This is a genomic window from Phenylobacterium sp., from assembly GCF_965229015.1.
Taxonomy (GTDB): domain Bacteria; phylum Pseudomonadota; class Alphaproteobacteria; order Caulobacterales; family Caulobacteraceae; genus Phenylobacterium.
This window is the reverse complement of the sequence record NZ_CBDDIM010000001.1, coordinates 1,955,718-2,010,811: the sequence shown is the minus strand read 5'-3', so window position 1 is coordinate 2,010,811 and position 55,094 is coordinate 1,955,718. Positions and strand designations below refer to the sequence as shown.

General features: G+C 66.1%; 52 protein-coding genes, 2 tRNA genes and 3 pseudogenes (2 of these 57 cut by a window edge). 36 read left to right on the top strand and 21 right to left on the bottom strand.

Going from position 1 to position 55,094, the window contains the following annotated elements:
• From ACO06I_RS10090 to ACO06I_RS10080, 3 genes are all read left to right on the top strand, one after another.
• Positions 1 to 808 carry the 3' portion of a transglutaminase family protein gene (locus ACO06I_RS10090; RefSeq protein WP_421932437.1) on the top strand. It extends 128 nt beyond the left edge of the window, so 808 of the gene's 936 nt are visible here — the last part of the coding sequence; its start codon lies off the left edge, out of view; its stop codon occupies positions 806 to 808.
• An 18-nt stretch (positions 809 to 826) separates the two neighbouring features.
• Complete coding sequence (locus ACO06I_RS10085; protein WP_421932436.1) at positions 827 to 1,639, top strand: transglutaminase-like domain-containing protein; 813 nt, start codon at positions 827 to 829, stop codon at positions 1,637 to 1,639.
• A 112-nt stretch (positions 1,640 to 1,751) separates the two neighbouring features.
• Positions 1,752 to 2,870, top strand: a complete 1,119-nt coding sequence (locus ACO06I_RS10080) for a Fic family protein (protein WP_421932435.1) — start codon at positions 1,752 to 1,754, stop codon at positions 2,868 to 2,870.
• Positions 2,871 to 2,992: 122 nt separating this feature from the next.
• On the opposite strand, the gene ACO06I_RS10075 is transcribed toward ACO06I_RS10080, so the two are convergent.
• Positions 2,993 to 3,430 (bottom strand): SRPBCC family protein, encoded by a 438-nt coding sequence (locus ACO06I_RS10075; protein WP_421932434.1) that lies wholly within the window; start codon positions 3,428 to 3,430, stop codon positions 2,993 to 2,995.
• A gap of 51 nt (positions 3,431 to 3,481) precedes the next feature.
• Here ACO06I_RS10075 and ACO06I_RS10070 point away from each other — a divergent pair, with 51 nt between their 5' ends.
• Complete coding sequence (locus ACO06I_RS10070; RefSeq protein WP_421932433.1) at positions 3,482 to 3,811, top strand: ArsR/SmtB family transcription factor; 330 nt, start codon at positions 3,482 to 3,484, stop codon at positions 3,809 to 3,811.
• On the opposite strand, the gene ACO06I_RS10065 is transcribed toward ACO06I_RS10070, so the two are convergent.
• A complete protein-coding gene (locus ACO06I_RS10065; protein ID WP_421932432.1) occupies positions 3,808 to 5,262 on the bottom strand; it encodes a cryptochrome/photolyase family protein in 1,455 nt (484 codons plus the stop codon). The two genes, ACO06I_RS10070 and ACO06I_RS10065, sit on opposite strands and share 4 nt — an antisense overlap.
• A 2-nt stretch (positions 5,263 to 5,264) precedes the next feature.
• Entirely contained in the window at positions 5,265 to 6,023 is a 759-nt protein-coding gene (locus ACO06I_RS10060) for an APH(3') family aminoglycoside O-phosphotransferase (RefSeq protein ID WP_421932431.1), read from the bottom strand.
• A 111-nt stretch (positions 6,024 to 6,134) separates the two neighbouring features.
• Here ACO06I_RS10060 and ACO06I_RS10055 point away from each other — a divergent pair, with 111 nt between their 5' ends.
• A complete protein-coding gene (locus tag ACO06I_RS10055) occupies positions 6,135 to 6,983 on the top strand; it encodes a WecB/TagA/CpsF family glycosyltransferase (protein WP_421932430.1) in 849 nt (282 codons plus the stop codon).
• A gap of 81 nt (positions 6,984 to 7,064) precedes the next feature.
• Positions 7,065 to 7,150 (top strand) — tRNA-Leu (locus ACO06I_RS10050).
• Between the two features lie 242 nt (positions 7,151 to 7,392).
• Here the strand turns inward: ACO06I_RS10050 and ACO06I_RS10045 are convergent.
• Positions 7,393 to 7,521: pseudogene (locus tag ACO06I_RS10045) on the bottom strand (IS481 family transposase); the annotation flags it as partial.
• Between the two features lie 208 nt (positions 7,522 to 7,729).
• Between ACO06I_RS10045 and ACO06I_RS10040 the strand changes: the two are divergent.
• The gene (locus tag ACO06I_RS10040; RefSeq protein ID WP_421932429.1) at positions 7,730 to 8,842 is read left to right on the top strand and encodes a tellurite resistance/C4-dicarboxylate transporter family protein; all 1,113 of its coding nucleotides are present in this window, start codon (positions 7,730 to 7,732) and stop codon (positions 8,840 to 8,842) included.
• Here ACO06I_RS10040 and ACO06I_RS10035 read toward each other — a convergent pair.
• Complete coding sequence (locus ACO06I_RS10035) at positions 8,839 to 9,168, bottom strand: hypothetical protein (protein WP_421932428.1); 330 nt, start codon at positions 9,166 to 9,168, stop codon at positions 8,839 to 8,841. The two genes, ACO06I_RS10040 and ACO06I_RS10035, sit on opposite strands and share 4 nt — an antisense overlap.
• A 185-nt stretch (positions 9,169 to 9,353) precedes the next feature.
• Between ACO06I_RS10035 and ACO06I_RS10030 the strand changes: the two genes are divergently transcribed.
• Positions 9,354 to 12,068, top strand: a complete 2,715-nt coding sequence (locus ACO06I_RS10030; protein WP_421932427.1) for a nitrate/nitrite transporter — start codon at positions 9,354 to 9,356, stop codon at positions 12,066 to 12,068.
• Positions 12,069 to 12,108: 40 nt separating this feature from the next.
• Here ACO06I_RS10030 and ACO06I_RS10025 read toward each other — a convergent pair whose 3' ends face one another.
• Positions 12,109 to 12,411 (bottom strand): DUF2249 domain-containing protein, encoded by a 303-nt coding sequence (locus tag ACO06I_RS10025; protein ID WP_421932426.1) that lies wholly within the window; start codon positions 12,409 to 12,411, stop codon positions 12,109 to 12,111.
• A gap of 132 nt (positions 12,412 to 12,543) precedes the next feature.
• Positions 12,544 to 14,205 (bottom strand): cytochrome c oxidase subunit I, encoded by a 1,662-nt coding sequence (ctaD, locus tag ACO06I_RS10020; RefSeq protein ID WP_421932425.1) that lies wholly within the window; start codon positions 14,203 to 14,205, stop codon positions 12,544 to 12,546.
• A gap of 187 nt (positions 14,206 to 14,392) precedes the next feature.
• Between ctaD and ACO06I_RS10015 the strand changes: the two are divergent.
• Positions 14,393 to 14,632: pseudogene (locus ACO06I_RS10015) on the top strand (sigma factor); the annotation flags it as partial.
• Between the two features lie 520 nt (positions 14,633 to 15,152).
• Here the strand turns inward: ACO06I_RS10015 and ACO06I_RS10010 are convergent.
• From ACO06I_RS10010 to ACO06I_RS09995, 4 genes are all read right to left on the bottom strand, one after another.
• Positions 15,153 to 16,175 carry a ribonucleotide-diphosphate reductase subunit beta gene (locus ACO06I_RS10010; RefSeq protein WP_421932424.1) on the bottom strand — a complete coding sequence of 341 codons (1,023 nt, stop codon included), beginning with the start codon at positions 16,173 to 16,175 and terminating at the stop codon, positions 15,153 to 15,155.
• 137 nt (positions 16,176 to 16,312) lie between these two features.
• Positions 16,313 to 16,777, bottom strand: coding sequence for an Rrf2 family transcriptional regulator (locus ACO06I_RS10005; protein ID WP_421932423.1), 465 nt, complete (start codon positions 16,775 to 16,777; stop codon positions 16,313 to 16,315).
• Positions 16,778 to 16,970: 193 nt separating this feature from the next.
• The gene (locus tag ACO06I_RS10000; RefSeq protein WP_421932422.1) at positions 16,971 to 17,351 is read right to left on the bottom strand and encodes a helix-turn-helix domain-containing protein; all 381 of its coding nucleotides are present in this window, start codon (positions 17,349 to 17,351) and stop codon (positions 16,971 to 16,973) included.
• Between the two features lie 510 nt (positions 17,352 to 17,861).
• Entirely contained in the window at positions 17,862 to 18,470 is a 609-nt protein-coding gene (locus tag ACO06I_RS09995; protein ID WP_421932421.1) for a LuxR C-terminal-related transcriptional regulator, read from the bottom strand.
• Positions 18,471 to 18,878: 408 nt separating this feature from the next.
• Between ACO06I_RS09995 and ACO06I_RS09990 the strand changes: the two genes are divergently transcribed.
• The 4 genes and pseudogenes from ACO06I_RS09990 (at position 18,879) to ACO06I_RS09975 (ending at position 24,815) form a co-directional block, all read left to right on the top strand.
• A complete protein-coding gene (locus ACO06I_RS09990; RefSeq protein WP_421932420.1) occupies positions 18,879 to 19,478 on the top strand; it encodes a MucR family transcriptional regulator in 600 nt (199 codons plus the stop codon).
• A 99-nt stretch (positions 19,479 to 19,577) separates the two neighbouring features.
• Positions 19,578 to 21,533: a methyl-accepting chemotaxis protein gene (locus tag ACO06I_RS09985; protein ID WP_421932419.1), complete on the top strand. Its 1,956-nt coding sequence runs from the start codon at positions 19,578 to 19,580 to the stop codon at positions 21,531 to 21,533.
• Between the two features lie 2 nt (positions 21,534 to 21,535).
• A pseudogene (locus ACO06I_RS09980) lies at positions 21,536 to 21,976 on the top strand (chemotaxis protein CheW); the annotation flags it as partial.
• Positions 21,977 to 22,334: 358 nt separating this feature from the next.
• On the top strand, positions 22,335 to 24,815 hold the full coding sequence (locus ACO06I_RS09975; RefSeq protein ID WP_421932418.1) for an ATP-binding protein: 2,481 nt from the start codon (positions 22,335 to 22,337) through the stop codon (positions 24,813 to 24,815).
• A gap of 560 nt (positions 24,816 to 25,375) precedes the next feature.
• Here ACO06I_RS09975 and ACO06I_RS09970 read toward each other — a convergent pair.
• Together ACO06I_RS09970 and ACO06I_RS09965 are read right to left on the bottom strand one after the other, a co-directional pair.
• Positions 25,376 to 25,777 carry a GreA/GreB family elongation factor gene (locus ACO06I_RS09970; protein ID WP_421932417.1) on the bottom strand — a complete coding sequence of 134 codons (402 nt, stop codon included), beginning with the start codon at positions 25,775 to 25,777 and terminating at the stop codon, positions 25,376 to 25,378.
• A 185-nt stretch (positions 25,778 to 25,962) separates the two neighbouring features.
• Positions 25,963 to 26,376 (bottom strand): GreA/GreB family elongation factor, encoded by a 414-nt coding sequence (locus ACO06I_RS09965; RefSeq protein WP_421933619.1) that lies wholly within the window; start codon positions 26,374 to 26,376, stop codon positions 25,963 to 25,965.
• A gap of 76 nt (positions 26,377 to 26,452) precedes the next feature.
• Between ACO06I_RS09965 and ACO06I_RS09960 the strand changes: the two genes are divergently transcribed.
• The 7 genes from ACO06I_RS09960 (at position 26,453) to ACO06I_RS09930 (ending at position 32,525) form a co-directional block, all read left to right on the top strand.
• The gene (locus ACO06I_RS09960; RefSeq protein ID WP_421932416.1) at positions 26,453 to 26,608 is read left to right on the top strand and encodes a hypothetical protein; all 156 of its coding nucleotides are present in this window, start codon (positions 26,453 to 26,455) and stop codon (positions 26,606 to 26,608) included.
• A 695-nt stretch (positions 26,609 to 27,303) separates the two neighbouring features.
• Positions 27,304 to 27,810 (top strand): NUDIX hydrolase, encoded by a 507-nt coding sequence (locus ACO06I_RS09955; RefSeq protein WP_421933618.1) that lies wholly within the window; start codon positions 27,304 to 27,306, stop codon positions 27,808 to 27,810.
• Entirely contained in the window at positions 27,803 to 28,213 is a 411-nt protein-coding gene (locus tag ACO06I_RS09950) for a GreA/GreB family elongation factor (RefSeq protein ID WP_421932415.1), read from the top strand. Before ACO06I_RS09955 ends, ACO06I_RS09950 begins: the two co-directional genes overlap by 8 nt.
• Positions 28,214 to 28,312: 99 nt before the next feature.
• On the top strand, positions 28,313 to 29,923 hold the full coding sequence (locus ACO06I_RS09945; RefSeq protein ID WP_421932414.1) for an FMN-binding glutamate synthase family protein: 1,611 nt from the start codon (positions 28,313 to 28,315) through the stop codon (positions 29,921 to 29,923).
• Between the two features lie 32 nt (positions 29,924 to 29,955).
• Positions 29,956 to 30,168: a hypothetical protein gene (locus tag ACO06I_RS09940; RefSeq protein WP_421932413.1), complete on the top strand. Its 213-nt coding sequence runs from the start codon at positions 29,956 to 29,958 to the stop codon at positions 30,166 to 30,168.
• Between the two features lie 165 nt (positions 30,169 to 30,333).
• On the top strand, positions 30,334 to 31,008 hold the full coding sequence (locus tag ACO06I_RS09935) for a superoxide dismutase (protein WP_421932412.1): 675 nt from the start codon (positions 30,334 to 30,336) through the stop codon (positions 31,006 to 31,008).
• Positions 31,009 to 31,022: 14 nt separating this feature from the next.
• Positions 31,023 to 32,525: a nitronate monooxygenase gene (locus ACO06I_RS09930; protein ID WP_421932411.1), complete on the top strand. Its 1,503-nt coding sequence runs from the start codon at positions 31,023 to 31,025 to the stop codon at positions 32,523 to 32,525.
• On the opposite strand, the gene ACO06I_RS09925 is transcribed toward ACO06I_RS09930, so the two are convergent.
• On the bottom strand, positions 32,517 to 32,987 hold the full coding sequence (locus ACO06I_RS09925) for a MarR family winged helix-turn-helix transcriptional regulator (protein ID WP_421932410.1): 471 nt from the start codon (positions 32,985 to 32,987) through the stop codon (positions 32,517 to 32,519). The genes ACO06I_RS09930 and ACO06I_RS09925 overlap by 9 nt on opposite strands.
• On the opposite strand from ACO06I_RS09925, the gene ACO06I_RS09920 reads away from it, so the two are divergent.
• From ACO06I_RS09920 to ACO06I_RS09910, 3 genes are all read left to right on the top strand, one after another.
• Positions 32,986 to 33,828: a TetR/AcrR family transcriptional regulator gene (locus tag ACO06I_RS09920; protein ID WP_421932409.1), complete on the top strand. Its 843-nt coding sequence runs from the start codon at positions 32,986 to 32,988 to the stop codon at positions 33,826 to 33,828. The two genes, ACO06I_RS09925 and ACO06I_RS09920, sit on opposite strands and share 2 nt — an antisense overlap.
• Complete coding sequence (locus ACO06I_RS09915; protein ID WP_421932408.1) at positions 33,825 to 34,580, top strand: Bax inhibitor-1/YccA family protein; 756 nt, start codon at positions 33,825 to 33,827, stop codon at positions 34,578 to 34,580. The genes ACO06I_RS09920 and ACO06I_RS09915 overlap by 4 nt, the downstream gene beginning before the upstream one ends.
• A gap of 90 nt (positions 34,581 to 34,670) precedes the next feature.
• Entirely contained in the window at positions 34,671 to 34,916 is a 246-nt protein-coding gene (locus ACO06I_RS09910; RefSeq protein ID WP_421932407.1) for a hypothetical protein, read from the top strand.
• A 169-nt stretch (positions 34,917 to 35,085) separates the two neighbouring features.
• On the opposite strand, the gene secY is transcribed toward ACO06I_RS09910, so the two are convergent.
• On the bottom strand, positions 35,086 to 36,447 hold the full coding sequence (secY, locus tag ACO06I_RS09905; protein WP_421932406.1) for a preprotein translocase subunit SecY: 1,362 nt from the start codon (positions 36,445 to 36,447) through the stop codon (positions 35,086 to 35,088).
• A gap of 370 nt (positions 36,448 to 36,817) precedes the next feature.
• On the opposite strand from secY, the gene ACO06I_RS09900 reads away from it, so the two are divergent.
• The 6 genes from ACO06I_RS09900 (at position 36,818) to ACO06I_RS09875 (ending at position 42,463) form a co-directional block, all read left to right on the top strand.
• A complete protein-coding gene (locus ACO06I_RS09900) occupies positions 36,818 to 37,078 on the top strand; it encodes a hypothetical protein (protein WP_421932405.1) in 261 nt (86 codons plus the stop codon).
• Positions 37,079 to 37,657: 579 nt separating this feature from the next.
• The gene (locus ACO06I_RS09895) at positions 37,658 to 39,364 is read left to right on the top strand and encodes an ATP-binding protein (protein WP_421932404.1); all 1,707 of its coding nucleotides are present in this window, start codon (positions 37,658 to 37,660) and stop codon (positions 39,362 to 39,364) included.
• 222 nt (positions 39,365 to 39,586) lie between these two features.
• Complete coding sequence (locus ACO06I_RS09890; RefSeq protein WP_421932403.1) at positions 39,587 to 39,985, top strand: DUF2945 domain-containing protein; 399 nt, start codon at positions 39,587 to 39,589, stop codon at positions 39,983 to 39,985.
• A 54-nt stretch (positions 39,986 to 40,039) separates the two neighbouring features.
• On the top strand, positions 40,040 to 40,651 hold the full coding sequence (locus ACO06I_RS09885; RefSeq protein ID WP_421932402.1) for a DUF488 family protein: 612 nt from the start codon (positions 40,040 to 40,042) through the stop codon (positions 40,649 to 40,651).
• A gap of 938 nt (positions 40,652 to 41,589) precedes the next feature.
• Positions 41,590 to 41,721 (top strand): hypothetical protein, encoded by a 132-nt coding sequence (locus tag ACO06I_RS09880; RefSeq protein ID WP_421932401.1) that lies wholly within the window; start codon positions 41,590 to 41,592, stop codon positions 41,719 to 41,721.
• A gap of 586 nt (positions 41,722 to 42,307) precedes the next feature.
• Positions 42,308 to 42,463 carry a hypothetical protein gene (locus ACO06I_RS09875; protein WP_421932400.1) on the top strand — a complete coding sequence of 52 codons (156 nt, stop codon included), beginning with the start codon at positions 42,308 to 42,310 and terminating at the stop codon, positions 42,461 to 42,463.
• Here the strand turns inward: ACO06I_RS09875 and ACO06I_RS09870 are convergent.
• From ACO06I_RS09870 to ACO06I_RS09850, 5 genes are all read right to left on the bottom strand, one after another.
• Positions 42,460 to 43,218, bottom strand: a complete 759-nt coding sequence (locus ACO06I_RS09870; protein ID WP_421933617.1) for a cyclic nucleotide-binding domain-containing protein — start codon at positions 43,216 to 43,218, stop codon at positions 42,460 to 42,462. The two genes, ACO06I_RS09875 and ACO06I_RS09870, sit on opposite strands and share 4 nt — an antisense overlap.
• Positions 43,219 to 43,757: 539 nt before the next feature.
• A complete protein-coding gene (locus ACO06I_RS09865; RefSeq protein ID WP_421933616.1) occupies positions 43,758 to 43,916 on the bottom strand; it encodes a helix-turn-helix domain-containing protein in 159 nt (52 codons plus the stop codon).
• Positions 43,917 to 43,932: 16 nt separating this feature from the next.
• Positions 43,933 to 44,088 carry a hypothetical protein gene (locus ACO06I_RS09860; protein WP_421932399.1) on the bottom strand — a complete coding sequence of 52 codons (156 nt, stop codon included), beginning with the start codon at positions 44,086 to 44,088 and terminating at the stop codon, positions 43,933 to 43,935.
• A gap of 23 nt (positions 44,089 to 44,111) precedes the next feature.
• Entirely contained in the window at positions 44,112 to 44,645 is a 534-nt protein-coding gene (gene pal, locus ACO06I_RS09855) for a peptidoglycan-associated lipoprotein Pal (RefSeq protein ID WP_421932398.1), read from the bottom strand.
• Positions 44,646 to 44,821: 176 nt separating this feature from the next.
• A complete protein-coding gene (locus ACO06I_RS09850; RefSeq protein ID WP_421932397.1) occupies positions 44,822 to 45,895 on the bottom strand; it encodes a 2OG-Fe(II) oxygenase in 1,074 nt (357 codons plus the stop codon).
• Positions 45,896 to 46,275: 380 nt separating this feature from the next.
• On the opposite strand from ACO06I_RS09850, the gene ACO06I_RS09845 reads away from it, so the two are divergent.
• The 3 genes from ACO06I_RS09845 to ACO06I_RS09835 all read left to right on the top strand — a co-directional run bounded on the left by ACO06I_RS09845 (position 46,276) and on the right by ACO06I_RS09835 (position 49,065).
• Positions 46,276 to 46,629, top strand: coding sequence for a peptidase inhibitor I78 (locus tag ACO06I_RS09845; RefSeq protein ID WP_421933615.1), 354 nt, complete (start codon positions 46,276 to 46,278; stop codon positions 46,627 to 46,629).
• A 259-nt stretch (positions 46,630 to 46,888) separates the two neighbouring features.
• Positions 46,889 to 48,379: a sensor histidine kinase gene (locus tag ACO06I_RS09840; protein WP_421932396.1), complete on the top strand. Its 1,491-nt coding sequence runs from the start codon at positions 46,889 to 46,891 to the stop codon at positions 48,377 to 48,379.
• Positions 48,376 to 49,065 (top strand): response regulator, encoded by a 690-nt coding sequence (locus ACO06I_RS09835; RefSeq protein ID WP_421932395.1) that lies wholly within the window; start codon positions 48,376 to 48,378, stop codon positions 49,063 to 49,065. The genes ACO06I_RS09840 and ACO06I_RS09835 overlap by 4 nt, the downstream gene beginning before the upstream one ends.
• Before the next feature lie 641 nt (positions 49,066 to 49,706).
• On the opposite strand, the gene ACO06I_RS09830 is transcribed toward ACO06I_RS09835, so the two are convergent.
• Positions 49,707 to 50,129 (bottom strand): nucleotidyl transferase AbiEii/AbiGii toxin family protein, encoded by a 423-nt coding sequence (locus tag ACO06I_RS09830; RefSeq protein WP_421932394.1) that lies wholly within the window; start codon positions 50,127 to 50,129, stop codon positions 49,707 to 49,709.
• 51 nt (positions 50,130 to 50,180) lie between these two features.
• Between ACO06I_RS09830 and ACO06I_RS09825 the strand changes: the two genes are divergently transcribed.
• The 4 genes from ACO06I_RS09825 to ACO06I_RS09810 form a co-directional block, all read left to right on the top strand.
• Positions 50,181 to 50,266 (top strand) — tRNA-Leu (locus tag ACO06I_RS09825).
• A gap of 768 nt (positions 50,267 to 51,034) precedes the next feature.
• Positions 51,035 to 52,189: a recombinase family protein gene (locus ACO06I_RS09820; RefSeq protein WP_421932393.1), complete on the top strand. Its 1,155-nt coding sequence runs from the start codon at positions 51,035 to 51,037 to the stop codon at positions 52,187 to 52,189.
• Complete coding sequence (locus tag ACO06I_RS09815) at positions 52,186 to 53,982, top strand: DUF2239 family protein (RefSeq protein WP_421932392.1); 1,797 nt, start codon at positions 52,186 to 52,188, stop codon at positions 53,980 to 53,982. Before ACO06I_RS09820 ends, ACO06I_RS09815 begins: the two co-directional genes overlap by 4 nt.
• A gap of 189 nt (positions 53,983 to 54,171) precedes the next feature.
• Positions 54,172 to 55,094, top strand: partial view of a S1/P1 nuclease gene (locus tag ACO06I_RS09810; RefSeq protein WP_421932391.1) — the 5' portion only. The gene runs 16 nt beyond the window's last position; only the first 923 of its 939 coding nucleotides appear in the window; its start codon is at positions 54,172 to 54,174; its stop codon lies beyond the right edge, outside the window.

The following is a 55,094-nucleotide window of genomic DNA, read 5'->3' as shown; positions in this document are numbered from 1 at the left end:
CATCAGCCCCACGCCTGCGCGCCTGCGCTCGGTGCACGACGTGTTCGGCAACTGCGTCGGGGTGGCGGGCTTTTCGGGCCGCGCCGACGAGCTGGTCTTCGACAGCCATGTCCGCCTGGAGCACACCCCCCTGCCGGCCTTCGCCGACGTGGACGGGGAGGTGGAGGTCTATACCGGCGCCATGCCCTTCGACTACAGCCCCGAGGACCTGCCGGACCTCGAACTGTCGATGAAGCGGCACTATCCGGACCCCGAGGGCCTGATCGACGCCTGGGCGCGGCGCTTCGTCAAGCCGGTGGGCAAGACCAGCCTGCAGACCCTGCTCAGCGACATGACCCAGGCCATCTATGCCGAGTTCAAGTACGGGACGCGGACGGACCGCGGCGTGCAGAGCCCGGTGGAAACGCTGGCCCTGGGCAGCGGCGCCTGCCGCGACTATGCGGTGCTGATGATCGAGGCGGCCCGCAGCCTCGGCCTCGCCGCCCGTTTCGTCTCCGGCTACATCTACAGCCCCATGACCGGGGCGGGCTTCAGTCGCGCGAGCGCCGGCCACACCCACGCCTGGGTGCGGGTCTACCTGCCGGCCTGCGGCTGGGTGGAGTTCGATCCCACCAACGGCATCGTCGGCAACGCCGACCTGGTTCGGGTGGCCATCGCCCGCGATCCCCGCCAGGCGGTGCCGCTGCACGGAAGCTGGTCGGGCCTGCCCACGGACTATCTCGGCATGGAGGTCGAGGTCGATGTCCGCGACGAGGGCGAGGTTCCCATGCAACCTGTCGCCGCCCGAGCCATTGGCTCAGCCGGATAGCTGTCTTTCGGGAAACGGATGCGTATCAGGTCGGGCTTCGAGATCATCTACGACTGCCCGGCGCCGGTTCCGATGCTGCTGATGCTGAGCGTCCACCCGACGCGGCGCCATGACCTGGAAACCCCCGACTGGTTGCGCACCGATCCCATGCTGGACGTGCGCCAGTACCTGGACGCCTACGGCAACATCTGCAGCCGCATCCTGGCCCCGGCCGGCCGTCTGACCCTGTCGGCCGACTTCATCATCGCCGACGACGGCAAGCCCGACGTGATCTCACCCTTCGCGCCCCAGGCCGCGGTGGAGGACCTGCCCGAGGACGTGCTGATCTTCCTGCTGGGCAGCCGCTATTGCGAGACCGACCGGCTGAGCGACATCGCCTGGTCGATGTTCCAGTATGCCGAGCCGGGTTGGCCCCGAGTCCAGGCCATCGTCGACTGGGTGCATCACCATATCCAGTTCGGCTACGAGCACGCGCGGCCGACCATGACCGCCTTCGAGGTCTATTGCGAAGGCCGCGGCGTCTGCCGCGACTATGCCCACCTGGCCGTCGCCTTCTGCCGCTGCATGAACATTCCGGCCCGCTACTGCACGGGATATCTGGGGGACATCGGGGTCCCCATCGTGGGCGAGATGGATTTCAGCGCCTGGTTCGAGGTCTATCTGGGCGGCGAGTGGCACACCTTCGATCCCCGCAACCACATCCCACGGATCGGCCGGGTGCTGATCGCCCGCGGCCGCGACGCCACCGACGTGGCCATCGCCAACACCTTCGGCCCCGCCATCCTCAGCGGCTTCAAGGTGGTGGCCTACGACCTGCCGGACGCGGCCTAGAAGGCGCCCGAGCGCGTGTGTGCGAAGGGCTTATTCGCCGCAGGCGCCGCGGTGATGGCTCTTGCGCTCGCGGAGAAAAGCAAGCATATTCGCCGCGTTGGATGCGGAGAATATGGCGACCTATATCCATCACCTGGACGAGTGGCCTGAGTTTCGCTGCAGCCTGGCGTTCTTGGAGGAACAGCTCGGCTCGGTGCGTCATCGTCAGGGGCGACTGATCGGTCGCATGGAAAGCCTGGGCTTCTCGCTTCGGGCGGAGGCTGTGTTGCGCACCCTCACCGAAGACGTTCTCAAGTCGAGCGAGATCGAAGGCGAGATCCTGGACAAAGCTCAGGTCCGCTCCTCAATCGCGCGCCGTCTGGGTATGGACATCGGCGCGCTGACGGCCGCCGATCGCGATGTCGAGGGCGTCGTCGAAATGATGCTCGACGCTACCCAGAACTATGGCGACCCTCTCACTGAAGAGCGCTTGTTCGCCTGGCATGCTTCGTTGTTTCCGACGGGGCGGAGCGGCATGCGCAGGATCACCGTCGGCGCCTGGCGCACAGCCGCGAGCGGGCCCATGCAGGTCGTCTCTGGGCCTCTCGGTCGGGAACGGGTTCACTATGAAGCGCCGGGCGCTGACCATCTTGGTCGCGAAATGTCGGCGTTTCTCGCCTGGTTCAATGATGGGCCGTCAATGGATCCGGTGTTGAAGGCCGGGATCGCCCATTTGTGGTTCGTCACTATCCACCCCTTCGAAGACGGGAACGGACGTGTTGCGCGGGCCATTGCAGATATGATGCTGGCGCGCTCGGAGAAGAGTCCGCAGCGCTTCTACAGTATGTCCGCGCAGATCCGCGCGGAGCGGAAGGCCTACTACCAAATCCTGGAGACGACCCAGAGGGGCGGCCTCGACATCACCGACTGGCTCCTGTGGTTCCTGGCCTGTTTGGATCGCGCGTTCGACGGGGCGGAAACCATCCTGGCGAGTGTGCTTCGGAAGGCCCGTTTCTGGGAGGCGCTCGAGGGACAAGTCCTCAACGCGCGGCAACGAAAGGTTATCAACCGGTTGCTCGACGGGTTCGAGGGCAAGTTGACCTCATCGAAGTGGGCGACCCTCGCCAACACCTCTCCGGACACAGCGCTGCGCGACATCAGCGACTTGCTTGCGCGTTCTATCCTCACCAAGGATCCCGGCGGCGGCCGTAACACCAGTTACTCCCTGAAGGACAGCCATGCCGACGGCTAGCGAGCCGACCGGGTGCTGATCGCCCGCGGCCGCGACGCCACTGACGTGGCCATCGCCAACACCTTCGGCCCCGCCATCCTCAGCGGCTTCAGGGTGGTGGCCTACGACCTGCCGGACGCGGCCTAGAAGGCGCCGCCGGCCCTCAGGTTGATGCCGTATTCCAGATAGGCCTTCATGCAGCAGAGCATGTGCATCCAGCCGCCGGCGTTGCCGTGCGAGGCCTTGGCGCCCTCCGGCGTGTCGGGCCAGCCGCCCTCGCTGATCTGCACCATGGTGGCGCCGTCCTTCAGCGGCTTGAAGGCCATCTCGACGCGGGTGCTGTAGCCGCCGCGGGCGGGCCACTCGAAGACGATCCTTTCGTCCTTCACCACCTCGTGGACCACCACGTCGAGGGACTCGTCCACCTCGGCGAACCGCCAGGTCACCGTCGCGCCCGGCGCCAAGGGCCCGCTGGAGGTGTCGATGAAATAGCCGGTCAGCTTCTCCGGCCTGACCACCGCCTCGAAGACCTCCGCCACCGGCTTCCGGATCTTCAGCTGCACCTGGAACTTCTGCTCCATCGGGAGGACCTCCGCTTGCGATGAGGGCCAAATATGTTATAAAAATATAACATGTCAAGCGACGCCGACGACGACCTGGTGTTCAAGGCCCTGGCGGACTCCCGCCGCAGGCAGATCCTGGATTTGCTGAAGGCCGAGCCGCGGACCACGGGCGACCTCTGCGAGCACTTCGCCGGCGTCCTGGACCGCTGCACGGTGATGCAGCACATCGGGGTGCTGGAGCGCGCCGAGCTGATCATCCCGCGGCGGGAGGGGCGCAAGCGCTGGAACTATCTCAACGCCGCCCCCTTCGCCGACATCCACGAGCGCTGGATTTCGCCCTATGCCGCGGCGGCCGTCGGCGTCCTGGCCAGGCTCAAGCGGGACCTGGAGGGCGCCTAGGCCGCCGCCCGTAGCGCGGCGTAGGCGTCCAGGGCGCGTTGGCGGGCGAAGGCGTGATCGACGATGGGGTTGGGGTAGTCGCGGCCCAGCCACACGCCGGCCGTCGCCAACTCCCGCGGGGTCGCGGTCCAGGGCGCATGGATCGCCTTGGCCGGGAGGCGGGCCAGCTCCGGGATCCAGCGGCGGATATAGTCGCCCGGGGGATCGAACTTCTCGCTCTGGGTCACCGGATTGAAGATGCGGAAATAGGGGGAGGCGTCGGCGCCCGAGCCCGCCACCCACTGCCAGCCGCCGGCGTTGGAGGCGTGGTCGGCGTCCGCCAGGGTGTCCCAGAACCACTGCTCACCCCGCCGCCAGTCGACCAGCAGGTGCTTGGTCAGGAAGCTGGCCACAATCATCCGCACCCGGTTGTGCATCCAGCCGGTGGTCCAGAGCTGGCGCATGCCGGCGTCGACGATGGGATAGCCGGTGGCGCCGCGGGTCCAGGCCTCGAACCCGGCGGGATCGTCGCGCCAGGGGAAGGGATCGAAGGCGGCGTTGAAGCTGGCCTGGGCCAGGTCGGCGCCCGCCGCGGCGCGGGTGTGGGTGATGGCGGCGTTGAAGTCGCGCCAGCCGAGCTCGGCCAGGAATTTCTCCACCTCGCCCTCGGGGGCTTGGCCATGGTGGGCGGCGGCCAGGGCGGCGCGCCAGCAGGCCTTGGGGCTGATCTCCCCGAAGTGCAGATGGGGCGACAGACGCGAGGTGCCCTCCACGGCGGGACGATCACGGTCGGTGGAATAGGTCCTCAGACCCGCCTCGACAAAGCGGTCCAGGGCCTCATGGGCGCCGGCCTCGCCGGGCCGCCAGTCGCCAAAGCCCTTCGACCAGTCCGGCGCGCTTGGATGCAGGCCCCAGTCGGCCAGCCGCTCGGAGGCAGGCCAGGCGGCGGGCGCGGGCAGGGCGGCGGGCGGGGCCAGCGCGCCCGCGTCGCTCACCATCTGCCGGGCGGTCCGCCAGAAGGGGGTGAAGACGCTGAAGGGACCGCCGGTCTTGGTGCGCACGGCGTCCAGGTTGACCAGGTGGCCGCCGTTGAAGCGGCGGGCCTCGACGCCGGCGTCCTTGAGCGCCTGGGCGAGGCCTGTGTCGCGCTCCGGGTAGCCCGGATCCAACAGGGCGTTCCAGGTGACGGCTGCGGCGCCGGTCTCGGCGGCCAGGGCGCGGACGATGTCGGCCGCGGGGCCTCGCCGCAGCACGAGCCGCGAGCCGAGGGCCTCCAGGGACGCGGCCAGGGCGGCGAGGGACTTGTCCAGCCACCAGAGCGAGGCCGCCCCCGGCGCGCGCAGGCCCGGCGTCTCGTCCAGCACATAGAGGGCGATCACCGGCCCGCCGCCGCGGACCGCGGCCTCCAGGGCGGGATTGTCAGCCAGCCGCAGGTCCCGTCGGAACCAGACGATGGTCGGAGCTGCGGTCATGGTCAGAAGAACTCGTCGAGGAGGCGGTAGAAGGCTAGGCGCGTCTCATCGAGGTGGGCGATGGGATAGTGGGCCTGCAGAAGACCTACGGCGTCGACGTGCGGATGGTTGCGTTTGGCCGACCGAAGGAAGAGGGCCAGGTCCTGATGGCGGTCGGCGATCCCGAAGCGGCCAAGGTCGATCAGGGTCGTCCCCGTCCCACCGTTCCAGACGAAGTTGGGCAGGCTGGCGTCGCCGTGGGTCAGGACCAGGTCCTCGCCGGCCGGGATCATGGGCCTGAGCTGGGCCCAGACCTCCGCCGCGGTGAGGCCCAGACGCTGGGCGTCGAAGTCGGTCTCGTCCACCAGGCCCGCGGCCAGGCGGGTCTTAGCCTGAGCCAGCTTGACCGCCAGCCTCTGGTCGAAGGGACAGTCGCCCACGGGCAGGGCGTGCAGGGCGGCCAGGGTCTTCAGGGCGGCGGTCAGGGCCGCCTCGGCCTCGCCTTCGGCGACGTGGGACACCGGCGTCCCCGGGGCCGCGGCCATCACCAGGGCCAGGTCCTCGCCGCAGTCTCCCGACCACAGGACGGTCGGGACTGGCGCCTTGCCCGCCAGCCAGAGCAGGACCTCGGTCTCCCGGGCCAGCGTCTGGGCGTTCCAGGCCTCGCCACGCCGGGCGAGCTTGACGAAGGCCTCGCCGCAGCGGGCCACCAGGTCGCCCGACTTGCCGTGATCGATGACGACGCTCGGGGTCTCGGCCGCCAGGCCCGCCGCAGCCAACACCTGTTCGATCCGCGACCCGTCCATGACGCAGAGTGGCGGCTGGGCAGCCCTTTGTTAAGCGCCCATCGCTAGGCTTCGCGTCTGAACGCCAACGACAGAAGTCAGATCGCGATGGATGGATCCCTGCCGGTCGAAGCCCCGGCCGCCTACCGCGCCGCGCGCCGCACCACCGAACGCATCCATATCCTGGGGGGCGACATCGACCTGGTGCGCCCGGAAGAGGTGATGCACCACATCGGCCGCTTCATCGCCGCCAAGACCAAGGCGATCATCGCCAACCACAACAGCCACAGCCTCTACCTGCTGAAGACGCGCCCGGAGCTGGCCAGCTTCTTCGCCAAGGCCGATCTCATCGAGATGGACTCCACCCCGGTGATCTTCTTCGCCCGACTGCTGGGGATGCCGGCCCGCACCTTCCACCGCTGCAGCTATGTCGATTTCCGCCCGCTGTTCTGGAGCATGGTGGCGGCCAACCGCTACCGCGTCTTCTACATCGGCGGCGCGCCGGGCGTGGTGGAGACCGCCTCGGAGCGGCTGATGGCCCGGTATCCCGGCGCCCTGATCGGCGGCCGCGACGGCTATTTCGACGCCACGCCGGGTTCGGACGGCAACGCCCAGGCCTTGGAAGAGATCGCCGCCTTCAAGCCCGACATCCTGTTCGTCGGCATGGGCATGCCCAGGCAGGAGCTGTGGATCGAGGCCAATCTCGAGGCCCTGCCCAACTGCGTGATCATGCCGGTGGGCGCGGCCTTCGACTACGAGGCCGACGTCCAGGTCGCCCCGCCGCCCTGGATGAGCGACGCGGGCCTCGTCTGGGCCTTCCGTCTGGCCCAGGAGCCGCGGCGCATGTTCGCCCGCTACCTGCTCGAGCCCTGGGCCCTGCTGCCGCTCGCCTTCAAGGACATCGCCGCGGCTCTCGCCCGCCGCCGCGCGCCCGGCGAGGTCGTTCGCCAGACCTGAGGCCGAGCGACGGCCTGGCCTCTGCTGCAAAGCTGGCTCCGGCGGTTTGGGCGGGCTATGTCAGGACCTGCCCGACCGGGCGGGGACATGGCGGAACTGGTAGACGCGCCAGACTTAAAATCTGTTGGGCACAGCCCGTCCGGGTTCGACCCCCGGTGTCCCTACCAGGTTGGCGATTTCCATCGAAGACAGTGGGTAGATCAGGTGACGACCAACTGACGGGTGGTTTCGGACGTCCGCACCCGATGCGGTAACCTAAACTCACGAGGCGAGCGCTTGGCGGCGCACAGCTTGCGAATTCTAACATATCGCGCCGTCATGTTAAAAGATCCGAGATCTTCGAACATTTGGGTCGTGACGTATTAGAGGCGATCTATCATCTTCCGATCCTTCCGCGGCCCGGCGGCGCCAGCCGAGCGAAGGCGTACTTCGACGTCCGGTCCACGGCCACGAAGAGGTAGAGCTTGCCCTCCTCGGTGCGGACCTCGGCGATGTCGATGTGGAAGTCGCCGATCGGATAGCGCTTGAAGGGCTGCTTGGCTGGATCAATCCAGCCTCGGCCAAACTCGACGTCTTCGTTTCTGAATCGCCTCCTCAACGAAGTCGTACTGTCCAGCCAGACTGCGGACGCGCGCAGTCCGACTAAGGCGGCCGAACGGGCCGTCCCCCATGGCGTTAGCCACGGCCGCGGTTGTTCGCTAGGATTGAACCCACCCCCATGAGGGGCTGTATCAGGCCTACCGAAGATGTCGGCGACCCAGGTCAAGGAGAAGGCCCCGCCTCTTAAGGGGGCCAGGCGGCTGGTGGCCTGGCTCGACGGGCAGGTGGGCAGGCTCTTCCCAGGCTATTTCGCCTTGGTGATGGCCACGGGAATCATCTCCAACACCCTCTACCTGGAAGGTCACCTGGGCCTCTCGAACCTGTTGTTCGGCGTCAACCTGGTCACCTTTCCCTGGCTGTTGCTCCTGACCAGCCTGCGGGCCGCCCGCGCGTCCAGGGCGATCTGGGCCGATCTCACCAACCCCAGGCTCGTCTTCTCGTTCTTCACCATCGTCGCGGCCAGCGACGTCCTCGGCCTGGGCATGAATCTGAGAGGCCAAGTCGAGGTCGCGCTCGGACTCTGGGTCTTCGCCCTCGCCGCCTGGTTCGTGCTGATCTACTTCAGCTTCGCGGTGCTGACCTTCCTCAACTCCGCCCACAATGCGAACGCGGTGCATGGCGGCTGGCTGATCGCCATTGTGGGCACCGAGTCGCTGGTGATCCTCGGCGCCATGATCGCCCCCCACCAGGGCGCCCTGGCGCCGGGGCTGTTCGTCCTGATCCACATGCTCTGGGGCGTCGGCCTGGCCCTCTACGGCATATTCATCACGCTCTTCGCCTACCGCATCTTCTTCTTCGACGTCGGTCCCGACGACATCACCCCGCTGCTGTGGGTGGTCATGGGCGCGGCCGCCATCAGCGCCAACGCCGGCTCGACGCTCCTGCTGGAGGACAGCGGGGTGCCCTTCCTGATGTCGATGCGTCCGTTCATCGACGGGGTGACCCTGATCCTGTGGGCCTGGGCCACCTGGTGGATTCCGCTGCTGGTGCTGTTTGGCCTGTGGAAACATGGCGCCCACCGCGCGCCCCTCCGCTACACGCCCATGCTCTGGAGTCTGGTCTTCCCCCTCGGCATGTACGCCCTGGCGAGCCTGCGGCTGTCCTTGGCGGCGGAGTTCGGGCCCCTGCGGGCGGTCGCTCAGACGATCGTCTGGATCGCGCTCGCCGCCTGGGTCGCCACGGCCGTGGGGCTCGCGCGCGCGGTCTGGGCCGATCTGCGCGGCGCCGTCCGCGCTCCGGATCTGCTTTCAACGCCCTAGCGGGTCAGCAGGTCGACCTGCAGGAAGCCTGCGACCAGCAAGACGTTGCCTGCCCATGCGACGGTCAGCAGCCGCGCGATGGTGTCCCAAGGGGGCTGCGCATTGGCGGCGCAGCGCCAGATGGCCACAAGCGCCCAAGCTGAATAGAGCTGGAACGCGCTCAACACCGCCTGCTGGGTGATCGGGTCATGCCGGTAGAGCGCGTCCACATAGGCCACGATCAGAACCAGGCTCGGCAGTATGCCCTGGCCCCAAAGGACCGAGCCAAGGGGCGCCTCGCCCTTCCAGGCGCGGATCTGGGGGCGGAACACCGCCTTCAGGATCATGGCCCATCGTGGGGGCGGTGAATTGGGCGGGCGACGGACCAAGGCTAGTTCTCAGCGACTCCCTGCCAATATTTCACAGTTGCGAACGATTTTCGAACGCATCATCTGGTCGCGAAGACGGTTGTGTTGACTTGATCCTGAACTGAGGTTGTTCTGCCTTGTCTTGACCGGAATTGGATTGTGGCATGGACACAACGGCGACCGAACCCCCTTCAGGCGGCGGACGGGCGCTTTGGGTCAGCACTGCGGCCTTCACCGCCTGCTTCGCGGTCTGGACCCTGTTCTCGATCCTTGGCCTGGACGTGAAGGCCGAATTCCACCTCACCGAGACCCAGTTCGGCCTGCTTGTCGGCACGCCGGTCCTGACCGGCGCGCTGAGCCGGGCGGTGCTGGGGATCCTGTCGGACCGCTACGGGGGTCGGCGGATGTTCCTGATCGTGATGTTGGTCGCCGCCGTCGCGACCTTCCTCATGTCCTTCGCCGATTCCTACCTGCGGCTGCTCCTGGCGGCCCTCGGGGTGGGCCTGGCCGGCGGGTCCTTCGCGGTGGGAATCAGCTACGTCTCGAAATTCGTTCCCTCCGACCGCCAGGGCGCCGCCTTCGGCGTCTTCAGCGTCGGCACGGTCGGCGCGGTGATCACGGAGTTCCTGGCGCCCGCGGCCATGCTGGAACTGGGATGGCGCACCGCCGCCCAGCTCTGGGCCGTCGGGTTGTTCGTCATCGCGCTGATCTTCTTCTTCACGGCCCGCGACCAGCCCGCGCGCCAGCGCGACGCCGGCGCGCCGACCCTGGCAGAGCAGTTGCGGCCGCTGAGAAATCTTCAGGTCTGGAGGTTCTCGCTCTACTACTTCGTCCTCTTCGGGGCCTTCGTCGGCTTGACCCTGTGGCTGCCCCGTTACTTCGTGGGCGTCTACGGCCTGGACGTGAAGCTGGCCGGTCTGCTGACGGCCGGCTACGCGATCCCGGCGAGCCTCTTCCGGGTCTATGGAGGCCGGCTCTCCGACCGTTATGGCGCCCGCGCCGTCCTCTATTGGACCTTCGGGGCCGCCGCGCTGTTCGCCTTCATGCTGTCCTACCCGCCGACCGACTATGTGATCCATGGGGTCCAGGGGCCGATCGCCTTCTCCACCTCCATCGGGCTCGGGCCCTTCCTGGTGATCCTGCTGGCGCTCGGCTTCTTCATGAGCCTGGGCATGTCGGCGGTGCTCAAGCACATCCCGGCCTACTACCCCGAGAACGTCGGCGCGGTCGGCGGGGTCGTCAGCATGGTCGGGGGGCTTGGCGGCTTCATCCTGCCCCTGGTCTTCGGCGTGCTCAACGACCTCACCGGGGTCTGGACCAGCTGCTTCTTCCTGCTCCTCCTGCTGAGCCTCACCGCGCTGGCCTGGATGCATGTCGCGATCCGCCGGATGGAGTCGCAGGCCGGCGTCGATCGCGAGCAACTCCCCGAGCTGCCGGAGATGGCCGGCCTTCACGCCGCCCGGATCGCCCGGGGCGCCGGCCTTGGACCGCCCGGGAGAGGCGTCGTCCTGGTGCGGCCGCCGATCGCCGATTGGCGGCCGGAGGATCCCGCCTTCTGGCAGACCGCCGGCCGGCCGCTGGCGCGTCGCAACCTCTGGATCTCCACCTACTGCCTGTTGCTGGCCTTCGCCGTCTGGATGGTCTGGAGCGTCGTGGTCGCCAAGCTTCCCGCGGCGGGATTTCAGTTCACGCCGGACCAACTGTTCTGGCTGGCCGCCCTGCCGGGCCTCTCCGGGGCCACGCTGCGGATATTCTATTCCTTCGTGGTGCCTCTGTTCGGCGGGCGCCTGTGGACCGCGATCTCGACGGCGTCCCTGCTCATCCCGGCCTTCGGCATCGGCTACGCGGTGCAGAACCCCGACACGCCCTATCTCATCTTCATCGTCCTGGCGCTGCTCTGCGGCCTGGGGGGCGGAAACTTCGCCTCCTCGATGGCGAACATCAGCTTCTTCTTCCCGAAGGCGGAGAAGGGCGCGGCCCTGGCCATCAACGCCGGGCTGGGCAACCTCGGGGTGAGCCTGATGCAGTTCGTGGTGCCGCTGGCCATCACCGTGGCGATCTTCGGCGTCCTGGGCGGCGAACCGCAGACCGCCAGCGCGGGGAGCCGGCTCTGGATGCAGAACGCCGGCTTCCTGTGGATACCCTTCATCCTGTTGGGCACGGTGCTGGCCTGGTTCGGCATGGACGACCTGGCCACCATCAAGGCCTCGTTCGCCGATCAAGCGGCCATCTTCGAGCGCCTCCACACCTGGCTGATGTGCTGGCTCTATCTGGGCACCTTCGGCTCCTTCATCGGGTTCTCCGCCGGTTTCCCGCTGCTCGCCCGGCTGGCCTTCCCGGACGTCGATTCCCTGAAATACGTCTTCTTCGGACCCCTGGTCGGCGCCCTGTCGCGCGCGGGCACGGGTTGGCTCGCCGACCGGTTCGGGGGCGGGCGCATCAGCCTGCTGGTCTTCATCGCGATGATGGCCTCGGTGGGCGGGATGATCTGGTTCCTGGGCGCGGGAAGCTTCTGGGGCTTCTTCGCCACCGTGATGCTGCTGTTCTTCTTCAGCGGCGTCGGCAACGCCTCCACCTTCCAGATGATCCCGGCGATCTGGCGCGAGACCGTGGCCGGAACCGGCGAGCCCGGCCAGGCAGACCGGGAGGCCGCCGCGGTCATCGGCTTCACCTCCGCCATCGCCGCCTTCGGCGCCTTCTTCATCCCCAAGGCCTATGGGGCGTCGATCGCCGGCACGGGCTCGGCCAACCCGGCGTTGTGGGGCTTTATGCTGTTCTATCTGAGCTGCGCGGTGCTGACCTTCGCGGTCTATGTGCGGCCGGGCGGTCTGCTGCACGCCAGCGAGGGCCGGACGCCGACGGGCGCCTCAGGAGGCTAGGCCGGCCGGGTCCGGGACGGTGGGCCAGCCGCCGCCAGGGTCAGCCCTGCTTGATGAAGTCGATCACCACGCCCTCGGCCGCGCGCTGGCGGTACGCCACCGCGACAGTCTCGCCGAAGTGCGTCGCCATCTGGCGCAACAGCGGAATGGGGTCGTGGTCGTTGACGAAGCGCATGGTCTCGCCGGCCTGAAGGGCCTCAAGGGCGCCGAAGATGGCGGCGTGCCGGAAGCGCTTTGCCACACCGCGCGCGTCGAACGGATAGACGGCCTCGGGATGGAAGTGCGGGTTGGGTTCGGCCGTTTCGGCCTGGGCCGGGGAGGGGGCTGGGTCGCTTGGGGTCATGGTGTGGTTCCTTTCGGCTTATCTTGCAGCGTCTGGCGCGCGATGGGTTTGATGTGGGGTAAGTCGCCGGGCGTCATTTATGTCCGCCCCCGCCGGCCCTTGAGCCTGGGCGGGCGACGGGGGCGGCGGGGCCTAGCCGTGCTCTTCAGCGGAGATGGTCGGCAGTTCGTTGAACTGATGGAAGGGCGGCGGCGAGGCCAGGGTCCACTCCAGTGTCGTCGCGCCCTGTCCCCAGGGATTGGGGGCGCCGCGGCGGCGGCGGACGAAGGCCTCGATCAGCATGGCGAAGAAGAAGATCATGCTGGAGGCCATGATCACGTAGCCGATCGACGAGACCTTGTTCCAGAAGGCGAAGGCCTCGGGATAGTCGGCGTAGCGCCGGGGCATGCCCTGAAGGCCGAGGAAATGTTGCGGGAAGAAGATCAGGTTGGTGCCGATCAGGAAGATCCAGAAATGGATCTTCCCGAGCACCTCGTTGTACTTCAGGCCCGTGATCTTCTCGAACCAGTAGTAGAAGGCCGCGAAGATGCTGAAGATCGCCCCGAGCGACAGCACGTAGTGGAAGTGGGCGACCACATAGTAGGTGTCGTGAACGCTCTGATCGAGGGCCGCGCTGGCCAGGGCCACGCCGGTCACCCCACCCACGGTGAAGACCAGGATGAAGCCCAGCGCCCACAGCATGGGCGTCTTGAAGTCGATCGATCCGCCCCACATCGTCGCCAACCAGGAGAACACCTTGATGCCGGTGGGGACGGCGATGATCATGGAGGCGGTCTGGAAGTAGAGGGTGAGCTGGAGGCTCATTCCGACCGTGAACATGTGGTGGGCCCAGACCACCGAGCCCAGGACGCCGATCGCCAACATGGCGGCCACCATGCCGAGATAGCCGAAGACCGGCTTGTTGGAGAAGGTCGCGATGATCTGGCTGACGATCCCGAAGCCCGGCAGGATCATGATGTAGACCTCGGGGTGACCGAAGAACCAGAACAGGTGCTGGTACATGATCGGGTCACCACCGCCGGCCGGGTCGTAGAAGTGGGTGTGGAAGTTCCGATCCGTCAGCAGCATGGTGACCGCTCCCGCCAGGACCGGAAGCGTGAGCAGCAGCAGCACGGCGGTGATCAGCACCGACCAGACAAAGAGCGGCATGCGCAGGAGGGTCATGCCCGGGGCGCGCATGTTGAAGATGGTGGTGATGAAGTTGATGGCGCCTAGGATCGAGGCGGCGCCCGCCAGGTGGATCGCCAGGATCACCAGGTCGACAGATGGCCCGGTGTGTCCGCTGGTGGAGAGCGGTGGATAGAGGGTCCAGCCCGTACCGGCTCCGTGGCCGGGACCGCCGTCCACGAACATGGAGAGGGTGAGCAGCACAAAGGCGGCCACCAGCATCCAGAACGAGATGTTGTTCATTCGCGGAAAGGCCATGTCCGGCGCGCCGATCATCAAGGGCACGAAGTAGTTTCCGAACGCGCCCATCTGGGCGGGCATCACCGTGAAGAAGATCATGATCAGGGCGTGGGCGGTGACCACGACGTTGAAGCCGTGCTTGCCCTGGAAGACGCCCAGCTGCGAAAGCCAGGAGCCTTCGGTGAACAGCTGGAGGCCCGGTTCGTACAGTTCCCAGCGCATCAGGCCGGAGAAGGCGCCGCCGATGACGCCGGCGAAGATGGCGAAGATCAGGTAGAGCGTGCCGATGTCCTTGTGGTTCGTGGACAGGAACCATCGGGTCCAGAAGCCCAGTTTCGGATGCTCGGCGGCCTCTCGCGCCGGATGCAACTCCCTCGCCGCGGACATGGCGGATCCTCCAATCTCAAAACATGTATCGGACATACATCTTCAAAAGCGCGGGACGCAAGGGGGAGGCTTCTGATCGCCGCCGGCCAGATCGCGCCCGGTTGGAGGGGGCCTTGCCAATCCCGCGGCCTGGGGCGGGAACCGTTTCGGATCGCCGACATCCAATAGCCAGAACAAGGACGGGGCGATGACCGCGCAAGCCAGGATCGACTATCAGACCCTCTCGGACACCGAACTGGCCGACCGGATCGCGGCGCGGGACGGGGCGGCTGTCCGGATCGTCACCGAGCGCAACAATCAGGGCCTGTTCCGGGCCGCCTGGAGCATCCTTGGGCAGCGCGCCGAGGCCGAAGACGCGGTCCAAAGCGCCTATCTGAACGCCTTCGCCTCGATCGCGAGCTTCCGCGGCGGGGCGTCGCTGTCCGCCTGGCTGACGCGATCACCAGAACAACCGCGCCGCCTTCCTCTCCAGCTGGTGGGATGGGCTGGTGAACTGGGACTTCGTGGAGGGCCAGTACGCCGCGGCCAAGGGGGAGAACGAGGGCTGGCGATATCCGGTGGGTGCGGTCGCCGACGAGAGCCGCGCGCGCTCGGCCAGGGGCGGCTGAGGTCGGTGCCTAGCGCGCGCCGCGGGAGCCCAAATTGTCGACATCGCAGCGCCGACGCCGCCCAGGAGCCTAGGGCAGGGGGCAAGCCCGTTAGGCTGACCTCGCGCCGCTCGATCGGTCCATAAGACCAATCTGGGTGATCAGGCCAGAAAGGGCCGGCGCGACAAGCTGCCGTTCACGCAGCTTGTTCTCGTCGCGGACTTGGGCGCGTCTTCTCTGCGCGTCGGGATTTCCGAGGTCTTGGCCTCGAGCCCCATCCGGGTCTCGCCATCGAGACGTCTAGACTATCGGCTTCAATCGGCGTGAAGATTGCGCCGTCGGACGACCCGCGGGGAGCCGTTAGGCGGCATCGTCCTTGCGGTCCCGCATCCGGTCGAAGGCGCTCCAGACCCCGTCTGCGCCATGCCATTGGCCCCGGGTCGCGCCCTTCGAATATTCGGTGGCGCGCGCCTCGAAGAAGTTAGCGTGTTCCACGCCCGACAGCAGTTGCTGCAGCCAGGGAAGCGGGTTCTCCGTCACGCCATAAATCTCCGGCAGGTGCAGTTGCCGCAGCCGCCAGTCGGCTATGAAGCGGACGTAGGCCTTGATGTCGTCGGGGGTCATGCCCTGGACCGGTCCCATCTCGAAGGCCAGGTCTATGAACTTGTCCTCAAGCCCGACCACGGTGCGGCAATTGTCTACGATGTCGCTGGCCACGGCGGCCGTGACGGCGCCGGTCTCCTGGGCGAAGGCGTGATACAGCTTGATGATCCCTTCGCAGTGCAGGCTTTCGTCGCGCACGCTCCAGGAGATGATCTGGCCCATGCCCTTCATCTTGTTGTGACGCGGGAAGTTCAACATCATGGCGAAAGACGCGAAGAGTTGAAGGCCCTCAGTGAAACCCCCGAACATGGCCAGGGTGCGGGCGACGTCGGCGTCGGTCTCGACGCCGAATTGCTGCATGTAGTCGTGCTTGGCCTTCATCGCCTCATATTCGAGGAAGGCCCCGAATTCCGCCTCCGGCATGCCGATGGTCTCCAGCAGCATGGCGTAGGCGGCGATGTGCACGGTCTCCATGTTGGCGAAGGCCGAGAGCATCATCTTGACCTCGGTCGGCTTGAAGACCCGGCCGTATCGCTCAAGGTAGTTGTCCTGCACTTCGATATCGGACTGGGTGAAGAAGCGGAAAATCTGGGTCAGGAGGTTTCGCTCCCCGTCATCCAGGTTGACGCTCCAATCCTTGCAGTCCTCGCCGAGCGGCACCTCCTCGGGCAACCAGTGAACCTGCTGCTGCCGGCGCCAATATTCGAACGCCCATGGATAGCGAAAAGGTTTGTACGCGGCCGACGGGGTCAGGAGTCCGGGGGTGGGTCTTGCGGCCATGGGAGCCCTCCGATCGTCGACTGGGTGCAGGCTGATTCTTAAAGATATATATATAATACTGCTTTACCGCCGCCTAGGGCCGGGCGGCGGCTTGTCCTGCGATCCTGCACCGGGCCGGCGTCTCCGGCGTCTCGGGTCTAGGCTTCGACTGGGTCGGCCGCGGACGCCGCCGTCTGGGCGAGGAGCCTGTTCAGCGCGCCGTGGTTCTCCACCAGGTCGGCCAGGCTGTAGCCGTCCAGGACCTGGTGGAAGGCGGCGCGCGCCTCGTGCAGGGCGCGGCGGAGCTTGCAGGCCGGGGTGATGACGCAGGCGCCGTTGACCGGATCGAAGCAGGGGACCAGGGCCATGTCCGGCTCGGTGCGGCGCACCACCTCTCCCAGGATGATCGTCTCCGGTTCGTGGGCTAGGCGCAGGCCGCCGTTCTTACCCCGCACCGTCTCGACATAGCCGGCCAGGCCCAGCTCATAGACCACCTTCATGAGGTGGTTGCGGGAGATGCCGTAGCTGGCGGCGATCTCGGCGATGGTAGGCAGGCGGTCGCGATGCAGGGCCACGTACATCAGCACCCGTAGCGAGAAGTCGGTATAGACGGTCAGTCGCATGGCGGTCTTCTAGACCACTGGTCGAGGTTTGCGCCAAGGCCGCTGCTGAAGGGAACACGCCCCGACAACTGGGCAGGGGGCTCGCACGAGTGAGCCAAGGCTTCGGAATCGTTGAGCCACCTCCAAGTGAGATCAGCCTTCAGCGGTACCGGCGGCTAGGTCAGCAGATCAAGCTGGAAGGTCGACCCGATCTTCAATCGGTGTCCGCCATCGCCCGCACCAGGTCCAGGATCGCGCGCCGGCGACCTCCCGGCGGAATGTCCGTGAAGGCCCGAACCAGATCCAGCGTGCCAGGTTCGCCCATGAACTGGAGGAGGGCGTCGAGGGGACGCTGGTCGTCGGCGCCTTCGCCCACCAGCTCAGGTATGGTCGTGTCGAGCGCCCTGGCGATTCTGGCCAGCATTGAGATGCTGATGCGATTGGTGGCGCGTTCGTACTTCTGCACCTGTTGAAAGGTTACGCCGATCGCCTCCGCGAGCGCGCCCTGCGAGAGCTTCCGCGCCTGTCGGAGCAATCGCACTCGCGTGCCAACGACAATATCGACGGGATCTGGCCCGACCTTGATCTCGTCCATGCGTCACCCCCCTCCGCCGTCAAAGACCCTGGTCGCCTAGAACCTTCGTGCCGGCTTGGCCAATTCAAATCCAACGTTTGGGCGGTCCGGGTGCGAACGTCACCTCCTGCGCGAGAGCCTGTCGCGCGAAATCGCGCCAGTAGCGGGCGATGTCGAGAAACCTAGCGCGTATATCGGCCGAAGAGGACGGAATGGACCGCGCCTGCAGTTCATCGGCCTAGGCGAGGCATTCGATCTAGGACCGAATCTGTACAGTCTAGCAGACGGACCCGTCGCAATCACATCAGGCTTGGCTTTGGGGGAGGCGCGGGCCCGCCCGGCGCTTGCATCAGCTTCCCGCCAACCCGATGGAGTCCAATCACCTGCGGCTCCGGTCCCTTCCAGACAGCGTAACGGTCTGCCGCTCGGGGCCCCCGAGTCTCGGACGGTCTCGATGCGACCGAGCTCGGCGACATGTTCGACCGGCCGGGTGATTAGCGCGCGCCCGGTCCGGTGGGGCCGCGGGGAGCCCTATCGAACGGTTGACGGGCCGAGGAATCTCGCGGCGATCAGGGCCGCATGGGTCCGATTTCGAGCGCCGATCAAGGTCAGGACGGTGTGTACATGGGTCTTGACGGTGCCGGTCGAAATTCCGAGGGCCTCTGCGATCTCCTGGTTCGATTTCCCCAGAGCCAGCTGCGCAAGCACTTCAAGCTGACGGACCGACAGTCCGCGGGTCTCACCTGGCGCCTGACCGCTCGCCGGGGCGGTGGGGAAATTGCCGCCGCCCTCGATGGCCCCGGTGATCGCTTGCTTGACCCCCTCCGCATCGACGTCCTTGGTCAGATAGCCGGCAGCTCCCGCCCACTTCGCAAGACTCGCAAAGGCAGGATTCAGCCGATCGTCAATGACGATCACCAGTCCGGGCTTGGCGTGGGCGACGAGCTGCTTGAGCTTCTGAAAGTCATAATTCGCCGTGAAGAGGTCCACCAGCGTCAGGCTCGGCCTGAGGGCGGAGATCTGGCTGATCGCCTCCTCGATCGACGAGGCGAAGCGTGGGTGTCCGCCGCCGCGGCATTCGAGGAGAATTTGGCCCAGGGCTGATCGACATATGGGCTTCTCCTCCACGACCAACGACATATCCGCCTGAACTCCCCTTTCACGCCGCCCCTCACCAAAGGCGCTGAAATCACAACCTCGGGGCTGTCTTGGCAGCTCAGGCCAGCGGGCGCCGCACTAGTATCCGACATCGCCAGGCATCCGATTGACTATTGTCAGGTGAACAACCGATGGTTTTGTCAATACCCGAGCGCGCCCATAGGAAGAGGGCAGTCTTGTCATCTTTGGTCAAGTATTTGTCCTGCATAGATAGACAATACACCGAACGATATACGCCCATTGACTAGGTGTGGGGGGAGTTTGGCGTTGGGGAAGGGGGAATCCTCCAGTTTGTTCTAACGAGGGGGTGTTGAGGCGAGGCCGGATATCGGCATATCTGCGACGCCATGTGGCCATTGTGGCGGAACTTTTCTCGGATCGGGGGCCAGCGTGGGCGGCGCGCAATCAGTCCTGAGCATCGCGCTCACCCATCGAGTCGTCGTGGCATATCTGGGTCACAATCGACTGCCCGCCGGCGAGGTCGAGGGACTTCTGGCGTCGGTCCACGCCGCCTTCGCCGAGATCGAGCAACGGCTCTGGGCGGCTGGCGCCAGAGGCCGTCCGCGCCCTCCCACCCCAGATGAGATTCACAGAAGCATCACACCCGAGGCGCTGATCAGTTTCGAGGATGGCAGGCCCTACAAGATGCTGACGCGCCATCTCGCCAGCCGCAACCTGACGCCCGCGTCCTATCGCGCGAAATGGGGACTGCCCCTCGACTATCCGATGACGGCGCCCCGTCTCAGCGCCATACGGACCGCGGTCGCCAAGTCCATGGGGCTGGGACGACTGCGGCGCGCCGGACCTGAAGCTCCTCTCCCCCCCTTCCGCCGCGCCGGCGGCCGCCTCGACCAAGGCGCGGGCTCATGGAGGGGGCGGGTCGTCAGACTAGGCTCGTCGGTCCGGAGATTTATCGTGTATCTAAAGATATATACCTTAGTGTGTACTGTACAATTTGATGTAGAGTTTCGAATCGTGACCAGAGATTGAGGTATTGTGTCGCACCCCTGTATGGGTAATGGCCAATATTAATCAAAAATTATCTCTAGTTTTCAAATCTCTCCTCAAATCATTGGGGGAGGTTTGATCGTGTCCTTGAAATTGCGGACGGGCGGGCGGCTGGCGGTGGGCTTCTCGGCCATCGTTTTGGTGATGCTGATTGTCGTCGGGGTGGCGGCTCCCCTCATTCAGAATGCGCTCCGAACCGTGACCACCGGCGATGAACTCCGCGTCCCCGTGGCCACCACAAGTCTGAAGCTCTCGCTTGAGACCGTCGCCAGCGCCAACGCCCTGCGCGGGTACATCATCACACGCGACCCCGCGATGCGCGCCCAATGGGAGCAACACTGGCAGGCCATCGACCGGCAAGCGGCAGTCATGCAGCGCCTGGCGCCGCAATTCACCAGCGCCGAGAACCAGCAGGCCTGGCGATCGGTGTCGCAGGTCCTGCCCAGGCTGAAGGCGGCCCAGGCCTCCGTGTTCGGCGTCGCCGACGCCGGCGACCAGGCGGCCTCGGCGGCGGCCCTGCAGACCCAAGTCCTCCCCCTGTTTCAACAGACCCAGGCCCAGTTGGTGGGGGAAAAGGGCGACGCGGGCCTGGCAGGCCGGCAGAGCGCCTTGCTCTCGTCGGAGCTGAAGGAGGCGCGGGCCGCGATGGAGCATACCCGCCTGGCGGTTCTCCTGGGCCTGGCCGGGCTGGTGGTCGTGGCCAGCCTTGCGGGCTGGGTGACCACTCGCAGCATCGCCGGGCCCCTGGTCCGACTCAATGACCTCCTACGCGAGATGGCGGGCGGCCGGTTCGACCTCAAGATCACCGGGACCGATCGCGCCGACGAGATCGGCGACATCGCCCGGGCCGCGGAGGTGTTTCGCGAGAACGGCCTCGCCCGCGCCGCGCTCGAGGCCGAGGCCAAGGAGTTCCAGAACAATCTCGACACCCGGCTGAAGGAGACCGAGGCCGCCTTCGAGGCGGCGGGTCAACAGCAACGGCTGGTCGTCCAGGCCATGGCCCGGCAGCTTTCGGCCCTGGCCCAGGGGGACCTCACCGCCAGGCTCTTGGAGGAGGTGGCGGTGGAATACGCCGAGTTGAAGCGGGACTTCAACGCCGCGATCTCCAGCCTGGAGGAGACGGTCACCGCGGTGGCCGCCACCACCTCCAGCATCGGCGCCAGTTCCGACGAAATGGCCCAGGCCTCCGACGACCTGTCGCGGCGCACCGAACAGCAGGCGGCGGGGCTTGAGGAGACCGCGGCGGCCCTGGACCAGATCACCGCGACGGTGAAGACCACGGCCGAGGGCGCGCACCATGCGAGCACGGCGGTGGCGGCGGCCAAGGCCGAGGCGCAGCGCTCCGGCGAGGTGGTCGATCAGGCTGTCCAGGCCATGGGCGAGATCGAGGACTCCTCGCGCCAGATCAGCCAGATCATCGGGGTGATCGACGAGATCGCCTTCCAGACCAATCTGCTGGCCCTGAACGCCGGGGTGGAGGCCGCCCGGGCCGGGGACGCCGGTCGCGGCTTCGCCGTGGTGGCTTCCGAGGTCCGGGCGCTCGCCCAGCGCTCGGCCGAAGCCGCCAAGGAGATTAAGACCCTGATCTCGGCCTCCTCCCAGCAGGTGGGCCAGGGCGTCAGCCTAGTGGGCGAGACCGGCAAGGCCCTGCAGTCCATCGTCGCCAAGGTGGCGGAGATCGACACGGTGATCTCGGCGATTTCGGCCTCGGCCCAGGAGCAGGCCACCGGCCTCGCCCAGGTCAATGTGGCGGTCAATCAGATGGACCAGGTGGTGCAGCAGAACGCCGCCATGGTGGAGCAAGCCACCGCCGCCACCCACTCCATGAAGGGCGAGACCCGCGGGCTGATCCAGCTCATCGGTAAGTTCCAGGTCGGCGGCGCCCCGAGCCCTGGCGCCTCAAGCCGAGGGGCTGGGCCGCGGTTGGTGTCGGATGAGGCGATGGCGCGGCCTTCTCCGGCGCGCGCCATGCGCCAGAAGGTGGCCGCCAGCCTCGGCGGCGGCGCGGCCTCCAGCGACGGGTGGGAGGACTTCTGACCATGGCGCAGCTCGCCAAGCTTCCCGTCGCCGGCGCGGAGCTGATCACCGTGCGGATCGGTGACCAGCAATTCGCCATCGACATCATGTCGGTTCGCGAAATCCGCGGCTGGGCGACCTCAACGCCGCTGCCGCATGCGCCCCCCTATGTGCGCGGCATGATCAATCTGCGCGGCGTGATCTTGCCGGTGGTGGACCTCGGGGCCCGCCTGGGTCTGGCGCCAACCTCCGCCGACAGCTCCTCGGTGGTGGTGGTGGCCGAGATCAACGGCCGCCAGATCGGCCTCCTCGTCGACGCCGTCTGCGACATTCTCCTGCTCACCGACGAGATGCTGCAGGAGCCGCCGGACGTGGGCGCGGAGGACGTGCGTCACTTCGTGCGCGGGGTCATGACCACTGAGACCGGGATCGTCACCCTGATAGGCCTTGATGAGATCCTGCCCCCAGGCGTGGTTCCAGCGACCCGGCCGCCCGGCGGGACGACCTCCACAGCCTCGAATGACCGCGCCCTGGCGATAGCGTGACGCTCGGCCAGGACGTTCGGCGCGGCGAGGATTCCATGACGGCTACCGGCCGCGGCGCACCGTCGCCTTCCTCGCGAGCATTTTCGGCGTCTACGGAGGGACGGTTTGATGGCCGTCAACCCCGGCGCGGGCAAGCCTCAATGCGCCGCCGCGCGCGTGGGCCTAGGCTGACTTGGCCGCGAGATCGGCAGGAGACCGGGGCAAGGGCCTTCGCAACAGCGGGTTCAAACCCCGCTGCAGCGGAATGCTCCCTTCGGGGGAGCCGGAGGGCCAAGACATGCGGCTGAACCTGCGGACCGGCGGTCGACTGGCCCTGGGCTTCTGCGCCATTGTCGTCCTGATGGTGGTGGCCGTGGGCGGTATGTTGCCGCTTGTCCATGACTCGGTTCGGCGCGTGAGCTTGGGGGATGAGATTCGGGCGCCGACGGCTCTGGCGGCCTTGCGGCTGTCCAGCGCCACCGTCTCTTCGGCCAATGCGCTGCGCGGCTACATCATCACCCATGATCCATCGATGCGTCGGGAATGGGACCGGCAGTGGGATCGTATCGACACATTGAGCGCGACGATGAACGGGCTGGCCCCGGGGCTCACCAATTCTGAGAACCGGGCCGCTTGGCGCGAGCTGTCTGCAATTCTGCCGAAGCTGAAGGCGGCGCAGGCCGCCACCCTTGAGGCCGCCGAGCGTGGGAACAGCGCGGCCGTGGAGAAGGGGTTCAGGGCCGAGGTCCTGCCCCTCTTCCGGCGGTCACAGACCTTGCTGGTGGGCCAGACGGGCGACGCCGGCCTGGCCGGCGGCCAGGGCGCGCTGCTGTCGTCGGACCTGCAGACCACGCGCCGGCAGATGCAACGGGTCGAGGTGCAGATCGCCCTCAGTCTCGCCGCCCTTGTCGTCCTTGCGGGGCTGGCGGGGTGGCTCACGACCCGCAGCATCACCCGCCCCTTGAGGCGCCTGAACGAGGTGCTTCGGCAGATGGCCAAGGGGCGGTTCGATGTCGAGGTCTCGGGCGCCGACCGGGTCGACGAGATCGGCGATATCGCCAGGGCCGCGGAGGGGTTTCGTGAGGACGGGATCGAGAGGCTGAGGCTGGAGGCGCAGGCCGCCGCGTTTCACCAGCACCTCGAAGATCGGCTCAAGGAGATGGAGGCCGCCTTCGAAGCCTCAGGCCGAGAGCAGAGGCTCGTGGTCGAAGCCGCGGCGTTCGCGGACATCAGGGCGGCCCTGGAGCGATCCGAGCGCGCCGAGCAGAGCCTGCATGTCGCCGTGGAGATCGCCAATCTGCACGTCTATGAGGTGGACTACGCGCAGCGCACCCTGACCAAGCTGGGCGCCGCCGACTCCTTCCTTGGCCAGGGCCAGACCTATCAGGCCTTTGCGCGTGATCCCTTCGCCCTGATCCATCCGCTGGATCGCGAGGCGGCGATCGCGGCGTGGCAAGCTCACGAGGAGCTTGGAAGTCCCTTCAATATCGAGTGCCGGATCCATCGTGAGGACGGACTAGAGGTCTGGGTGCGGTCGGCCGCGTCGCTGAAGCGGGACGGCGCCGGCAAGCCGGTCCGCCTGATCGGCGCCCTGCAGGAGATCACCCACCGCAAGCTCGCCGAGTTCGATCTCATCAGCGCCCGTGACGCCGCGCGGGCGGCCAATGAGGCGAAGTCCAGCTTCCTGGCCGCGATGAGCCACGAAATCCGCACGCCCCTGAATGGCATCCTGGGCATGGGACAGGTGCTGTCCAAGGAGGCTCTGAGCGAACGTCAGCAAGGCCAGGTGCAGATCATCCTGCAGTCGGGCGGCATCCTGCTCAGCCTGCTCGACGACCTGTTGGACATTTCCAAGATCGAGGCGGGCAAGCTGACCCTTGAGGCCGGGGAGGTTGATCTGGCCGAGATCGTTCGTTCCGCCCAGGCGAGCCTCACGGTCCTGGCCGCGGAAAAGGACGTGGCGGTCTCCTGTGTGGTCAGTCCGGAGGCGGAGGGGCGGTTCCGTGGCGATCCGACCCGGGTCCGGCAGATCGTCAACAACCTCTGCTCCAACGCGCTGAAGTTCACCGACCAGGGCCAGATCACGCTCGAGGTCTCAATCCCCGACGGCCAGCTGCGGCTCGTGGTCCGCGACACGGGGATCGGCATCTCGGCGGCCAAGCTCGGCGAGCTGTTTCAGAAGTTTACCCAGGCCGATCCGTCGATCACCCGGAAATTCGGCGGTACGGGGCTGGGCCTGGCGATCTCCCAGGAATTGGCGCGCCTGATGGGGGGTGAGATCACCCTTGAGAGCCAGGAGGGCGCCGGTTCAGCCTTCACCGCACGGCTGCCCCTTGTGCGACTGGAGGGGCAGGACGCCGCGGCGCCTCAAGCCGAGCGCCCGGACGATGTCGAACTGGCGGCCGCCGATGACCTCCGCGTCCTCGTCGCCGAAGACAATCCGGTGAACCGGATCGTCATCCAGGCGATCCTTCAACAGGCCGGGGTCACGCCGGTCGTGGTCAATGACGGCGAGGAGGCTGTTCAGGCTTGGCGAACCGGCACTTGGGACCTGATCCTCATGGATGTGCAGATGCCGGTCATGGACGGCATCACCGCGACGCGGCTCATTCGCCGGGAGGAGGGTGGGCGGATCGGAGCGCCGACCCCGATCCTTGCCCTGACCGCCAATGTCATGACCCACCAGCGGGATGCCTACCGGGAGGCGGGCATGGATGGCACGGTCGCCAAGCCCATCGACCCGGCCAAGCTGCTGGCCGCCATGGACGCCGTCCTTTAGCCACGGCGCAGGCTGGCGAGCGATCACCCGGGCGCGCGGGCCTCGACCTCGGGCGGAGGAACTCGACCTCGATCAGGGCGCCCACGCGCCGCCTCGGCGCAATGCGCCTCCGGGGGCTCAAGACCGACGCCATCCATCTCCGTGACGGTCGCGACGCGACCCGCTTGGAGCCGGCCTTCCGCCGCAGCGACCTGGACGACCCGACGCTCGATGTCCCATGCGATCTGAGCGCCCCTGTCTTCGCCGATCTGATCGGGCTCAAGGCGCCTTTCGCGAAGCGCCGCTCTGTCCTGGTCAGGGACCGTGACCGCGTCGATGGAGAAGGTTCGCCAACCCTCCAACAGCGCGCCTCCAGGCGATATCGTCGGCCGCGGCTTCGAAGGCGCGGCTCCTCACATGATCACGTGCGATTCCCGATAGCGTCGGCCTCGTGCATCCACGCGCAATCTCACCATCATCCCTGTCCAGACCAGTTCAGTTGCGAGGTCCACGACACCGTCCTGGACTTCGCGGCGGCTGTGGCCGCCACCGCTGCGATGTCCGTCCGCCGCCAGAGGAGGTCAGGCGTCATCGCCAACCTCCAGCACACGCAATCGACGAACGCGACCGTCCGACACAACGTATTCGAAAACCTGTCCGACGCTCGCGCCAATCAGAGCCGCGCCGACCGGTGTCAGAACGGAAAGCCGCATATCATCGAGACTGGCGTCCTCGGGCAAACACAGTTTCAGGCGGCGCACAGCGCCATTGGCAAGATCCTCATAGGCGATGGTGGAGCCCAGCTTGACGAAGGCGCGGGTGCTACGGTCCGGCGCCAAGATCGCGCGCTCCAATTCCGTCTGGAGCGACTGGCCGACGACGGTGTGACGCAGGGCCTCAGCGCGTGGACTGAGTTGTTCGTAGTCCGCGCGTGTGATGTAGACCGCGGGCGGCCGAGCCGAAGACGAAGGATGTGAGATCATTTGAGCCTCTTGAAAGCAGCCCTAGGCTGCGCTGGGGGGCGAGGGATTGTCCGGCGGCGGGGCCGGCGTAGACGGTTGCGGTGATGCTGGCCGGTGAAACGGCACGACACCGGATGGCAGGGGCGGAACTGATGGCGTCGGAGCGGGCGGTTCGCCTGCCGGCCGCGGGGTCTGCTCAACTGAGTTCATGTTTGGCCTCCAGGCCCTTGATGCGGTGGCAGGACGGTCAGAACGGTCAGGCTCAACTCGCCGCCGTGGCGATCTGGACGGGAAATTCGCTGGCCTTTGGAAAGTCCGACCAGGGCGGCGCCAACAGGGCTGAGCACTGAGACGCGCGCAGACGAGCCGTGCGCCTGCTCCGGAGGGACCAGGGTGATCATGCGATGCGAACCCGAGATGTCATCGAGGAAGAGGACCCGTGACCAAAGGGTCGCGGTCTGCGGGACCTTCGCGTCGTCACCTATGAGGTCGGCCCGAGACACCTCATAGAGAAGCGCCCCGGCGCCCCTAGTGTCACTCAGCAGTCCCCCATAGGCGATGGCGAGCAGGGTCTGGCGATCGGCGCGCCGCAAGGCGATGCGCGGCCCACGCCGATCCATGTGGGTCGGGGGCGTCTCGTGCACGACAGCCGCCTCAGCGCCTGTAGGGTGCAGAGGCGCGGTCCCCGGCGAGCAATTGCGCCGCGCCTTTCGCCCCACGCGCGTTCAACCTTTGGACGGCGCTCCGCAGCGCCAGTTCATCGCCCGGCGCGCCGAAGACCTGAGCGCGCAAGGCCTCGAAAACGAGTTCAAGATCTTCAAGGCGGCGGTGATGATCCCACAGGTTCTGTGACATAGGTGCTTCCTCATTGAAGCCCCAGCCGCGCAGATGCGTCCTCCGCGCGATAGCGGAAGATCTGCGGCATGGGGTGTTGCGATCAAGACGCAGGCGAGAGTTCAGCCTGACGCGACCCCGAACCGAGTTCGGGATGAACTAGGCTCGGGGGGCGGCGCCCTTGACGAGGCGGCAGGCGTGGCAGAGCCGACGCGACTGAGGAGGCGAGGTTCGCATGCCACCAAGATGGCCGCTTATCACAGGAAGTCAACGCCCCCGCTTAGACAAGGGCGAGCGTCTCGGTTTGACTTTTTCCGTCGCCCCGGTCATCCTTCGACCATCATGTGCAATCTCGCCGCCTGGGCTTTCGAGCCAAAATATACGCGCAGCAACGCCGCGCCCTTCTAACCTCGAACTCTTTACGGCTGACGCCGTGAGTTCGAGGCGACCCAGCGAAAGACCTTTCCCGCTTAGATGAATCCTGTGGGGCGACATGCCCTCACTGAAGGACGTGTCGTGTCGATTCTTGATCCCATCCTCTGCGCCAGCGCGCGTCGCGAGGCCCATGTCGGATCCCTGCCGCTTGGCGAGAGACCCGAAGCGGAGACCAAGCGGTCGGCGGGCGCTCGCGCCATTCCGATGGGCATGCGGCAGGCGCGATGGGCGCCTCTGCGCGTACGTCCTGCGCTGGCCAGGAGGCAAGGGCCTTGGCGATGACCGGCTCCGGAGCGGTGCGGCGTCAATACGCGGCTCTGCCTTACTGTGTCGATGAGGAGAACCGGCCCCATGTCCTCCTGATTACGTCGCGCGGAACGGGGCGCTGGGTCCTGCCAAAGGGATGGCCCGATGGCGCAGAAACCGGCCCGCAGACCGCAGCGCGTGAGGCTATGGAGGAAGCCGGGGTCGTGGGTCGCATCGAGCCGCCGCAGCCGATCGGCAGCTACCCCTATGTCAAGGGACTGAAGCATGGCGGGCCTATTCGGTGTCGGGTGACCGTCTTTGGCCTACTCGTCCAAGGCTTCAGCCCCGACTTCCGTGAGAAGGGCCAGCGAGTCTTGCGCTGGTGCGCGCCCGCGTGTGGCGCCGAACTCGTTCACGAACCCGAACTCGCACGACTGCTGCTGGGTTTCTCGCGCTCGGTCCGAAAAGCCAAGATCGACCTAGGCTCGCCATTGCTGGCGTCAGCCGCCGAGAGTCCTGAGGAGAATGAACTTGCCTGAACTCAATGACACGATGTTTTCCCGGCCGCCGGTCTACGTGAGGCGCTCGGACCTGGCGGAGCTGTGGCGCATCGCGTCTAGGGCCCGCAAGATGGCGCCCGAGGCTCACCTGTTCCTCGAGGAGTTCGATCGGCTGAGCGTCGCGCCCGAGACAGATGATTGCGAGTTTGTTCGGCTCGACTCGACAGTTGTCTACAAGGATCTGCGAACCAAGCGCCAGCGACGCGTCCGGGTGGTTAGACCGGGAAGCGAGAACCCCGAGGAGAACGAAGTCTCGCTGTTCAGTCCGATCGGCGGCGCCCTTGTCGGCCTGCGGGAGGGAGCGGTCTTCAGGTGGGCCGGTCCAGACGGCCGGTTGAGGGCGATCAAGATTCTGGAGGTCGCTCAGGAAGAGCCGTCATGAGAGTCGCTTCGCTATCTCGAAGCCCTCAACGTCGTCTCGCGGACTTCCCGTCCTCATCGCGCAAATGATCTGCAGGGCATGCATTTGGAGGAGCCGGATTTGAACGCCCCCAGCCGGTATTCGGCGTTCAGTTTGTGCTTGGCGCTCTTCGTCGGCTCCGTGGCAGCCAGCCGTGTTTGGCCATGGCTCGGGCTCCCCGCGGCCGTGTTCGGGGCGTTATCGGTGCTGGGCCTTCACGACCTGCTGCAGCGGCGGCATTCGATCCAGCGGAACTACCCGGTGATTGGTCATATCCGCTGGATCGCTGAATTCGTTCGGCCGGAGATTCGCCAGTACCTTCTGGAGTCCGACCAGGACGCCGCCCCGTTTTCGCGCAGCCAGCGCTCGCTGGTCTACCAACGCGCTAAGGGCGAGGCGGGAGAACATCCGTTCGGAACGTTATTGGACGTCTACCGCCATGGATATGAGTTTGTGGGGCACTCGATGGTCCCTTCAATCGCAGCTGATCCGGCGACTTTCCGCATTGCCATCGGCGGACCACATTGCGCAAAACCCTACTCGGCCTCTGTGTTCAATATCTCGGCGATGAGCTTTGGCTCGCTCAGCGCCAACGCCATTCGGGCCTTGAATTCCGGGGCGAAGATGGGGCGATTTAGCCACGACACCGGTGAGGGGAGCATTTCGTCCTATCACTTGGAGGCCGGCGGCGACCTGGTTTGGGAAGTGGGTAGTGGTTACTTCGGCTGTCGCACCGAAGAAGGCGCCTTCGATCGCACGAAGTTCGCGGCGCAGGCTGCCCTGGAATCGGTCAAGATGATCGAGATCAAGCTGAGCCAGGGCGCAAAGCCTGGGCATGGGGGAGTTCTACCGGCCGCCAAGGTGACGCCTGAGATCGCGGCGGCCCGCGATGTGCCGCTCGGACGGGATTGTATCTCGCCGTCGCGTCACACGGCATTTTCAACGCCGGTTGAGCTGATGCGCTTCATCGCCGAGTTGCGGTCACTGTCCGGCGGCAAGCCGGTGGGATTCAAGCTCTGCGTTGGCCTGCCCTGGGAGTTCATGGGGATCGTTAAGGCGATGCTCGCCACTGGGATAACGCCGGACTTCATCGTGGTGGACGGAGCTGAGGGCGGCACCGGCGCCGCGCCCACCGAGTTCAGCGACCACATCGGCACCCCCATGCGCGAGGGCTTGCTGTTCGTGCACAACGTGCTGGTGGGGACGGGCCTGCGGGACAGGGTGCGTATCGGAGCCGCCGGCAAGATCGTCAGCGCGTTCGACATCGCGAGCGTATTGGCCATCGGCGCCGACTGGGCCAATGCGGCTCGCGGGTTCATGTTCGCTCTAGGCTGCGTGCAGTCGGTGAGTTGTGACACCAACAGGTGTCCCACGGGCATCGCGACACAGGACAGGCGTCGCCAGGCCGCCCTGGTGGTTACCGACAAGGCCCAGAGGGTCTGCAATTTCCATCGGCTGACCTTGCGTGCGCTGGCCGACATGTTGGCGGCCGCCGGTCTGGATCACCCAGACGACCTAAGGCCACAGCATCTGGCGCGAAGGGTGAGCGCCACCGAGATCAAGCAGTTCGACCAGTTGCATACCTTCCTGAAACCCGGCGAACTGATCGATGGCGTCCGTGGAGAGAGCTTCTATGCCACGAGTTGGCGACGCGCCTCGGCCGATCACTTCCATGGCGTGGATGTCGCGTAGCGCCCTCTGATTCGACGGCCCGCGCCGTCTAGGTGATCGGCCTCGACAAGAAGGTCCGCGTCATCCTGACCTATCCGCCGACCACCTGCCGCAACTTCGCAGAGCTTCTGCGCGCCATCGGCAGCCAGCAACTCAGCGGCGCGGAGAAGGTGGCCACTCCGGTGAACTGGAAGGCCGGCGAGGAGGTGATCATTCCGCCCAGCTTGTCGAACGAGGGCGCCAAGCCGCGCTTCCCGCAAGGCTGAGAGACCCTGAAGCCCTATCTGCATCTGCGCGTCGTCACGCTCCAGAAGGAGGGTTGTTCACCCATGAAAGCTCTGAGACATGTCTCGATTTTTATTATATCGTTACCCGATGTTTGAGTGTCGGGCGGGAGCTCGGCTCCCGGGCGCCATCAGGAGTGCAAGGCGATGACGATCATCCTTCCCGACCTTCCCTATCGCTACGACGCCCTGGCGCCGGTGATTTCCGAAACCACGATGCGGTTCCACCACGACAAGCACCACGCCCGCTATGTCGAGGTGGGCAACCTGCTGCTGGCCGACAAGGTCCCGCGGCCCACGGACCTGGAGGGTATCGTCCGCCATGCCGCGCGCGCCGGCGAGGTCAAGCTGTTCAACAACGCCGCCCAGGCCTGGAACCACGGGTTCTTCTGGGCCTGCATGTCGCCGAACCCCGCAGGTCCGCGGGGCGATCTGGAGCGCACCATCCTGGAGGTCTTCGGCGACGTCGCCGATCTGAAGACCGCCTTCGTCACCGAGGGGATCAACCACTTCGGCTCGGGATGGGTCTGGCTGGTGGCCAAGGCGGGCGGGCTTGCGGTGCTGTCCACCCATGACGCGGAGACGGTCATCACGCAGGAGGGCGTCACCCCGCTGCTGGTCTGCGACCTGTGGGAGCATGCCTATTATCTGGATCACCAGAACAACCGCGCCGCCTTTCTCTCCAGCTGGTGGGATGGGCTGGTGAACTGGGACTTCGTGGAGGGCCAGTACGCCGCGGCCAAGGGGGAGAACGAGGGCTGGCGATATCCGGAGGTCGAGGGCAAAGCGGAGGACAAGCTTCGGGTCAACCAAGCCCGCTAGCCAGGAAGATCGGTATGGATCTGCACACTCCCGTCTGCGACCTGCTCTGCTGCGAACAGCCCATCGTCCTAGCCGGCATGGGCGGCGTCGCCCGGGCAGAATTGGTGGCGGCGGTGACGCAGGCGGGTGGATTCGGATTCCTGGGGATGGTGCGCGAGGCGCCCGAGTTGATCGCCTCTGAGATCGAGGCGGTGCGGGCGCGGACGGCGCGGCCGTTCGGCGTCAACCTGATACCCGCCGCCACCAAGCCGGCGCTGCTGGAGGCGGAGCTCGCCGCCTGTATCGCGGCCCAGGTTCATGCGGTGGCCCTGTTCTGGGATCTCTCGCCGCCGAGTGTGGCCCGCCTGCGGGAGGCCGGCATTCTTGTGATCTGTCAGGTGGGGTCTGCGGCCGAAGCCAGGGCCGCCGAGCGGGCGGGCGCCGATATCCTGATCTGCCAGGGCTGGGAAGCCGGGGGTCATGTCCGCGGCGAGATGGCGCTGCTGCCCCTGCTACGCGATGTCCTGACGCAGGTGAGTCTGCCGGTACTGGCGGCTGGCGGCCTGGTGGACGGGACCGGCCTGGCCGCGGTGCTGACGGCTGGAGCCCAGGGAGCGGTGCTGGGCACGGCCTTCCTGGCCACCCAGGAGTCCTTCGCCCACGACTATCACAAGGTCCGAATCCTCCAGGCGACCTCCGGCGAGACCGTGCACACCGAGGACTTCCATATCAACTGGCCGGCACGGGCGGCTGTCCGGGTCCTGCCCAACAGCGTCACCCGCGGCGAACGGGGCGACCCTCACGTTGTCGAGCGGCAGATCATCGGCGCTGAGGGCGCGCGCAACATCTTCCTGTTCAGCACCGACTCCCCGCTGCGTTCCATGACCGGCGATTTCGAGGCCATGGCCCTCTATGCGGGGCAGGGGGCTGGCGCGATCCAGTCAATCCCCCCGGCCGGCGAGCGGCTGCGGGAAATCGCGGCGCAGGCTCTGGGGCTGCTGAGGTCCGACCGCGCTTCAGCGGGCGCGTCGCCGACCATCGAGGTGGCCTCTGCGGCCTGTTACGCGCGCGAAGCCGACGACACCTATATGGGCTTTGCTTCGCGCGAGGAGCTGATCGAGGAGCTCAACGCCTTGCTTGAGGCTGAGCGAGCCGGGGCCCGGGTTGGGGCGCGGCTTGCGGCCCAGGCCCGGGACGCCGAGCTGAAGACCCTGGCCCGGTTCATCCATGAAGATGAGGCGCGCTGGTGCAAGGCGCTGTTCGCCGCCCTGAAGGAACTTGGCGCCGAGCCTTCGACCAAGGTTGGGGACTTCTATGGCAAGGCCATGGAGATTTCCGACCTCGACGCGCGGCTGGCGTTCGTCAATCGTGGCCAGGGGTGGGTCGTGCGCAAGCTGAAGGTCCTGGTTCCCCGGGTGCGCGACGATCGCCTGCATGGCATGCTGCGCGCGATGTTCGAGGCTCACCTGGTCAATATCGACCGCGCCAATGCGGCGCTGGACGCGCGCGCCGGGCCGGCGGCGGTTCCTCTAGTCTGAGGTTTCCGGCGCGGCCGAGCGGGTCAGCAGATCGATCTGGGTCATCAGGCCCGAGAAGGCCGGCGCCAAGACCTGGAGTTCGCGCAAGTTGTTCGCCGACAGCGCCGCCAGGGTCTTCTCGCCAGCGGGCGATAGGGAGAGCGACACCCGGCGGCGGTCCTCCTCGTCTTCGGCGCGTTCAATCACCCCGGCCTTCAGCAAACGCCCTACGAGCTCGACCGCGCTGTGGTGCTTGATCAGCAGTTGCTCGGCGAGCTCGCCGATGGACATGGGCGAAGGGCCGGGATTGGCCTTGATCGCCAGCAGAGCCTGGTGCTGCTGCGAGGTGAGCCCGGCGGCCCGCGCCCCGGCCTCGGCGAAGGCGAGGTAGCGCCGCACGCCATGCCGGAACGAGGCCAGGGCCTGGTAGTCCGCCGGGGTGATCCGGCCTGCCGTGCGCTTGGGCGTTTGGCTCTTGCTCATGGATTCTCTCGAGGTCCGCATCCGTCAGGCATCAGGTGAATCTTCATACTCCAACTCCTGTTCGACCGGCTTGAAACATCGTAACACGATAGATATATTGGTTTTAGGGAGTTGGCGAATGGGCCGGCCAAGAGGTTCGATCGATCGAGGGAAGCACGAGGCCATTCTTGAGGCCGCGATCGTGCCGCTGTCCGAACGCGGCGCGAGCACGTCCCTGGAAGACATCGCCCAATTTTCCGGGGTTTCCCGGCAGACGATCTACAACCACTTTGCCGCCAAGCAGAAGCTGGTGGAGGTGCTGGTCCGGACGCATCAGGTCGAACTCCAAACCTCGCTGATTTGGCCGGATCCTTTCGCCGCCCCGGAAGAAACGCCGGCGCGGTATGCAGGCGATCTTCTGACCCAGATATCGCAGCCCCGCTATCGCCGGGCCTTGCGGGCGCTGGTCCAGGCCCTGAGTCACGCGCCGGAGCAAGCGCGGCGGCTGCATCGCGCCACCCTGCGCACGCCGATCCAGCGGCTGGCCCAGTTCCTGTCGGTGGAGACGGCGCGTGGCCGCCTGGCCGTGGACAACCCGCAGGCTGCTGCAGAGCTGTGCCTCGACCTGGTGATCGCCCGGCCGCAACTGATGATCCTCAAGGGTATCCCCGGGACGCCGGACGATCACGAGATCGAGCGGCTGGCGCGACGCTGCGCCCAGGTGTTCGCCCAAGGCTATGCCGTCGCGTGCGCGCGCCGCGGAGAGGGCTCGCAAGAGATGAAGGGGTCTCGGCCGAAGGGCGCCGGGGCCAGGCGTAGGGCGGCCTTGGCCGCGGAACCTGGAAGGAGTTATGGACGATGAGCGAGATCAGCGGGGGCTATAGGCCGAAGGTTGAGGTGACGGCCGCCGACATGGCCGTGGACATGGGCCTGCGCAGCTACATGCTGGGGATTTATGGCAAGGTCTCCCTGGGTCTGGCCCTGGCGGCGGGCCTGGCGCACGCGACCTCCGGCGTGCCGGTTATGCGGGACCTGCTGTTCCGGAGCGCGACGACGGAACTTCCCGCCGGCCTGACCGGGTGGGGGCTGTTGGTGGCGATGGCGCCTATCCTGGTCCTGGTGAACGCCGGCATGGCCCTGAAGCGGCCGACGGCGGCGAGTACCGCGGCCCTCTACTGGACCCTGGTCTCGCTGATCGGCGCCTCGCTGGGCCTGCTGGTCCTGACCTACACAGGCGCCGCGCTCTCCACGACCTTCCTGATCACTGCGACGGCCTTCGGTGCGCTCAGCCTGGTGGGATACGTCACCAAGACTAGCCTGACTGCGATCGGCAGCTTCCTGACCGTCGGCCTGGTGGGCCTGGTCGCGACCCTCGGGGTCAACCTGCTGTTTCACAGCCCGGCCATCGCCTTCGTCGCCAACGCGGCCGGCGTGCTGATCTTCGCGGGCCTGATCGCCTATGACACCCAGCGGCTCAAGCTGGCCTATTACCAGCTCGGCGGCGACCAGGCCGAGATGGCCGTCGCCACCAACTATGGCGCGCTGAGCCTGTTCCTCGACTTCGTCAACCTCTTCCAGCTCCTGTTGTTGTTCATGTCGGGATCCCGGCGCTAACCGCTCGCATCCTACGGCCGCCCATTGAACGCGACCGTATAGATCGTGCTACGATATGTATGGTCCAGGGGAGGATCAAAGATGCTTGTCATGGCTGACCTGAAGCGTTGGTTCACCCAAAATGGCGCGCCGTGGCGTGAAGCCGACCGGCCCCCTGCCGCCCATGGAGTCCGCATGGTTGCGGCGATCGCGACACCGAGAACGCCGTCCGGCATGATCAAGGCCGAATGGCCAAACGGCCGACCGGAGCCTCGGCCGCCGGCGAACGATTGGGATGCCGAAGAAACGCACTTCCATGACCTGCCTCCGGCAAGCCCTCACCCTGGCCAGTGTTAGGGCGGCGTCCTGGTGGCGTCGGCTATGTGGTCAGGTCGGGTCCCGAGGCGTTCAGTGTGGTCCCGCGCCTGACGCTCGAGGATCTTGAAGCCTTACCGCCGGGGACCGGGGCATGGCGCGGCGCCGTATCATGCTTCGATCTTGGCAGAACGATCACCAGACATTTGCGTCAGCCGGGGGGAGGCGCGCCACGACGGTTGTGCAGTTTGGACTTCTTGATCAGACCCTCGTACTGGTGCGCCAGCAGGTGGGACTGGATCTGGGTCACGGTGTCCATGGTGACGCTCACCACGATCAGGATCGAGGTGCCGCCCAGATAGAAGGGTGCGCTATAGAAGGCGATCAGCGCTTCGGGTAGCAGGCAGACCAAGGTGATGTAGATCGCACCAAGGACCGTGACCCGGGTCAGGACAAAGTCCAGATACTCCGCCGTGAATTTGCCGGGCCGGATGCCGGGCAGGAATCCGCCATGCTTGCGTAGGTTCTCGGCCGTCTCGGCGGGGTTGAAGACAACTGAGGTGTAGAAGAAGCAGAAGAACACGATCAGCGCGCCGTACAGCAGCATGAAGGCGGGGCGGCCATGCTGGAGTTGGCCAGCTATCGACGGCAGCCATTTGAGCTGGTCGGGAAGGTTCGCCGTGGCCAGGAACCCCAGGGCGGTGGCCGGCAGCAGCAGCAGGGACGAGGCGAAGATCGGCGCCATGACGCCCGACGTGTTCAGCTTCAGCGGGAGGAAGGACGTGTCGCCCCCCAGAATGCGGAAACTCTGTTGGCGGCTGGGGTACTGCACCAGGAGCTGACGTTGCGAGCGCTCCATAAAGACGATCACCAGGATCACGCCGACCGCCAGAGCGCCGATCATGAACATGGCGGCGGCGGGTAGGGCGCCGGTTCGCACCATGGAGAGCATCTGCCAGACGCCGCGCGGCAGCACCGCGACGATGCCTGCGAAGATGATCAGCGAGACACCGTTGCCGACCCCACGGGCGGTCACCTGTTCGCCCAACCACATCAGGAAGAGGGCGCCGCCCGTTAGCGTCACGACCGTGGACACCAAGAAGAAGATGCCCGGCTCATTCACCAGCCCGGGACTGGCCTGGAGTCCAACGGCGATTCCAAAGGACTGTAGCAGAGCGAGCGCCACCGTCAGGTGCCGGGTGTACTGGTTGAGGGCCTTGCGGCCGACTTCACCGCCCTCCTTCCGCAGCTTTTCCCAGGGTGGATAGACCGTCCCTAGCAGTTGCACGATGATTGAGGCCGAGATGTAGGGCATGACGTTCAGCGCGAAGACCGCCATGCGCTCGACGGCGCCGCCGGAAAACATGTTGAACATCCCCAGAATGCCTTGGGTCTGGCCGCTAAAGAGATTGGAAAAGGCCGCCAGGTTGATGCCCGGAATGGGGATGTAGGTCCCTGTCCGGTAGATCACCATCGCCAGGACCGTGAACCCGATCCGCTTGTGCAGTTCTGTGGCCTTGCGGAAGGCGCGCAAGTTAAGGTTCGCGGCGAGTTGCTCTGCGGCCGACGCCATCTCAGATCTCCAGCATCGCGCGCCGGGCGGCCACGCGTCACACTTCATAATATCGTATCCCGATATAAATGGGCGCAGCAAGCCGGGTGATGAGAGTTTCCCGCATATTGGCTTTCGACCCATCGAACTGGACCGTCCACACGATGGCGACCGCGCAAGGCGTGTCCTAGGGCGGCCATGTCAGGGCCTGGACATCCACCCGCGCCACATCCCTCGACCGAACCCGGGGCATCAAAGACCGCGGATGGCTTGCAATATGCCCCACCCGACCTATATATCGTATCACGATAGTTATGGGTCGTGGACCATCGGGTTTGAATGAAGTGGGCCTGTCACCACTTCTTCGGGCCCTCAAGATGAGACGGTTTTGATGGCGGCGCTTGTCTTTGTCGACATTCTCGCCGGGATCCTTGTGATCTTGGGTTTCCACATCGGATTCCGAAAGAGCTTCCTGCGGTCCTTAAGGACCTGGCGGCTCCGGCCGACGAGCCCTGAGGTCGCAACCGCGTCAGAGTTCGAGGAGCTCGCGTCGGTCTTTCGGATCGTCGGTGTCATGCTGATGGCTTTCAGCTTCACGGGCGCCTGCTTCGCCAACCTGATCGTCTATTACAGCGCTGGCGGCCCCCCTTGATCAGCGCGCTCTCCATCTCGGGGCCGGCTTGATGACCTGTCTGAGACCCAGAGGGATTTGCTCATGCCCCGAACGTCGATCTCCAGGGAGATCCCACCAGCGGCCGTAGGGCGACGGTGATCAGCAAATGTCCGGTCACATTCTGCCGAACCCGAAGAGCCGCCTGGCGCGCCGCGGCGGCTGTCAACTCGCCAACGGCGAACACCGCAGACCTCCGGTCCGACGTGCGACGCACGAACCCGGCCACGCAGATCCAGCCGGTCAATACGAGGGCTTCCACGCCTCTGAGGTCGAGCGGCGCCGTCCACAGCGCTCAAGTGACGCACCCTGCCGGCGCCGCTTCCAGGACGCGCTTGGCGACGCCTTGGCCGGCAGGTTCCCGGCTGCTGATCCCGCCTCCATGATTCGATCAGATGTGCGACGCGTTGTCGGCGATGCGGGTGATCAGGGATGAGCGCGCTGGAGCCTGAGGGCGGGCGCAGTGAGCGCCCGCGATCGAGCCCCGCTGAACCGGCTGGTTCAGCCGTCGAGCCGGCGACTTGCCCGCGGGGTGCGCCTTGGCCTCGAGCTCCGGGGTCGATGGCCGACCGGATCCGGGCCTACCCCTGGGCGTCGAGCGGCCTTGACGCCATAGAGCGCTGGCCAGCTTGCCTGCGCACGTCAGTGGACCTGATGCTGCACTCTTCGATCGCCATGGCGATCTACTGGGGCCGTGCGGGCGTCGCGATCTACAACGACGCCTATGACGCCCTGACCGGCTGTCGGGACGATCTCCTCGGATCCCCACGCGGGTCGGCCTGGCCGGAAATCGCAGACACCCTAGGCGACGCAGTGTTGGCGGGGCTGCGCGGGGAGTCCCTGTCTGTGCGACACCGCCCTGTCGCAGCTCACGATAGCCAGGCCGCTAGATGGCTGGACTTCGACTTCAGTCCGATACCTGACGACAATGGCGAATGGGGCGGCGTGGTCGCGATCATCATCGAGCAGACCGAACGCGTGCGGGCCGTTGTCGCCCTGCAGACACTCAGCGACACGATGGAAGCGCGCATCGCTGAAAGGACTGAGGCGCTCGGCAGCGCGTTGGATACCCTGAACGGCGAGATCGCTGAGCGGCAGGCCGCCGCGGAGGCGCTGCGTCAGAGCCAGAAGATGGAAGCCGTCGGACAGCTCACCGGAGGTATCGCGCATGATTTCAACAATCTGCTGACGGGGATCATCGGGAGCCTCGACCTGATGCAACGCCGGATGAGCGGGGGACAGACGCAAGATATCCAACGCCTTGCAACCACGGCGATGACCTCGGCGACCCGGGCCGCGGCCCTGGCGCACAGACTCCTCGCCTTCTCTCGCCGTCAGCCGCTGACGCCCAAACTCGTCGACATCGGCCAGCTGGTCGCGTCCGTGGAGGACCTGCTCCGCCGGACCATTTCCGAGCGGATCGAGCTTGAGCTGGTATCCCCCGGTGGCGGGTGGCGGACGGTCTGCGATCCGAACCAATTCGAAAACGCCATTCTCAACCTCACTATCAACGCACGCGACGCAATCCCCGCCAAAGGGCGACTGCGGATTGAAACCGGCGAGGTCGGGTTGACCGCCGCGGCTTCGAAACGCCTGGACATCGCCGCCGGCGACTACGTGTTCCTCGCGGTCACGGACACCGGTTCCGGCATGCCGCCCGATGTCGCACGCCGCGCCTTCGAACCCTTCTTCACGACCAAGCCGCAAGGCGTGGGGACTGGGTTGGGGCTCCCGATGATCTACAGCTTCGCGCGGCAATCTGGCGGCACGGTCGAGATCAACAGCGAGATCGGCGAAGGCACGACGATCAGACTCTATCTTCCACGGTCCCTCGCGGAGTTTACGGATTTCGGCGACGCGCCAATATCGCGCAACGAACACCCCCATGGGCAGGGGCGAACCGTCCTCGTCGTCGAGGACGAACAGTCTGTGCGCGCCATGGTGATGGAGGTTCTGCAAGACCAAGGCTTTCGTGCGATCTCGGCGACGGACGGCGCGGCCGGGCTCGAAGTGTTGGAATCCGAGGCGCACATTGACCTGCTGATCACCGACATCGGTCTGCCAGGCCTGAACGGGCGCGAACTCGCTGAGGCCGCACGCCGTCGCCGACCAGAGCTCAAGATCCTCTTCATGAGCGGATACCCGCCCGAGACTCCACGCACGGCGGAACCATCGCGCCAGAGCGACCTGCTGATTGTCAAACCGTTCACGTTGAACGCGCTCCTCGATCGTATCCACGACACGCTTCAAGCCGTGTGCAAAGTCTGAGATGCGGCCGCAACCTATCCGGCCACCGCGCATTAATATCGCAATACGACATAAACACCTGCCGGAGCCTCGGCGTGATCGACCGTCTTGCCCACCGATCCACAGGTGGCGTGTTTCGCCTTAACCACCGGGCATGCGGGAGCCTCATCGAGACAGGGATCGATGAGACGAGACGGCGCCCCTGGTTCCTCTCTGAGACCAGCCGAGTGGGGAGATCGCCACGTGTCCAGTGAAACCAATGACTCTCAGGACGCTGCGAAGCTGCGTCAGCGTGTAATTTCAAGGTGGGACAATGAGGGCGGCGCAACAGATGAAGGTCCACAAGAAGCCATATCCGCTGAGCAACGTCGGAAGGTGTCGCCAGATCAAGCTGACGCCGCGCCGCTAGCACAGAAGGAGGCCTTGGTGGTCCAACGGTTCAAGGTGGGGGACCTGGTGAGTTGGAACTCGGAAGCTGGCCGCGTCAGCGGCGCGATCATCCGGATTCATACCCAGAATGTCGATTACAAGGGTCATACACATCATGCGAGCTCGACGTCTCCCCAATACGAGATCAAGAGCAGCAAGACCGACCACGTGGCTCTTCACCGCGGTGAGGCGCTCACGCGATTGAGCGATTGACGTAAGCGCAAGGCGCGCGGACCGGATAGGCGGGAAGGCGCTGGGATCGTCGGCATGATCAAGGCGAAAGAGGCTCGGCGCCCGTTCTTCACGATCGGACATTCCACCCGGTCGGTCGACGAGATCGCGGGCCTGCTCCACGAGGTGGGAGCCCAAACCATCGTCGATGTCCGCAAGCTGCCTCGTTCACGCGCCAATCCGCAATTCAACATCGACGCCCTGTCCGGCGAACTCCATCGACGGCAGATCGGATATCGCCACATCGCGGCCCTCGGCGGGCTGCGCGGGCGCGAGCCCATGCTGCGCGCCTCGCCGAACACATTCTGGCAGAACAAGAGCTTTCGGAACTACTCCGACTACGCGACGACGCCTGCGTTCCAGGCGGGGCTGGCCGAACTGATCGCGGTGGGGGCGCAACAGACCTGTGCAATCATGTGTTCGGAGGTTCTCTGGTGGAGATGCCATCGCCGCATCATCGCCGACTATCTGCTCGCCGACGGGGCGGAGGTCCTTCACCTGCTGGGCCCTGGCGACGTCAGGCCCGCCGTTCTTACGACCGGGGTCAAGAGGGTCGGCGAGAGCCTCCTCTATCAGGAGCGTGACGGCGGCAGTTCATCGGTCGGGGCCCTGTCGCCCGGGAGGACGGCCACCTGGGTGCGCCGGTAGGGCGCCATTTCCTCCTCGAACCAAGGCGCGCGCCGCAGCCAGGCCGGATTGCGCCAAGATAGGGGTGGGAGGATCACCGAGGGAGCTCTTGTACGCCACGGTCGCAGCCATCGAGCGCAGGGCGCCGGGGTTAACCGAAGCCCGCGAGGACCTAGCCGCCTCCCTACGCGTCCGCTCAAAACCCCCTGTTGAGGGTGAGGGCTAAGGTCAAGGTCACGGAGGTAGGCGACCGGGTGTCCGTTGAGGGCATGGCGGACACGATGTCGAAGCGCGGATCATGAGGCGACCGGTATGCGTGGCCGGAGATCTCCAAGGTGCACGCCAAGACCAAATCGCCTTTGACGTAGCGCTCGAACGGACCGGCGAATTCTTCGCGATCGAGCGTGAGATCAACAGGCTGCCCCCTGATCAGCGCCCAGCTGTGCCTCAGGCCCTCAGAGTGCCGCTCTGAGAGCCGTCCTGGACAACCGCATGATGCGGATCAGCCGCAAGGGCGAACGCGCCAAGGCCATCTGTCACAGCCGCAGACCGTAGCCGCGCTCTGCCGCTTCACTGAAGACGACCGCCTGGAAATGACCGACACGGCCGCTGAGCGCGCGATCCGCCCTTGCGTAACAACCTTGTGTCAATGCGCAAGGCTGCGAGGGTCAGGTTTGACTTCTCGGCTAGATCGTCCAAGATGACGCTATGCAGTACAAAGTCTGTGCCTTGGCCAAGCGCCGGCCCATTTGCCTGATCCCAGGCACTTAACCCTGATCCTGTAAGAACGCGTTGGCGTTCCGGGGTCAGGGAAAACCTTGATATACTGGCGAATGATCGCGCTTCGGCGCGAACAATCTCGTCATCTCATGAACATTAGCGCCTGTCGCCAGGCGCGCAGACCTTGCCGGATTGCAGGGTCGCAGGTTTGCGCCTGACGCACGGGTTGGGATAGCCACATGTCCAAGAAGAACCGAACCGGCAGCCGAGAGCCGCGAAAGCCGAAACAGCCGAAGGCTGCGCCAATTCCGTCGGGCAACCTTGGCGCGCTGGTCAAATCTCGCGCCGGATCCCCCGCCGGCGCGAAGTAGGCCCCCACCACCATGGGGCTGAAGCGCTCCCCCGGCGAGCGTCGGGGGAGCGTCTTCAATTTCCACCAACCGGCGGCGCCACAGAGCACGCCTGGAGACCGTAAGATGAGCCGAATCGATACCGAACCGCCTCGGCAAGCGGGCGGCCACGTTTCCTACGCCTGTCCGACGTGCGGCGGTCGCATTGCGAAGACCTGTCCCTGTGGGCGTGATCGAGGCGACTGGTTGCACGCCGAAGACGTGATCGTGGTCTCGATACCGAAGGCGGCCCGCGCCACCCCCGCTTCCATGTCCGAAGGCGAGGCGCGTGAGTAGACGGTTCGGGCAGCACAACATCACGGGGAGCAAAGCCCACCCGCCCCGCGCACGGGTTTTGCCGCCCTCCGGGCGCGGCGCCGGCCGGGCCTCGTTCTGATCCTCGGCCGGGTCGCGGTTGTGCGGCGCTGATTGCGACGGGGCTCCTCAGATGGCCTCGCCGATCACCGTGAGCCCGGTCGCGACGAGCAGACCTGGCTGGTCGCGCTGGTCTAGGATGGGGTGGGGGAGCATTCAGGTATCGCCTCAGCGGTAGTCGCCGGACCCACGGATGTTGGGGCGCCTGCGCCTCCCGGTGACCGAGGTCTGCGACGACCGCCGCCACGATCGCCCGCCCAACGGAGCCCACGGTCTGCAAGCCCCAGGCCACGACCTGGCCAGCGGCCAGGCCGGGGACACCCGTAACCTGGCGCAGTTCGGCGGCTAGCCCGCGCGGCTGGCGGGCCAGAGCTCCCGCTCGGCCTTGCCGATGGGCATGGCGCTGGGGGGCTGGTGGTTGTCGATCAGCGGATCGGGCTTGGCCAGGCGCTCCAGCACCACGGGGCGGGCGATGGTGACCTCGGGTCCGTTCACCACCACGCCGTAGCCGGTGAGGGTGGCGAAGGCGCGCGATAGGTTCTCCGGCGTCATGCCCAGCAGCGAGGCCAGCAGGCGCTTCTCGTGGGGCAGGGTGAAGGTGTCGGCCCCGCCCTGGCGGACCTTCTGGGTGATCAGGTAGTTGGCCAGGCGCTCGGCCCCGCCGCGCAGCTTCTGGTTCTTCAGCGACCGCACCAGACCGCGATAGCAGCCGGCGAGCTCCAGGGTGGCGGCGTAGCTGAAGCGAGGGTCGGTCTGCATGGCGCGGCGCAGGGCCTCGCCCGAGAGCATCAGGATGTCGGACCGCTCGACGGTGCGCGCGCTCATCAGGGCGTCGGCGTCCAGGGCGACAGCGGCGAAGATGAAGGTGGAGACCGGGCGCAGGATCGCAAGGGTGGTCTCCTTGTCATTCCAGGTCCCCTCCAGCTCAACAAGACCGTCGAGCAGGACATAGAGGAAATCGACCGGATCGCCCTCGTGCAGAAGGGTGGTGCCCGCCGGGAATTTCTGGAGGAAGGCGCCCGCCGTGACGGCGCTGAAGGTCTCGTCTGAGACACCGGAGAACAGGGACAAACCCTTTACGCGCTCCACGTCCACCATTCGCATCGACATTCCCATGCTCCCCTTGGGTCAACCTCACATCGGCCCCGTGCGCGAGTCCAACCTTGACCTAGATCAAGCGGCGCCAAAGCGTCGCGGCGGGGGGGCGTTGGCGCAGGTCAATTGAGCGCCGCGTGCGCGGTGCGACGGAATCACGTGCTCACCCGCTGATTGAGCGCAAGATCGAGATCCCCCTTGGTGACCTCCCCGCGACGACCGGACCTGACTAACACTTCAGAGGGATCATCCGCCCTTAGCATCAGATCACTGGGTTCGCGTGCCCACCGCGCCCGCCTCGAACCCACGGGGAATTCTCTGCGACGTCGGCGCCTCCTCCGGACGGGTTGTTCGCCAACGTCGTCGGCGGGGGTCAGGATTGCCGCAGGGCGGCCCCTTCCGCCGGGCGGGGGAGATCGGACCTGGGGCAACGCCGCATGCGTCTGATTTCGCGCGAACGCGCCTGGCTGAGAGTCACCTCAAGCGAAGGGTGGCGTCGGAAACGGGCGGAAACGCTGTCGGGCAACGGGGGTCCCCGAGCTTGAAGCTTAAATGACCCGTTCGGCAGGCGCCGCCCGGAAGGCTTTGCGAAGCGCAATGAGGGTGCCAAATCGCGGCGAGCGTGTTCCATCCTCGAACAATCGGACCGTGCGTTCAGCCAATCCTGCGACGCTCGCGAGCTTCTGCTGCGACCAGCCGAGCCTCATGCGCGCGACCCGGCACTCATCGGGCGTCAAGCTGGTGATCCTCGATCAGGCTGTCACCCAAGCGGCCGTTGAGAAGACGCTGGCGCCTCTCACCCACCAACCGCGCGCGGATGGTCAGCAACACCACCCCAAGCACTAGGAGAACCGCGAGGATTGCGAATGCGACTTCCATCACATCTGGCTCCCGCGACGCCCTCAGCCAGGCACGAGATCGATCAAGACCGTCTGCGCGTTGCGGTTTCGCGACCAAGCGCCTTCGTCCGAACCCGGGGCGATGGGACGTTCCTTGCCGTAGGAAATGGTGTCGAGCCGACTGGCCGGCACGCCGCGACTGATCAGGAAGGCCTTCGCCGCCGCCGCGCGGCGGGCGCCCAGGGCCAAGTTATATTCCCTCGTGCCGCGCTCATCACAGTTGCCCGCGATAACAGCGCGAACGCCGGGGTGCCGAAGCAACCAGTCGCCTTGGCGCGCGAGGCTCGCGGCGCTCTCCTGATCTAGGCTGTGGCTATCGACCTCGAAATAGATCCGGTCTCCCGCATTGGCGGCCAAGTCCGCCTGCAGAGCGGAGGGCCGCCCGTAGCGATCCTCGGCTTCCTGCCCTCCCCCATCCCGCCCCAGGGCGGTCCCGGCCGCCGGCCCCGCCATCGACTTCGGCTTTGAGGCGCAAGCGGAGAGGGAAAGCGCCGCGATGAGGGCCAGGGCGAGAGGTTTGACGACCAGATTTTGCATGGTTTTCCCGATTACTTCGCCCGGGATAAGATCTTCGATGCCCGGGCTTCAAGCATAACAACCTTATAAGGACGGAGCGGCTTAGCTCACCCTGAGCGGGGTTGAGATTAAGCGGCCCTATTGGCGATCTGAACTTTGGCGCTCGCGGTCGTTCGCGCCACCAGTCGGCCGGGATTTCACGACCCAGCCGGGGCGGATTCTGTTGGCCCCGTGGCCAGAAAGGTCTGATTTTCCTGGCGGATACGGGCGGCGTCTTCGTCATAGAAGAACGGCAGAAAGGCGTATCGGCGCCCCTTGGTCACCGCAGTCGCTTCGTGCAGCAGGGAACAGGAAAACACGACTGCCCCCCCGGTCGGCGGTCGGTAGACGCGGCCGGGAAAGGCGGGAAAACGCAGGTTTCCGCCCTCGAACTCGTCGGCATTGAGATTGATCGAGCAGGCGAAACGTCGGTGCGCGGTGCCCTTGGTGGTGTCGTCGCGGTGGGGGCGGAAATAGCCCCCATCAGCGGCGTCGTAGCAGGCCACGATATATCGCTCCATGCGCGTGACTTTGAATTGAAAGGCGGCCTGGATCTCCGGCAACAGGCGAGAGACGATCCGCGTGCGCAACTGCGCCTGCAACTGTGGATCGGCGATATCGGCGTCGCGTCGGCGCTTGAAGTCATCGACCACGCCCACGGTCTTGCCGCCCACCTCTCGCATCACCCCGGAGGCCTGTCCGCCGACCGTCTCATAGACATCGATCAATCGGCGACACATCTCTGGCTCGAAGATCCTGGGGACGACCAGCACCGGCGCATTGAGGGGCACGCCGGCATGCAGATGTGGTTGCGGCAGCGAGCGAACCACCTCGAACAGGCGTGAGTCGTCCTGCGGACTATCGCCATAGACCAGGACGCGCAGGGAAGGATCGAGCAGCACCCAACGGCCCCGTTCCGTCCCATCCGCGTCCAGTGCCCCGTAGTCCCGGCTGATATTCCCATCCGCGTCCAGGAACCAGCGCAGGCCCCCGTCATCCTGGGCGCTCGCGAACAGGGTGTGGTCGCGCAGCACGCCGAAGGCGCGCAGGCGGATGTCGTCGAACAGGTCGGCATGTTCACGAAGGCGACTGATCATCCGCTCTCGCGCCGCGATCTCCTGCGGCAGAAAGACCAGGAGGATGTAGAGCCCGCCCTGGCTGATGAAGACGAACTTCGGATTGACGTGCGACGGCGCGACAAATGTCGGGGCCGGTTGCCCGACACCGATCATGACGCGCGCCCTCGTTTCACGGCGACGACCATGGCCGGGACCAAGGCGACGCCCCGTGGAGAGCCGACAAGGGCGAAGGTGATCAGGGTGGGAAAAGCCATCTGCGGATCCGGTGAAGACCTCGCCAATTGAGGATGAGGCTTCGGATCGGCCAAGCATAAGAAGCTTATAACCCCGGGCTTGGCGGCATAACCGGCCCATAATTGAGTGCGGCACAGGTCCGTGGAAACTGCCTCAGTCCGCACGTCCTCGATTCCGGTGGACGATGCGTCGGCGGCGGCGGCTCGCTCGCCTCCGGGTGTTCCTCGCCGGGCGGTTCGCCGCCGACGCATCCCCGCTCCGAAGCAAGGGATCGACGGCTAAGGGAGGAACGCGACTTGGTGCTGCCCCAGGTTCGACGCAACGGGTTGCGCCGCGAGCTGAGCGCGATGGGCGCGCTGGTGACGCTGATCAGCGCCTGCGCCGCCCCCTCACCACCGCCGCAGGTGGCCGACACAATCGCCTCGGCGCCACCGGCGCAGGTGGTCGCGCCCCTTGAGCCCGATCACTGCGGCGCGGCGGACCAGCGTCAACTGATCGGACGGTCGCGCCGGGAAGTTCCGGTCCCGGTCTTTCCCGCGTTGCAGCGGGTCGTCTGCTCCACCTGCGCCATCAGCGGGGAACACATTCCAGCTCGGCTGAACTTCTTCTTCGATGCGCAATCAGGACTCATCACCGAGGTGCGGTGCGGTTGATCCGCACGCCATGAAGCGCGGGCGCGTCACACGGCGCCTTGGCTCAGGGCGCCAATGAAGATGCACAGCTCCGGCCAACTGTGGCCACACATAACCCCCCTATAATTGAACCCGAAGACTTGGCCGGTCATCCTGACACCGCCCGGCGCCCTCGCCGTCGGGCCGCGTCGGTGCCTGGCAGGCGCCTGCTCACTCCTGGTCCCCTCAGCGGCGGCGGCCGGGCATCGACGCTATACACGATAGCCGGAGCCCTGTGATCTTGAGACGGCTGAACCTGCGCAGCGTGAAGGGCCTGTGGCGCTATCTGGCCGCCCTGGGCGTGGTGGTGGCCGCGACGCTGATCGCCGAGCTGCTCTACCGGACTTTGGAGACCAACCGCCTCTCCATGATCTTCCTGGCGGGGGTGCTGGTAACCGCCGTGTGGCTAGGATCGGGCCCGGCTTACTTCGCCGCCGCGATCGCCTTTCTGATCTACAACTTCTACCTTGCCGAGCCGCGTTTCACCCTGACCTTCGCCTCGCCCGAAGACGTCATTGTCCTGATAGTCTTCCTCATCGTGGCGATGCTCACCGGCAGTCTGGCCGGTCGGGTCCGGGATGAAGCCCGCCGAGCCCAAGCGCGCGCGCGGACGACCGGCGCGCTGCTGGGCGCCAGCCGCGAGTTCGGCGCCTCGATCAGCGAGGCGGGGGTGCGCGAACGCCTACTTGTTCATCTTGCCGAGGCCGCCAAGGGCGACGCGGTGATCTGGGATGGCCAGCGTGCGGAGGTACATCCGGCCGGAGTCGAGCCGCCCCTTGACCTGATCGGCGACGTTGAGCTGTTGGCGCGGCGCGCCTTGAGCGACGCCGTGATAACGGTCGATGCTGGACCCTGGCGCGCGCGGCCCCTGCGCGCGGCCGGCCAGCTGCTGGGCGTGGCTGTCTGGCGTTCGCAGACGCCAGAGCCGCCCCAGCCTGAGGAAGTGCAGTTGATCAATCTGCTGATCGATCTGGGGGCCAGCGCCATCGTGCGCGCCAAGCTGTCGGCGGGCCAAGCCGAGGTGCAAGCCCTCGCCCGTACCGAACAGTTGCGGAACGCCCTGCTGTCCTCGATCTCGCACGACCTGCGCACCCCTCTGGCGGCCATCCTCGCCTCCGCCTCCAGCCTCAAGGAGTTCGGCGACCGGTTTCCGGCTGAGGTGCGCGACGATCTGCTCACCACCATCACCGAGGAGGCAGAACGGCTGAATTTGTTCGTCGCCAACCTGCTCGACATGACCAAGCTGGATGGCGGCGCCCTGAAGGTGGAGCGTGACCCCTTCAGCGTTCCGGAGGTCATCAACCGGTTGACCGCCAGACTGGACCGGCGGCGGGGCGCGCGCCGGCTTCGGACGCGGATCGACGATGGGGAACTGATCGCCTGCGGTGATCCCATCCTGCTGGAACAGGCGCTCGGCAACGTCCTGGAGAACGCCATCCGCTTCAGTCCGGACGGCAGCGACATCGAGATCACTGTCCTCGGCGGCAGCCGCGTGCAGATCGAGGTCGCCGACGCCGGGCCAGGCGTCCCGGAGGGGGAACTGGAGAAGATTTTCGAGAAGTTCTTCCGATCGGAGCACGCCGCGAAGCACAGCCAGGGCGCCGGCCTTGGGCTTTCCATCGCCCGCGGCCTGGTTGAGGCCATGGGTGGAGGGGTGCGCGCGCGTCGGCGGGGTGACAGGCCTGGCCTCATTGTCACGACCGAGCTTCCCGCCCAGGGGACCACCTCATGAGCGATGAGCGCCTGCTGCTGGTCGATGACGAACCCCAGCTGATCCGAGCGTTGCGTCCAGCGCTCGGCGCGGCGGGATATGAGGTCGCCACCGCCGAAAGCGGCCATGCAGCCCTGGCCCACATGGCGAGCGAGCTGTGCGACGTGGTCATCCTCGATCTCGGCCTGCCCGACGTGGACGGAAAGGAAGTCATCCGGCGCATCCGTGAATGGTCGGACGTGCCGATCCTGGTGCTCTCGGCCCGTGACCTGGAGTCGGAAAAGATCGCGGCCCTCGACCTGGGCGCGGACGACTTCGTCAACAAGCCGGTTGGGGTGGGAGAGCTGCTGGCCCGAATTCGTGCGGCCCTGCGCGGGCGGGAGCGTCGTTTCGCCTCCCATGCGCTTCTGAAGACGGGCGAACTGGAAATCAACTTCGCGTCCCGCGAGGTGACCCTCTACGGCGACGATGTCCACCTCACCCCTCGAGAATATGATCTGGTTCGCACCCTCGCCCGCTATGCGGGTCGGGTCGTCACCCACAAGCAGCTCATCGCCGCGGTGTGGGGGCCCGACGCGACTGTGGACGCGCAATTCGTGCGTGTCTTGGTGGGTCAGGTGCGACAGAAACTGGAGATCGACTCGGCGTCTCCCAAGATTCTCTTGACCGAGCCCGGTATCGGTTACCGCCTACGGGCCGAGGACTGAGCCGGGCGCCGCCCCTAAAGTGCGACAAGCACTGCTTTGGCCGGTGCAAGGCTGACCAACAAGCTCACAATGGCGAACTGGTCAGGCGCGAGCGGTAGGTCAGACTGGCGGCGGCCGCGAAGCACGCCCAAGCGCGCCGGGCCGAGACGACCCAACCGCGATAACGCCGGGATTGGTCGCCTCCTCGGGGTGGCCGCATCGCCCAACGCATCGGGACCCCGAGCCCAGAACTAGTGTTTGGCGGTGTCCGCCGCAGCGGTCGCCGCCAGGCTGGAATCCATGGCGGCGTCGGGGCTCGGCACGACGCTAGCCGTGCTCACAGGTTCTTCGCCGATCTCCGAGGCCGACATAGCCGGGTCGGGCTCCTTTGCGCAGCCGACGGCGGCAAGCCCCATAGCGGCGACCGCCGCGAGCATAGCCAAGCGCATCCGATACCTCCATGAACGACGCCGGAAGCTAGGCTGCGTCACCGGTCGGCGCCATTATGGTGCGCTTATGACGCGCCGTTCGTGGAACCGCCTTGTGCGCCTTCCCTCCCAGGGGCCCCGCGATTTGTATGAAGACCCTCAGCGAGGGGCATCCTGCGCCGTCAACCCTCGCGACAACCCTCACCCGCCCCCCAATGCAAATCCGCCTCGGTGTTACCCCCGGTGGCCGCTGCAATTCAGGTTGTGATCAGCGCAACACTCAGCTCGAGTTCCAGGCTCTCCCAAGTCCGCCTCGGCTCGCCAGCGCAACTCGGGGTCCTCCAGCGCCTTGGCCGTCCCGGTGATGCCCCGGGTGGCGCATTTCTCCACCAGGGTGCGGTGGATGACGACGAGATCCTGGTCTGTCATCGGGTGATGCTCAAGGAGAAAGGCGATGTCGTAGACGTCCTTCCGCCGACAGCTATTGCGGCCGGGCTGCTGCAGCAACGCGCGCAACGTCTCGTCCACCAGCTCGTGCATGCTGAAGGCGCGCACCGAGACACCGTCCTCCGTGAGCTGGAGATCCTGCGAGGTGGGCCGCAGGCCAGCGGACGGCCTCGACGCTTCCCAGCTCCTATCCCTGGGCCCCGCCCGCAAGGCTGGCTCCCGCGGTTTGGGCGGGCTATGTCAGGGCCTGCCCGACCGGGCGGGGACATGGCGGAACTGGTAGACGCGCCAGACTTAAAATCTGTTGGGCACAACCCGTCCGGGTTCGACCCCCGGTGTCCCTACCAGGTTGGCGATCCCATCGAAGGGAAGTGTTTCAGCGGGATCTTCAGGGGATTCGTCCCTGCGCGGAGTTCGAGAACCGATCCTGCCGCGGGGCCGCGCGAGCAAAGATATCAACATCGCCCACCAACGCCTCATCGGCGGCCGTCATGCTCGTGTCAGGTCGAGGTGTCGAGAAGACCGCCAGGATCGCCCGTGACGAAGGTGAACTGGTGAGCTGGTCCTCATGCTTGGAGGGATTGGCCACGTACCAGAGCCCGGCGATGTATCGAACCCGATCACCCTCGCCAGTCGACTCAAAGCCGATTTCCCAGCGATGTTTCGGTTCGTCCGTCTTCCAGCCTGGCGGCTCGCCATACTCGATGAAGCCCGAGAAAGGGGATGAGTGCGCGTCGGCCCTTGTAGGGTTCGCGGAAGGCGGCCGTCGTCTCGACGGTTTCCAGGCGCGCGTTGGCGCACATCGCCTTCCAGGCTGAGACAGGGCCCTTTGTGGAAGAACGGCGCCATCCACCAGCGCGCCTCCAGGCCCTCGACCCTGGCCTTGGGATCGGCGGGATCAATGGCGCGGATCATCGTGGCCCGGTTGGTGGGCTTGAACGGCCGGTCGAGGGGGCGGTTGGGCTCGGCGTCGATCCAGTTGATCGGAACGTTCAGCTCCGAGACCTGCCAGTCGTATTCGCCGCGGCGGACCCTGAGATGATATTCATTGCACATCGGCTGAGTCAGGCGCGCTGTAAGCTTGCAGGCAAGATTGCCGCCGCAGGAGCCCGACCATGGGCGATCCCGTCAGGGCTGCCCAGTACCTCCGGATGTCGACGGAGGACCAACTCTACTCGATCGAGAACCAAGCCGCCGCGATCGCGGGCTATGCCCAGGAGCACGGTTTCGAGGTCGCTTGCTCCTATGTGGACGCCGGCAAGAGTGGCCTGACCCTAGCTGGACGTCCCGGACTGCAAGCGCTTCTCGCCGACGCCCAGGGACCGGCGCCCGACTTCCAGGTCATCCTGGTCTTCGACGTCAGCCGTTGGGGTCGGTTCCAGGATGTCGACCAGGGGGCTCACTACGAGTTCCTGTGCCGCAGGGCAGGGATCGCAGTCGAGTATTGCATCGACCCCTTCGAAAATGACGGCAGCATGGAGGCCGTGCTCATCAAGGAGCTCAAGCGGGCCATGGCCGCTGAGCTCAGCCGGGACATGTCGGTGAAGCTCCGGATCGCCAAACGCAATGCGGCGAGCAAGGGCTACCTGATGAGCGGTTCGGCGGTCTATGGGCTGCGCCGGCACGTCGTGGACCAGGCCGGCCGGGTGCACGGTGTCCTGGAAGCTGGGGAGCGCAAGGTCTCCAGCCGCTATCGGGTAGTGCTGGCTCCTGGACCCAAGGCCGAGGTCGACACCGTGGCGAGGATCTTCCGGCTCTACGTGCTGACGGGCCTTCGTCCTGGCGGCATCGCGGCGCTGCTCAATGGCGAGGGGGTGACCGCGGTCGCGGGCAGGGCCTGGAGCTCAGACTGCGTGCGACGCGTACTGCGAAACGATACCTATCTGGGCGTCCTCACCTTTGGCCGCCGGTCAGGCATGCTCGGTCACAAGGCTGCGCCTACGCCGCCTGAAACATGGCTGCGGGTCGAGGGCATCTTTGAGCCATTGGTCGCGCGCAGCCTGTTTGCCGAGGCGCAGCGTCTGATGGGGCGGCACAAGCGATTGAGTGACCAGGAAGCGCTGGCGCGCCTGACCCGCGCCGTATCGCCCTCGGTCCGAATGACTGGGAGCCTGATCGATGCTCACCCGGATCTGCCCTGTGCTGCGGTCTTTCGAAAGCGGTTTGGTGGGCTCAAGAACGCCTATGCCCTGATCGGATATTCCAGGACGCGCCGGCCTGGCATGGGACCGGGCCGCTGGCCCAAGCCGCCCGTGCCGACAGGACTGTGACGAGTTCGACGATCCGGGCGGCGCAGTACCTGCGGATGTCACGGGATGCCCAGCGGTACTCGCTGGAGAACCAGAGGGCGCAGATCGCCGCCTATGCGGCCGAGCACGGCATTGAGGTCGTCGCGACCTACGCCGACGCCGGCAAGAGCGGGGTGCGGCTCGAAGGCAGGGAATCGCTTCAGCAGCTGCTGGCTGATGTGCTGGCGGGGCGGGCGGACTTCGGGGTCATCCTGGTCCAGGACATCAGCCGCTGGGGCCGGTTCCAGGATCCCGATGAGGCCGCGCACTATGAGTACATCTGTCGCGCGGCCGGCGTGGACATCCAGTACTGCGCCGAGGCCTTCCGCGCCACGGCCACGCCGACGGGCTCCGTCCTCAAGGCGATGAAGCGGCTGATGGCCGCGGAGTACAGCCGCGAGCTCTCCCGGAAGTGCTTCGATGGCGCGGCTCGTTTGTCTGCCATGGGTTTTCGCCAGGGCGGAGCCGCCGGCTATGGTCTCCGTCGGCAACTGGTTGACGAAAATGGCCGACCCAAGTCTTGGCTGAGCGCCGGGGACCAGAAGTACCTCTCGACGGATCGCGTCGTCCTGGCTCTTGGGCCACCCGAGGAGGTCGAGACGGTTCGGCGGATCTATCGGCTGTTCACCTATGAGGGCTGCGGCAAGCAGGCGATCGCTGACCGCCTGAACGGCGACGGAATTGTTTGCGAGGCGGGCCGGGCCTGGCGCGCCTGGACCGTCGCCCAGGTCCTTTCCAACGAGAAGTACACTGGCTCAATCGTCTACGGCCGGGAGGCCCGCAAGTTGGGCGGGCGGAAGGTCATTCGCCCGATTGAGGACCGCATCCGGGCCGACGGTGCTTTCGAGGCCATCGTGTCGCGTGATCTGTTCATGGCCGCGCGGAAGGTCGCCGAGGCCCATGCCGTGCATGCGACGGACGCCGAGCTTCTCGATCAGCTCGCGGGGCTGCTCGCGCTTAGCGGAATGCTATCCGACAAGATCGTCAACGCGGCGCCCGGTATGGCGAGCACCAACACCTACATCCGGCGGTTTGGCGGCCTGCGGGAGGCCTATCGAAGGATCGGCTACGTCCCGAGCCGGTCGCGCCGCCAAGGCCGTCCTCACGTTCCGGACGCGGCTCTTTTATCCGGGTATATTGACCAGCCTCGGATCAGCGCCGAAAACGGGGCCGTCTTCCTCAGCCAGGATTTGCATCCCATGTTCACTGCGTTTGCCGGCGACAAGCGGATCGCCTCCGGTGACCTGCCGACAGTCTCTCTGGCCGTGAAGACCGCCGTAGATGCGGGGGTCGATCGGATCGTCGTCTTCGAGGATGCGACAGGCAAGGCCGTCGACCTGGATCTGCGGGGTACCTCGGAAGAGGTGAGGGCGCGCCATGCGGCCGCCAATCCTGAGGAAGAGGCGCCCGGCGACGAGGCCGCCAAGCCGGGTCGAGGACGACCCAAGCTCGGCGTGACCGCCCGTGAGGTCACACTGCTGCCGCGGCACTGGGACTGGCTGGCCGGACAGCCCGGAGGGGCTTCAGCCGCCCTGAGACGTCTGGTGGAGGCGGCGCGCCGGGAGAGCGCGGAGGCCGACGCCGCGCGGCGGGCCCAGGAAGCAGCCTATCGGGTCATGTCGACGCTCGCGGGAAACCTGCCGGGCTTCGAGGAGGCGACGAGGGCGTTTTTCGCCGGGGACCAGAAGCAGTTCCACAAGCTCTGCGGGGGCTGGCCGCGCGACGTACGGGAATATTTGGGTGGCCTGGTCGATGCGATCGGGCATCCCGACTGACCGCAGACCGGTCGCCGCATCGGCTGCGCCGCGGGTGCCGATGCGCGGCCAAAGATGTGTCGCCAATTGACACGCGCCACGGTTGATCCAACTCTTCGAGCGACACAAGTTCCCCTCCGCGTCCCCCAGTCCATGCGTCAAGGTGGCGGTCCGTCCGGGAGCGCCATTCCGCAGTATCACGAGATCGCCATGAGAGCGTTTGTCGTCGCCGCGAGTTTGGCTTTGTCCGCCGCAGCCAGCCCCGCGCTTGCTTGGAATGGTCGGGGTCACATGGTGGTCGCCGCCATAGCCTGGGACCAGATGACGCCGGCGGCGCGGGCAAAAGCCAGTGAACTACTGAAGCTCAACCCCCAATACGCGACCTGGACGGCGAGCACGCCGGAGCCCGAAAAGGGGCACATCGCCTTCCTGCGCGCTGCAACTTGGCCGGACTTCATTCGAACCGCCCCCGGCTACCGCGATGACAAGATCTCGGCGCCCGAGGCGTCGCAGGAGGTTGGCTATGCTCTCGACAAGCTCCGTCACACCTACTGGCACTACAAGGATTTGCCGTTCTCTCCCGACGGAACGCCAGTTCAACAGCCGCTCGCTCCTAACGCGGAGACGCAGATCCGGGCCTTCACGGCTACCTTGGCCTCATCTTCGGCCAGCGATGACGTGAAGGCCTACGACCTAGCCTGGATTCTCCACCTCGTAGGCGATGTGCACCAGCCCCTCCACGCGACGTCCCGCTACACCTCCGACCTCCCGAACGGTGATCGCGGAGGCAACGAGGTCGTGGTTTGCCGCGCGACCGCGACCAGTTGCAGCGAGACTAAAGGCAAGCCGCTGCACACCTTCTGGGACCACGCGCTTGGAGAGAGCGACCGCACTGACTCGGCTATCGCCAAGGCCCGGACGATGGCGAAGGCGCCCGCGACCAAGGCCGCGATCACGGATTCGGCTGCCTGGTTGAACGAGAGTCTCTCGGTCGCGAAGACAGCGGTCTATGCAACCCCGATCAAGGCGAGTCATGGGCCCTTCACCCTGACCAATGCCTATGAGGTCAAGGCAGGCTCCTATGCCGAACGGCGGGTCGCGCTCGCTGGAGCGCGGCTGGCGCGACTGTTGAA

Excerpts from the sequence above, each read along its gene's own strand:
- ACO06I_RS10080 (WP_421932435.1), top strand. The coding sequence starts at position 1,752 with ATGGCGACCTATATCCATCACCTGGACGAGTGGCCTGAGTTTCGCTGC.
- ctaD (WP_421932425.1), bottom strand. The coding sequence starts at position 14,205 with ATGTCCGCGGCGAGGGAGTTGCATCCGGCGCGAGAGGCCGCCGAGCAT.
- ACO06I_RS09850 (WP_421932397.1), bottom strand. The coding sequence starts at position 45,895 with ATGATCGGTGTCGGGCAACCGGCCCCGACATTTGTCGCGCCGTCGCAC.
- ACO06I_RS09880 (WP_421932401.1), top strand. The coding sequence starts at position 41,590 with ATGTCCAAGAAGAACCGAACCGGCAGCCGAGAGCCGCGAAAGCCGAAA.
- ACO06I_RS10085 (WP_421932436.1), top strand. The coding sequence starts at position 827 with ATGCGTATCAGGTCGGGCTTCGAGATCATCTACGACTGCCCGGCGCCG.
- ACO06I_RS10035 (WP_421932428.1), bottom strand. The coding sequence starts at position 9,168 with ATGATCCTGAAGGCGGTGTTCCGCCCCCAGATCCGCGCCTGGAAGGGC.
- ACO06I_RS09955 (WP_421933618.1), top strand. The coding sequence starts at position 27,304 with ATGACCGGCTCCGGAGCGGTGCGGCGTCAATACGCGGCTCTGCCTTAC.
- ACO06I_RS09820 (WP_421932393.1), top strand. The coding sequence starts at position 51,035 with ATGGGCGATCCCGTCAGGGCTGCCCAGTACCTCCGGATGTCGACGGAG.
- ACO06I_RS09870 (WP_421933617.1), bottom strand. The coding sequence starts at position 43,218 with ATGCGAATGGTGGACGTGGAGCGCGTAAAGGGTTTGTCCCTGTTCTCC.
- ACO06I_RS10075 (WP_421932434.1), bottom strand. The coding sequence starts at position 3,430 with ATGGAGCAGAAGTTCCAGGTGCAGCTGAAGATCCGGAAGCCGGTGGCG.
- ACO06I_RS09885 (WP_421932402.1), top strand. The coding sequence starts at position 40,040 with ATGATCAAGGCGAAAGAGGCTCGGCGCCCGTTCTTCACGATCGGACAT.
- ACO06I_RS09935 (WP_421932412.1), top strand. The coding sequence starts at position 30,334 with ATGACGATCATCCTTCCCGACCTTCCCTATCGCTACGACGCCCTGGCG.
- ACO06I_RS09835 (WP_421932395.1), top strand. The coding sequence starts at position 48,376 with ATGAGCGATGAGCGCCTGCTGCTGGTCGATGACGAACCCCAGCTGATC.
- ACO06I_RS10010 (WP_421932424.1), bottom strand. The coding sequence starts at position 16,175 with ATGGCCGCAAGACCCACCCCCGGACTCCTGACCCCGTCGGCCGCGTAC.
- ACO06I_RS09875 (WP_421932400.1), top strand. The coding sequence starts at position 42,308 with ATGTTGGGGCGCCTGCGCCTCCCGGTGACCGAGGTCTGCGACGACCGC.
- ACO06I_RS09970 (WP_421932417.1), bottom strand. The coding sequence starts at position 25,777 with ATGATCTCACATCCTTCGTCTTCGGCTCGGCCGCCCGCGGTCTACATC.
- ACO06I_RS09920 (WP_421932409.1), top strand. The coding sequence starts at position 32,986 with ATGGATTCTCTCGAGGTCCGCATCCGTCAGGCATCAGGTGAATCTTCA.
- ACO06I_RS09925 (WP_421932410.1), bottom strand. The coding sequence starts at position 32,987 with ATGAGCAAGAGCCAAACGCCCAAGCGCACGGCAGGCCGGATCACCCCG.
- ACO06I_RS10055 (WP_421932430.1), top strand. The coding sequence starts at position 6,135 with ATGGATGGATCCCTGCCGGTCGAAGCCCCGGCCGCCTACCGCGCCGCG.
- ACO06I_RS09965 (WP_421933619.1), bottom strand. The coding sequence starts at position 26,376 with ATGGATCGGCGTGGGCCGCGCATCGCCTTGCGGCGCGCCGATCGCCAG.
- ACO06I_RS09930 (WP_421932411.1), top strand. The coding sequence starts at position 31,023 with ATGGATCTGCACACTCCCGTCTGCGACCTGCTCTGCTGCGAACAGCCC.
- ACO06I_RS10040 (WP_421932429.1), top strand. The coding sequence starts at position 7,730 with ATGTCGGCGACCCAGGTCAAGGAGAAGGCCCCGCCTCTTAAGGGGGCC.
- ACO06I_RS09860 (WP_421932399.1), bottom strand. The coding sequence starts at position 44,088 with ATGGAAGTCGCATTCGCAATCCTCGCGGTTCTCCTAGTGCTTGGGGTG.
- ACO06I_RS09915 (WP_421932408.1), top strand. The coding sequence starts at position 33,825 with ATGAGCGAGATCAGCGGGGGCTATAGGCCGAAGGTTGAGGTGACGGCC.
- ACO06I_RS09910 (WP_421932407.1), top strand. The coding sequence starts at position 34,671 with ATGGCTGACCTGAAGCGTTGGTTCACCCAAAATGGCGCGCCGTGGCGT.
- ACO06I_RS10005 (WP_421932423.1), bottom strand. The coding sequence starts at position 16,777 with ATGCGACTGACCGTCTATACCGACTTCTCGCTACGGGTGCTGATGTAC.
- ACO06I_RS10070 (WP_421932433.1), top strand. The coding sequence starts at position 3,482 with ATGTCAAGCGACGCCGACGACGACCTGGTGTTCAAGGCCCTGGCGGAC.
- ACO06I_RS09995 (WP_421932421.1), bottom strand. The coding sequence starts at position 18,470 with ATGTCGTTGGTCGTGGAGGAGAAGCCCATATGTCGATCAGCCCTGGGC.
- ACO06I_RS09900 (WP_421932405.1), top strand. The coding sequence starts at position 36,818 with ATGGCGGCGCTTGTCTTTGTCGACATTCTCGCCGGGATCCTTGTGATC.
- secY (WP_421932406.1), bottom strand. The coding sequence starts at position 36,447 with ATGGCGTCGGCCGCAGAGCAACTCGCCGCGAACCTTAACTTGCGCGCC.
- ACO06I_RS09865 (WP_421933616.1), bottom strand. The coding sequence starts at position 43,916 with ATGAGGCTCGGCTGGTCGCAGCAGAAGCTCGCGAGCGTCGCAGGATTG.
- ACO06I_RS09975 (WP_421932418.1), top strand. The coding sequence starts at position 22,335 with ATGCGGCTGAACCTGCGGACCGGCGGTCGACTGGCCCTGGGCTTCTGC.
- ACO06I_RS10025 (WP_421932426.1), bottom strand. The coding sequence starts at position 12,411 with ATGACCCCAAGCGACCCAGCCCCCTCCCCGGCCCAGGCCGAAACGGCC.
- ACO06I_RS10030 (WP_421932427.1), top strand. The coding sequence starts at position 9,354 with ATGGACACAACGGCGACCGAACCCCCTTCAGGCGGCGGACGGGCGCTT.
- ACO06I_RS10000 (WP_421932422.1), bottom strand. The coding sequence starts at position 17,351 with ATGGACGAGATCAAGGTCGGGCCAGATCCCGTCGATATTGTCGTTGGC.
- ACO06I_RS10065 (WP_421932432.1), bottom strand. The coding sequence starts at position 5,262 with ATGACCGCAGCTCCGACCATCGTCTGGTTCCGACGGGACCTGCGGCTG.
- pal (WP_421932398.1), bottom strand. The coding sequence starts at position 44,645 with ATGCAAAATCTGGTCGTCAAACCTCTCGCCCTGGCCCTCATCGCGGCG.
- ACO06I_RS09895 (WP_421932404.1), top strand. The coding sequence starts at position 37,658 with ATGGCCGACCGGATCCGGGCCTACCCCTGGGCGTCGAGCGGCCTTGAC.